This is a genomic window from Pseudomonas sp. PDM26 (genome assembly GCF_019219185.1).
Taxonomy (GTDB): Bacteria; Pseudomonadota; Gammaproteobacteria; order Pseudomonadales; family Pseudomonadaceae; genus Aquipseudomonas.
The window spans coordinates 1-57,195 of the sequence record NZ_JAHUWC010000011.1 but is presented as its reverse complement, the minus strand read 5'-3'; the positions used below and the strand labels follow the sequence as shown (position 1 = coordinate 57,195).

Annotated in this window: 52 protein-coding genes (1 of these 52 only partly in view); 25 read left to right on the top strand and 27 right to left on the bottom strand. The window is 59.2% G+C overall.

The features are described 5' to 3' along the window. The 4 genes from KW849_RS20985 to rpsU all read right to left on the bottom strand — a co-directional run. Window positions 1–225: the 5' portion of a bifunctional diguanylate cyclase/phosphodiesterase gene (locus tag KW849_RS20985; protein WP_218431092.1), read on the bottom strand. The gene continues 3,522 nt to the left of window position 1, outside the view; the window shows 225 of its 3,747 coding nt (coding positions 1–225); the start codon lies at window positions 223–225; its stop codon lies beyond the left edge, outside the window. A gap of 122 nt (window positions 226–347) precedes the next feature. Then, window positions 348–2,195 (bottom strand): RNA polymerase sigma factor RpoD, encoded by a 1,848-nt coding sequence (gene rpoD / locus KW849_RS20980; RefSeq protein WP_218431091.1) that lies wholly within the window; start codon window positions 2,193–2,195, stop codon window positions 348–350. A gap of 67 nt (window positions 2,196–2,262) precedes the next feature. Next, window positions 2,263–4,230 (bottom strand): DNA primase, encoded by a 1,968-nt coding sequence (gene dnaG / locus KW849_RS20975; protein WP_218431090.1) that lies wholly within the window; start codon window positions 4,228–4,230, stop codon window positions 2,263–2,265. 480 nt (window positions 4,231–4,710) lie between these two features. Beyond that, complete coding sequence (rpsU, locus tag KW849_RS20970) at window positions 4,711–4,926, bottom strand: 30S ribosomal protein S21 (protein WP_002551877.1); 216 nt, start codon at window positions 4,924–4,926, stop codon at window positions 4,711–4,713. 199 nt (window positions 4,927–5,125) lie between these two features. Here rpsU and tsaD point away from each other — a divergent pair, with 199 nt between their 5' ends. Next, the gene (gene tsaD / locus KW849_RS20965) at window positions 5,126–6,151 is read left to right on the top strand and encodes a tRNA (adenosine(37)-N6)-threonylcarbamoyltransferase complex transferase subunit TsaD (RefSeq protein WP_218431089.1); all 1,026 of its coding nucleotides are present in this window, start codon (window positions 5,126–5,128) and stop codon (window positions 6,149–6,151) included. 23 nt (window positions 6,152–6,174) lie between these two features. On the opposite strand, the gene plsY is transcribed toward tsaD, so the two are convergent. Further along, on the bottom strand, window positions 6,175–6,744 hold the full coding sequence (gene plsY, locus KW849_RS20960; protein WP_218431088.1) for a glycerol-3-phosphate 1-O-acyltransferase PlsY: 570 nt from the start codon (window positions 6,742–6,744) through the stop codon (window positions 6,175–6,177). A gap of 74 nt (window positions 6,745–6,818) precedes the next feature. Between plsY and folB the strand changes: the two genes are divergently transcribed. Continuing rightward, window positions 6,819–7,175, top strand: a complete 357-nt coding sequence (gene folB, locus KW849_RS20955) for a dihydroneopterin aldolase (protein ID WP_108216910.1) — start codon at window positions 6,819–6,821, stop codon at window positions 7,173–7,175. Next, the gene (folK, locus tag KW849_RS20950) at window positions 7,166–7,684 is read left to right on the top strand and encodes a 2-amino-4-hydroxy-6-hydroxymethyldihydropteridine diphosphokinase (RefSeq protein WP_218431087.1); all 519 of its coding nucleotides are present in this window, start codon (window positions 7,166–7,168) and stop codon (window positions 7,682–7,684) included. Before folB ends, folK begins: the two co-directional genes overlap by 10 nt. A gap of 120 nt (window positions 7,685–7,804) precedes the next feature. Here folK and KW849_RS20945 read toward each other — a convergent pair whose 3' ends face one another. The 11 genes from KW849_RS20945 to KW849_RS20895 all read right to left on the bottom strand — a co-directional run bounded on the left by KW849_RS20945 (window position 7,805) and on the right by KW849_RS20895 (window position 21,993). Further along, window positions 7,805–9,028, bottom strand: coding sequence for a multifunctional CCA addition/repair protein (locus tag KW849_RS20945; protein ID WP_218431086.1), 1,224 nt, complete (start codon window positions 9,026–9,028; stop codon window positions 7,805–7,807). Between the two features lie 63 nt (window positions 9,029–9,091). Next, a complete protein-coding gene (locus KW849_RS20940) occupies window positions 9,092–10,654 on the bottom strand; it encodes a SpoVR family protein (protein WP_218431085.1) in 1,563 nt (520 codons plus the stop codon). Then, window positions 10,651–11,922, bottom strand: coding sequence for a YeaH/YhbH family protein (locus KW849_RS20935; protein WP_218431084.1), 1,272 nt, complete (start codon window positions 11,920–11,922; stop codon window positions 10,651–10,653). Before KW849_RS20935 ends, KW849_RS20940 begins: the two co-directional genes overlap by 4 nt. Before the next feature lie 203 nt (window positions 11,923–12,125). Next, window positions 12,126–14,048, bottom strand: coding sequence for a PrkA family serine protein kinase (locus KW849_RS20930; RefSeq protein WP_218431083.1), 1,923 nt, complete (start codon window positions 14,046–14,048; stop codon window positions 12,126–12,128). Between the two features lie 297 nt (window positions 14,049–14,345). After that, window positions 14,346–14,675, bottom strand: a complete 330-nt coding sequence (glpE, locus tag KW849_RS20925) for a thiosulfate sulfurtransferase GlpE (protein ID WP_060541633.1) — start codon at window positions 14,673–14,675, stop codon at window positions 14,346–14,348. Window positions 14,676–14,708: 33 nt separating this feature from the next. Next, complete coding sequence (locus KW849_RS20920) at window positions 14,709–15,590, bottom strand: symmetrical bis(5'-nucleosyl)-tetraphosphatase (RefSeq protein WP_218431082.1); 882 nt, start codon at window positions 15,588–15,590, stop codon at window positions 14,709–14,711. Then, complete coding sequence (gene apaG, locus KW849_RS20915; RefSeq protein ID WP_218431081.1) at window positions 15,590–15,970, bottom strand: Co2+/Mg2+ efflux protein ApaG; 381 nt, start codon at window positions 15,968–15,970, stop codon at window positions 15,590–15,592. Before apaG ends, KW849_RS20920 begins: the two co-directional genes overlap by 1 nt. Window positions 15,971–16,084: 114 nt before the next feature. After that, window positions 16,085–16,903, bottom strand: a complete 819-nt coding sequence (gene rsmA / locus KW849_RS20910) for a 16S rRNA (adenine(1518)-N(6)/adenine(1519)-N(6))-dimethyltransferase RsmA (RefSeq protein WP_218431080.1) — start codon at window positions 16,901–16,903, stop codon at window positions 16,085–16,087. Continuing rightward, entirely contained in the window at window positions 16,900–17,889 is a 990-nt protein-coding gene (gene pdxA / locus KW849_RS20905) for a 4-hydroxythreonine-4-phosphate dehydrogenase PdxA (RefSeq protein WP_218431079.1), read from the bottom strand. The genes rsmA and pdxA overlap by 4 nt, the downstream gene beginning before the upstream one ends. Next, window positions 17,886–19,202: a peptidylprolyl isomerase SurA gene (gene surA, locus KW849_RS20900; RefSeq protein ID WP_371319165.1), complete on the bottom strand. Its 1,317-nt coding sequence runs from the start codon at window positions 19,200–19,202 to the stop codon at window positions 17,886–17,888. Before surA ends, pdxA begins: the two co-directional genes overlap by 4 nt. Beyond that, the gene (locus KW849_RS20895) at window positions 19,183–21,993 is read right to left on the bottom strand and encodes an LPS-assembly protein LptD (RefSeq protein WP_218431077.1); all 2,811 of its coding nucleotides are present in this window, start codon (window positions 21,991–21,993) and stop codon (window positions 19,183–19,185) included. The genes surA and KW849_RS20895 overlap by 20 nt, the downstream gene beginning before the upstream one ends. A 130-nt stretch (window positions 21,994–22,123) precedes the next feature. Here KW849_RS20895 and KW849_RS20890 point away from each other — a divergent pair, with 130 nt between their 5' ends. From KW849_RS20890 to KW849_RS20880, 3 genes are read left to right on the top strand one after another with little or no spacing between them, the layout of a single operon-like run. Continuing rightward, window positions 22,124–23,143, top strand: coding sequence for an aminoglycoside phosphotransferase family protein (locus tag KW849_RS20890; protein WP_218431076.1), 1,020 nt, complete (start codon window positions 22,124–22,126; stop codon window positions 23,141–23,143). Then, complete coding sequence (murU, locus tag KW849_RS20885) at window positions 23,140–23,811, top strand: N-acetylmuramate alpha-1-phosphate uridylyltransferase MurU (protein ID WP_218431075.1); 672 nt, start codon at window positions 23,140–23,142, stop codon at window positions 23,809–23,811. Before KW849_RS20890 ends, murU begins: the two co-directional genes overlap by 4 nt. A 1-nt stretch (window position 23,812) precedes the next feature. Further along, entirely contained in the window at window positions 23,813–24,580 is a 768-nt protein-coding gene (locus tag KW849_RS20880; RefSeq protein WP_218431074.1) for a TerB family tellurite resistance protein, read from the top strand. 53 nt (window positions 24,581–24,633) lie between these two features. Here KW849_RS20880 and KW849_RS20875 read toward each other — a convergent pair whose 3' ends face one another. Then, window positions 24,634–25,623 carry an alpha/beta hydrolase family protein gene (locus KW849_RS20875; RefSeq protein WP_218431073.1) on the bottom strand — a complete coding sequence of 330 codons (990 nt, stop codon included), beginning with the start codon at window positions 25,621–25,623 and terminating at the stop codon, window positions 24,634–24,636. Between the two features lie 73 nt (window positions 25,624–25,696). On the opposite strand from KW849_RS20875, the gene KW849_RS20870 reads away from it, so the two are divergent. The 10 genes from KW849_RS20870 (at window position 25,697) to trpE (ending at window position 38,208) form a co-directional block, all read left to right on the top strand. Then, on the top strand, window positions 25,697–28,093 hold the full coding sequence (locus KW849_RS20870; protein WP_218431072.1) for a PAS domain S-box protein: 2,397 nt from the start codon (window positions 25,697–25,699) through the stop codon (window positions 28,091–28,093). 126 nt (window positions 28,094–28,219) lie between these two features. Then, window positions 28,220–28,849 carry a response regulator transcription factor gene (locus KW849_RS20865; protein WP_008051638.1) on the top strand — a complete coding sequence of 210 codons (630 nt, stop codon included), beginning with the start codon at window positions 28,220–28,222 and terminating at the stop codon, window positions 28,847–28,849. A gap of 341 nt (window positions 28,850–29,190) precedes the next feature. Then, on the top strand, window positions 29,191–30,315 hold the full coding sequence (locus KW849_RS20860) for an ABC transporter ATP-binding protein (protein WP_108216894.1): 1,125 nt from the start codon (window positions 29,191–29,193) through the stop codon (window positions 30,313–30,315). Between the two features lie 47 nt (window positions 30,316–30,362). Further along, window positions 30,363–31,406 (top strand): ABC transporter substrate-binding protein, encoded by a 1,044-nt coding sequence (locus tag KW849_RS20855; protein WP_218431071.1) that lies wholly within the window; start codon window positions 30,363–30,365, stop codon window positions 31,404–31,406. 180 nt (window positions 31,407–31,586) lie between these two features. Then, entirely contained in the window at window positions 31,587–32,834 is a 1,248-nt protein-coding gene (locus KW849_RS20850) for an ABC transporter permease (protein ID WP_218431070.1), read from the top strand. Between the two features lie 12 nt (window positions 32,835–32,846). Beyond that, the gene (locus KW849_RS20845) at window positions 32,847–33,671 is read left to right on the top strand and encodes an ABC transporter permease (protein WP_007986034.1); all 825 of its coding nucleotides are present in this window, start codon (window positions 32,847–32,849) and stop codon (window positions 33,669–33,671) included. Between the two features lie 231 nt (window positions 33,672–33,902). After that, the gene (locus KW849_RS20840; protein ID WP_218431069.1) at window positions 33,903–35,051 is read left to right on the top strand and encodes an iron-containing alcohol dehydrogenase; all 1,149 of its coding nucleotides are present in this window, start codon (window positions 33,903–33,905) and stop codon (window positions 35,049–35,051) included. A gap of 115 nt (window positions 35,052–35,166) precedes the next feature. Then, on the top strand, window positions 35,167–35,841 hold the full coding sequence (gene rpe / locus KW849_RS20835) for a ribulose-phosphate 3-epimerase (RefSeq protein WP_218431068.1): 675 nt from the start codon (window positions 35,167–35,169) through the stop codon (window positions 35,839–35,841). Further along, complete coding sequence (locus KW849_RS20830; RefSeq protein ID WP_218431067.1) at window positions 35,838–36,656, top strand: phosphoglycolate phosphatase; 819 nt, start codon at window positions 35,838–35,840, stop codon at window positions 36,654–36,656. Before rpe ends, KW849_RS20830 begins: the two co-directional genes overlap by 4 nt. Window positions 36,657–36,726: 70 nt before the next feature. Next, a complete protein-coding gene (gene trpE, locus KW849_RS20825) occupies window positions 36,727–38,208 on the top strand; it encodes an anthranilate synthase component I (RefSeq protein ID WP_218431066.1) in 1,482 nt (493 codons plus the stop codon). 164 nt (window positions 38,209–38,372) lie between these two features. Here trpE and estP read toward each other — a convergent pair whose 3' ends face one another. Continuing rightward, window positions 38,373–40,283, bottom strand: a complete 1,911-nt coding sequence (gene estP, locus KW849_RS20820; RefSeq protein WP_218431065.1) for an esterase EstP — start codon at window positions 40,281–40,283, stop codon at window positions 38,373–38,375. Window positions 40,284–40,691: 408 nt separating this feature from the next. On the opposite strand from estP, the gene KW849_RS20815 reads away from it, so the two are divergent. The 4 genes from KW849_RS20815 to KW849_RS20800 all read left to right on the top strand — a co-directional run bounded on the left by KW849_RS20815 (window position 40,692) and on the right by KW849_RS20800 (window position 44,039). Then, entirely contained in the window at window positions 40,692–41,285 is a 594-nt protein-coding gene (locus KW849_RS20815) for an aminodeoxychorismate/anthranilate synthase component II (RefSeq protein ID WP_007980194.1), read from the top strand. Window positions 41,286–41,294: 9 nt separating this feature from the next. Beyond that, window positions 41,295–42,344: an anthranilate phosphoribosyltransferase gene (trpD, locus tag KW849_RS20810; protein ID WP_218431064.1), complete on the top strand. Its 1,050-nt coding sequence runs from the start codon at window positions 41,295–41,297 to the stop codon at window positions 42,342–42,344. Then, complete coding sequence (trpC, locus tag KW849_RS20805) at window positions 42,341–43,177, top strand: indole-3-glycerol phosphate synthase TrpC (protein WP_218431063.1); 837 nt, start codon at window positions 42,341–42,343, stop codon at window positions 43,175–43,177. Before trpD ends, trpC begins: the two co-directional genes overlap by 4 nt. Window positions 43,178–43,337: 160 nt before the next feature. Beyond that, the gene (locus KW849_RS20800) at window positions 43,338–44,039 is read left to right on the top strand and encodes a lipoate--protein ligase family protein (protein ID WP_218431062.1); all 702 of its coding nucleotides are present in this window, start codon (window positions 43,338–43,340) and stop codon (window positions 44,037–44,039) included. A gap of 10 nt (window positions 44,040–44,049) precedes the next feature. Here KW849_RS20800 and crp read toward each other — a convergent pair whose 3' ends face one another. Next, the gene (crp, locus tag KW849_RS20795) at window positions 44,050–44,694 is read right to left on the bottom strand and encodes a cAMP-activated global transcriptional regulator CRP (RefSeq protein ID WP_108216883.1); all 645 of its coding nucleotides are present in this window, start codon (window positions 44,692–44,694) and stop codon (window positions 44,050–44,052) included. Between the two features lie 229 nt (window positions 44,695–44,923). Here crp and KW849_RS20790 point away from each other — a divergent pair, with 229 nt between their 5' ends. After that, entirely contained in the window at window positions 44,924–45,346 is a 423-nt protein-coding gene (locus KW849_RS20790; RefSeq protein ID WP_007994936.1) for an OsmC family protein, read from the top strand. Between the two features lie 239 nt (window positions 45,347–45,585). Next, on the top strand, window positions 45,586–46,377 hold the full coding sequence (gene speD, locus KW849_RS20785; protein ID WP_057396317.1) for an adenosylmethionine decarboxylase: 792 nt from the start codon (window positions 45,586–45,588) through the stop codon (window positions 46,375–46,377). Window positions 46,378–46,567: 190 nt separating this feature from the next. On the opposite strand, the gene coq7 is transcribed toward speD, so the two are convergent. The 6 genes from coq7 to hemJ form a co-directional block, all read right to left on the bottom strand. Continuing rightward, window positions 46,568–47,215: a 2-polyprenyl-3-methyl-6-methoxy-1,4-benzoquinone monooxygenase gene (gene coq7 / locus KW849_RS20780; protein ID WP_218431061.1), complete on the bottom strand. Its 648-nt coding sequence runs from the start codon at window positions 47,213–47,215 to the stop codon at window positions 46,568–46,570. Window positions 47,216–47,375: 160 nt separating this feature from the next. Further along, complete coding sequence (locus KW849_RS20775; protein ID WP_007986008.1) at window positions 47,376–47,714, bottom strand: histidine triad nucleotide-binding protein; 339 nt, start codon at window positions 47,712–47,714, stop codon at window positions 47,376–47,378. A gap of 80 nt (window positions 47,715–47,794) precedes the next feature. Next, complete coding sequence (locus KW849_RS20770) at window positions 47,795–48,583, bottom strand: SDR family oxidoreductase (RefSeq protein WP_218431060.1); 789 nt, start codon at window positions 48,581–48,583, stop codon at window positions 47,795–47,797. 61 nt (window positions 48,584–48,644) lie between these two features. Beyond that, entirely contained in the window at window positions 48,645–49,610 is a 966-nt protein-coding gene (locus KW849_RS20765; protein WP_218431059.1) for a DUF805 domain-containing protein, read from the bottom strand. A 93-nt stretch (window positions 49,611–49,703) separates the two neighbouring features. Next, window positions 49,704–50,672: a nitronate monooxygenase family protein gene (locus KW849_RS20760; RefSeq protein ID WP_108216880.1), complete on the bottom strand. Its 969-nt coding sequence runs from the start codon at window positions 50,670–50,672 to the stop codon at window positions 49,704–49,706. Between the two features lie 33 nt (window positions 50,673–50,705). Further along, window positions 50,706–51,137: a protoporphyrinogen oxidase HemJ gene (gene hemJ / locus KW849_RS20755; protein ID WP_108216879.1), complete on the bottom strand. Its 432-nt coding sequence runs from the start codon at window positions 51,135–51,137 to the stop codon at window positions 50,706–50,708. A 134-nt stretch (window positions 51,138–51,271) separates the two neighbouring features. On the opposite strand from hemJ, the gene argC reads away from it, so the two are divergent. Both argC and erpA read left to right on the top strand, forming a co-directional pair. Further along, entirely contained in the window at window positions 51,272–52,306 is a 1,035-nt protein-coding gene (gene argC / locus KW849_RS20750; protein ID WP_008051660.1) for an N-acetyl-gamma-glutamyl-phosphate reductase, read from the top strand. Window positions 52,307–52,472: 166 nt separating this feature from the next. Then, window positions 52,473–52,823, top strand: a complete 351-nt coding sequence (erpA, locus tag KW849_RS20745; protein ID WP_007906865.1) for an iron-sulfur cluster insertion protein ErpA — start codon at window positions 52,473–52,475, stop codon at window positions 52,821–52,823. 68 nt (window positions 52,824–52,891) lie between these two features. Here erpA and KW849_RS20740 read toward each other — a convergent pair whose 3' ends face one another. Together KW849_RS20740 and KW849_RS20735 are read right to left on the bottom strand one after the other, a co-directional pair. Continuing rightward, entirely contained in the window at window positions 52,892–53,983 is a 1,092-nt protein-coding gene (locus KW849_RS20740; RefSeq protein WP_218431058.1) for an anhydro-N-acetylmuramic acid kinase, read from the bottom strand. Between the two features lie 3 nt (window positions 53,984–53,986). Continuing rightward, window positions 53,987–55,405, bottom strand: coding sequence for a peptidoglycan DD-metalloendopeptidase family protein (locus KW849_RS20735; protein WP_218431057.1), 1,419 nt, complete (start codon window positions 55,403–55,405; stop codon window positions 53,987–53,989). A 211-nt stretch (window positions 55,406–55,616) separates the two neighbouring features. Here KW849_RS20735 and tyrS point away from each other — a divergent pair, with 211 nt between their 5' ends. After that, window positions 55,617–56,816 (top strand): tyrosine--tRNA ligase, encoded by a 1,200-nt coding sequence (gene tyrS / locus KW849_RS20730; protein WP_218431239.1) that lies wholly within the window; start codon window positions 55,617–55,619, stop codon window positions 56,814–56,816. Window positions 56,817–57,195: the final 379 nt, after the last annotated feature.

Below are 57,195 nucleotides of genomic sequence, written 5' to 3'. Positions count from 1 at the left end.
TGCCAGCCTTTTGCGGATGACCTCGATGTAATCCGCGGCAAGGCCCTGGTAGCGGCCCTCATCGTCACGAAACTCGAAGGGTGGCCACGACGCATCGACACCCAGGCGCAAGTCCGGGTGACCCGCCAGCCAGCTACGTTCTTCGTCGGTTAGAGTCAGCGCGCCAGCCGTTGCGGTCCAGGTCATCAGCGACAGCAAAAAAAGCACGGTCGGCAGTCTGGGCATAACGGTCTCGTTATGGCTCGGGGGAATGTTTCGAGTGTAGACGGCTACGGGGCGGAGGGGGGGAGCGGGGGGATTTAATCTGTACAAAGCAAAACCCCCGGCCTGGGCCGGGGGTTCTGTGATCACTCGTCGAGGAAGGAGCGCAGATGCTCGCTTCTCGTCGGGTGGCGCAGCTTGCGCAGCGCCTTGGCTTCGATCTGACGAATCCGCTCACGAGTCACGTCGAACTGCTTACCAACCTCTTCGAGGGTGTGGTCGGTATTCATGTCGATACCGAAGCGCATGCGCAGTACCTTGGCTTCACGGGCAGTGAGGCCGGACAGCACTTCGCGAGTCGCTTCCTTAAGGCTCTCAACGGTTGCAACATCGATTGGCGACTGCATGGTCGAGTCTTCGATGAAGTCACCCAGATGGGAGTCTTCGTCATCACCGATCGGGGTTTCCATGGAGATCGGCTCTTTTGCGATCTTCAATACCTTGCGGATCTTGTCCTCAGGCATTTCCATGCGTTCGCCCAGCTCTTCCGGAGTCGGTTCGCGACCCATTTCCTGCAGCATCTGGCGGGAAATGCGGTTGAGCTTGTTGATCGTCTCGATCATGTGCACCGGAATACGGATGGTGCGGGCCTGGTCGGCGATCGAGCGAGTGATCGCCTGACGGATCCACCAGGTGGCATAAGTCGAGAACTTGTAGCCGCGACGGTATTCGAACTTGTCCACCGCTTTCATCAAGCCGATGTTGCCTTCCTGGATCAGATCGAGGAATTGCAGGCCACGGTTGGTGTACTTCTTGGCGATCGAGATCACCAGACGCAAGTTGGCTTCAACCATCTCTTTCTTCGCGCGGCGGGCCTTGGCCTCACCGATCGACATGCGACGGTTGATGTCCTTGATCTCGGCGATGGTCAAACCGGTTTCGGCTTCCAGCGCGGTCAGCTTCTGCTGGCAACGGATGATGTCCGGCTGCAGACGACCAATGGCTTCAGCGTATTTACCTTTGCCTTTGGCCAGGGCGTCACTCCAGCTTTCGTCGACTTCGTTGCCCGGGAACTGGCGCAGGAAGTCGGCACGCGGCATGCGTGCATCACGAACGCAGAGCTGCATGATTGCGCGCTCTTGCTGACGCAGGCGATCGAGGGCACTGCGAACACGCTCGACCAGGCCTTCGAATTGCTTCGGAACCAGTTTGATCGGCATGAACAGCTCGGCCAGGGCCAACAGCTCGGCAATCGTTGCCTTGTTGTTGCGACCGTGCTTTTTCAGCGCCTTGCGGGTGATTTCCATCTGATCGGCCACAGCACCGAAGCGCTGTGCAGCGATGATCGGATCCGGACCGCTTTCGGCTTCTTCCTCGTCATCGGAGGCTTCGGCGTCATCGTCCTCGGAGTCGTCATCCGCTTTAGCGGCTTTCGCGTCGATCGGCGGCGGCACTTCTGCCGCAGGCGGCGCGATGCCGTCGTCCGGGTCGATATAACCGCTCAGGACGTCAGACAGGCGACCACCTTCGGTGGTGACGCGGGTGTACTCGGAGAGAATATGATCAACCGTGCCGGGGAAGTGCGCGATTGCGCCCATCACCTCACGGATGCCCTCTTCAATACGCTTGGCGATTTCGATTTCGCCTTCACGCGTGAGGAGCTCCACCGTACCCATTTCGCGCATGTACATGCGCACCGGGTCGGTAGTGCGACCAATGTCGGTCTCGACCGCAGCCAACGCTGCAGCGGCCTCTTCGGCTGCGGCTTCGTCGGTATCGGCGTCGGCCAGCATAAGGGAATCCTTATCTGGCGCAACCTCGAATACGTTGATCCCCATGTCATTGATCATGCGGATGATGTCTTCCACCTGTTCCGGATCTGAAATATCCTCCGGCAGGTGGTCGTTGACCTCCGCGTAAGTCAGGTAGCCCTGCTCACGACCAAGGGTGATCAACTCTTTGATACGAGACTGCTGTTGCGCTTTTCCGGACATAACACCCTATCCACTGAAGGTCTTGGCGGGCAAAAAACAAGCCGAGGATTATACCTGAGCAATGACCTCACGCGCCAGTTGAGGTCGGGTTTGATGCGGAAACATTGCGACTCAAGAGGTCGCGCAGTTGATTTTTCTCTTCGCTGGTCAATTCGCTTTGACGTGCTTTTCTAAGAAGTTGTTCCAGGTTTCGCTCGCGTTGGCGAGCCGACAAGCTAGTAATGGTGTCGAAAAACTGTTGTTCAAGGTTATCTCCATCAATCAGCCATTCCTTTTCCGCCAGGGCCTTGAGCAAGCGGCCTTGTTCTGTGCCGTGCCAACGCGCAATCAGCTGAATTGAGTTTAGCTTGGGATTCTTCTGCACAGCTTCGAGCAGCGCCACCAGCAATTGTGTGTTGGTGTGATCCTCGGCGGCGAAGTGCCCGGCATCTTCGACTTTTTCGGCCAGTTGCGGGTGATGCAGCAGCGTGCGCAAGGCGGCGAGGGTCGGCGGTTCTACGGCAGCGGGCACTCGTGGCGCGCGGGGTTGATCGCGATCACCGCCCCGCTTGCCATTCTTGTCCCATGGTTTCTTGTCCCATTTCTTGCCTCCTGCACCGGGTTTCTTCGGCATCCATTCTTGCTGCGGCACATACATTTCCTGTGCCTGCGGCTGATGATAGTCGCTGTAATCAGGCATCGCGTCGTAATCGATGCCCGGGTCGTAGGCCGGCGGTGCTTCTTGCGGGGCGCTTTGTGCCAGCTGGCTCACCGCTTCGCCGCTAAGACCGGTGATTTCGCTCAGGCGCTGACGCATCAAGGTGCGCAGGTTGGCACCGGGGACTTTGTCGATCAGTGGTGCGGCGAGAGTGGCCATGTGGGCCTTGCCCTCGAGCGAGCGCGGGTCGGCTTCTTCCGTCAGCTGCTGGAAGAAATAATCGGCCAGAGGCTGCGCGTGCTGGTTGATCCGTGCGCGGAAGGCATCGGTGCCTTCGGAGCGGACCAGGGTGTCCGGGTCTTCGCCTTCGGGCAGGAACAGAAAGCGTGCTCGACGACCGTCCTGCAGGCTCGAAAGTGTCGCTTCCAGCGCCCGCCATGCCGCATTGCGGCCGGCCTGATCGCCATCGAAGCAGAACAGCACGCTGGGCACGACGCGAAACAGCCGCTTGAGGTGTTCCTCGCTGGTAGCGGTGCCCAAGGTCGCAACGGCATTGCGCAGGCCTTGCTGGGCCAGGGCTATGACGTCCATGTAACCCTCGACGACGATGATCTCGTCGAGGTTGCGGTTGGTCTTGCGCGCTTCGTACAGGCCGTAGAGTTCCTGGCCTTTATGGAAAACCGGAGTTTCCGGGGAATTCAGGTACTTCGGTTTGTCGTCGCCCAATACCCGGCCGCCGAAGGCGATGACGCGCCCGCGACTGTCGCGGATCGGGAACATCACGCGGTCGCGGAAGCGGTCGTAACGTTTGCCGCTTTCGGCGTTTTCGATCAGCAGGCCGGCGTCGATCATGGCTTTTTGTTGCAGGGTATCGCTGCTCAGGTGCTTGAACAGGTTATCCCAGCCGGGTGGAGCAAAGCCGAGGCCGAAGTCCCTGGCGATTTCGCCGGTCAGCCCGCGCCCTTTCAGGTAGTCCACGGCGGCCTTGCGCGATGGATGGCTTTTCAGGGCTTGGCGATAAAAGTCGGCAGCGGCGCTGAGTAGTGGGTACAACGGCGAATCAGTCGGCTGCCGCGGTTTGTGCGGGCGGCCGCTTTCTTCGCGGGGGATTTCCATGCCGGCGGCTTTGGCCAGTTCTTCGACCGCCTGGACGAAATCCAGGTTGTCGTGGTCCATGATGAAGCCGAGGGCGTTGCCGCCAGCGCCGCAGCCGAAGCAGTAATAGAACTGCTTGTCGGGACTGACGCTGAACGACGGAGTCTTTTCTTTGTGGAACGGGCAGCAGGCGGTGTGGTTCTTGCCGGCTTTTTTCATTTGCAGGCGCGAGCTGACCACATCGACGATGTCGGTGCGGTTCAGAAGGTCGTCAATGAAGCTCTGGGGAATTAGCCCGGCCATGGCGTTCTCGTCATCTGCGCTGAAAGGAACCCGAAACGTACGGCGACCGAACGCGGTAATTGCTTGAGGCGCGCAAAATGTGCGGCTCGACCAGTGTCGTCTGCGTAATCGCTGTCGGGAAGTGTATCTGCCGAAAATCCACTGACGTTAATGCCAATCAGCATTCGACTGTTTGAATGTGTTGCGCTGAATCCGCTGCGGCCAATCATAGGCCCCGGATAGCTCATCATCTGGCACGCAAGCAGGTGCCTTGGGCTGATCGTCGAGAGAGGAATCAGTGGGTGTGCTCGTCAGTAGCCTTGAAAGACTCGTCAGAAAAGACGTGCACCGCTGGCAAAAGAGCCAGGTCTGACGCGGTGAAGCAGATTTGTCTCGGTCGCGTCTGCGGCTTTGACGGTGAAGCATCAAGCGTTTTACGCAAATGCCATAAGCCCGGCTGAGGGCCGGGCTTGGCAGAAGCTTGCTACGATCGTCTGTGTATTAGTACAGGCGAACGGCGCGGCGCTGTTCGCGCTGAACTTTCTTGGCGTGACGCTTAACAGCGGCTGCTGCCTTGCGCTTACGCTCAGAAGTTGGCTTCTCGTAAAATTCGCGGCTACGAACTTCAGCCAGTACACCGGCTTTTTCGCAGGAGCGCTTGAAACGACGCAGAGCTACGTCGAAGGGTTCGTTCTCTTTTACTTTGACGGCTGGCATCCAGAGCTACCTTCATTCATTACCGGGGTCAACATCCTCGCGGCAAAAGAGCACTTGAAGACGTCGGTTTTTAAGGGTTGCGGATGTTAACCCCTCAACGCTCGGAATGCAAAGCCTCTGATCGAAAACCGCTGGTCGGGGCATCACGCGACGACTATTATGCGCGCCTTCGAATTCAGCCTAAACAAGGCGCAAACCCATGCTAGTACTGGGATTAGAAACCTCCTGCGACGAAACCGGTGTCGCACTTTACGACAGTGAGCGCGGCCTGCTGGCCGATGCGCTGTTCAGTCAGATCGACCTGCACCGTGCCTATGGCGGCGTGGTGCCGGAGCTGGCTTCGCGCGATCACGTCAAACGCATGCTGCCCTTGATTCGTCAGGTGTTGGCCGAAGCCGGCTGCGTGCCAACCGAGATCGATGCGATCGCCTACACCGCGGGTCCTGGCCTGGTGGGCGCGTTGCTGGTAGGGGCTTCCTGTGCTCAGGCGCTGGCCTTTGCCTGGGGCATTCCGGCCCTTGGCGTGCATCACATGGAAGGCCACTTGCTGGCACCGATGCTGGAGTCGCAACCGCCGGAATTCCCGTTCGTCGCTTTGTTGGTCTCGGGTGGCCATACGCAACTGGTTCAGGTCGACGGAATTGGTCAGTACACGCTCTTGGGCGAGACCCTGGATGACGCTGCCGGCGAAGCCTTCGACAAGACGGCCAAGATGATGGGTCTCAATTATCCGGGTGGACCGGAGATCGCTCGCCTTGCAGAACAGGGTGTTGCAGGACGTTTCGTCTTCCCGCGGCCGATGTGCGACCGCCCGGGCCTGGATTTCAGCTTCAGCGGCCTGAAAACCTTTGCGTTGAACACCTGGCAGCAGTGCGTCAGCGCCGGGGACGACGGCCAGCAAGCCCAATGCGACATCGCGCTGGCGTTCCAGCAGGCCGTGGTGGAGACTTTGACCATCAAGTGCAAGCGCGCCCTGAAAGCCGCCGGCATGAAACGCCTGGTGATCGCTGGGGGCGTCAGTGCCAACAAGGCGTTACGCACTTCCCTGGAAAAAATGCTTGGCGACATGAAGGGTGATGTGTTTTATGCCCGTCCGCAGTTCTGCACCGATAACGGCGCGATGATCGCCTTTGCCGGCTGTCAACGCTTGCAGGCCGGTCAGCAGGAAAGCCTGGCGATCAGTGTGCAGGCGCGTTGGCCGATGGAGCAGTTGTCGGCGTTGTGATGAGCGGTGCTCATGCCCGGCAACTAAAAATGCCGTTCGCGCCCGGCAAACAGGTCGCGTAGATTGCCGCGATGGCGCCAGACGATCAGCCCGGTGAGCGTGCTCATGGGCAGCAGGGCTGCAGGCTCTTGCCAGGCCAGCAACGGCAGGGTCAGCGGCGTGGCGATCAGGGCGGCCAGGGAGCTGGTACGGGTCAGGTAGAACGTCAGGAGCCAGGCACAGACCGCCAGAAGGGCTGCGGGCGGGTACAGTCCCAGTAACATGCCGGCAGCGGTGGCGACACCTTTGCCGCCGCGAAAGCGGAAGTACAACGGAAATAGATGACCGATGACGGCATAGACGCCGATCCAGGCTTGCTCCTGCTGCGAAAGGCCTGCAAGGCGCGCAATCAGTACCGGCAGCAGGCCTTTGCAAAGGTCGCCGAGCAGGGTCAGGGTGGCGAGCTTCTTGCCGGCCAGGCGCAACATGTTGGTGGCACCGGCATTGCCCGAACCACTCATTCGCGGATCGGGGTTACCGGTCAAGCGGCTGAGCAAAATGGCAAAGGACAGAGAGCCGAGCAGGTAGGCGAGGATCGCCAATAACCAAAACATGCTAACTATTCCGGGCGAGGAAGCCCTGATTCTAACGGCGCATTGCGCCCTTGTCGTGTAGCGGAGAGAAGTGCTTGGACAGAGTGTTTATCGAGGGCCTGGAAGTCGACACGGTGATTGGTGCCTACGACTGGGAACGAAGCATCCGACAGTGCTTGCGTCTTGATCTGAGCTTCGCCTGGGATAATCGCCCGGCCGCAGTCGGTGATGACCTGACCCTGGCGCTCGACTACGCCAGTGTTTCCTCGCGCATTCAGGTGTTTGCCGAGCAGGCGCAGTTCCAGCTGGTTGAAACCTTTGCCGAGCGCCTGGTTGAGGTGCTGATGAGCGAATTCAAGATCACCTGGATGCGCCTCAAGCTGACCAAGCCAGGTGCGATTCCTGCCGCCACCGGCGGCGTGGGTGTGGAGATCGAGCGCGGATGTCGCTGACTCAGGTGTACCTCGGGCTCGGTAGCAATATCGAGCGTGAAGCCCATTTGCGGGCAGGGCTCGATGCATTGGCGGAGTTCCTGGCGGATATCCGCTGTTCGGCGGTGTTCGAAAGCCAGTCGGTGGGTATCAAGAGCGGGCCGTTCTTCAATTTCGTGGTGTCGGCGTATACCGATCTGCCATTGATGGAGCTGGATCGACGGCTGAAATTCATCGAGGCAGATAACGGTCGTTATGCACCGGATCGCCGAGGTTTGCCGCTGGATATCGACGTTTTGCTGTTTGGTGATCTGGTGGGCAACTTCGATGGCTTGATCTTGCCGCGGGCAGAAATTCTGAAAAATGCTTTTGTTCTGTGGCCGTTGTCGTTGATAGCACCGGATCGCGTGCACCCAGGTGTAGGCAAGAGCTTTGCGACCTTGTGGGGTGAAGCGCAGATTGATCAAGTGTTGGCGCCAGTGGCTTTCGAATGGCGTGGTGAGCAGCTGACACCATCTGATTTACTGTAAAGCAAAAATATCGCAGCCTTCGGCAGCTGCTACAAAGCAAAAGATCGCAGCCTTCGGCAGCTCCTACAAGGATTGATGCGTCCTGTAGGAGCTGCCGAAGGCTGCGATCTTTTATCCTGTTCAGGCTTTTTCTTTGTAGATCTTCAGCGCCTTCAGCCGCTCACGCTTGATTGCCTCCCCCAGCTCCGGTCCCTTGAAGCCTTGCTCCAGCAACGGCTGAACTGCCACGTTGCGAGCAGCGGTTGCTGCGCCGCGCAAATAATCCGCCTGTGGATAACTTTTTTCTTCCAGTCCTTTGCGTCCACGCGCATCCATCTCACATGCCGCGATGAACTCCTCGAACCGCTGTGGTCGACGGAAAACGTCGAAGCTTTGCAGCAGTTCCAGCAATGTCGATGGCTTCAGCTCATGGGCGCGATGCCCGTGGGTGTGATACTCGCCCACCAGCAGCGCCAATTCCTGGCAGTCCCTCGGCACCTTGAAGCGCTCATTGACCGCTTTGATTAGCTTCAGCCCCTTGAGCTCGTGGGCAATGTGTCGCGGCCATTCCTGCTCTGGCGTCAGGCCTTTGCCCAGATCGTGCAGCAGGCAGGCCCAGCGTACGGTCAGTGGTTGTTTGTGTATGGCGGCTTGCTGCAAAACGCTGAGGGTGTGCGCGCCGGTATCGATTTCCGGGTGATGGGTCGGGGGTTGTGGTACGCCGAACAGTGCGTCGACCTCGGGCATCAGTACCTTGAGTGCGCCGCATGCGCGCAATACCTCAACAAACACCTGTGGCTGATCTTCCATCAGTGCGCGGGAAATTTCCTTCCAGCTGCGCTCCGGGGTCAGCGCCTCAAGTTCGTCTGACTCGCTGAGTTGGCGCATCAGCTCCAGGGTTTCCGGGGCAACGGTAAAACCCAGCGTCGCGTAGCGCGCCGCAAAGCGGGCAACACGCAGGACCCGGAGTGGATCTTCGGCAAATGCCGGGGAAACATGGCGAAGCAGGCGTGCTTCGAGGTCTCGCTGGCCGTGGTACGGGTCAGTCAGGTTTTGCTGATCGTCTTCGGCCATGGCGTTGATGGTCAGGTCGCGACGGATCAGGTCTTCTTCGAGGGTGACTTCAGGGCTGGCGTGAAAAGTGAACCCGCCGTAACCGCGCCCGCTTTTGCGCTCGGTGCGGGCGAGGGCATACTCCTCACCGCTTTTTGGATGAAGGAACACCGGGAAGTCCACGCCCACCGGGCGAAAACCCTTGGCGAGCATTTCTTCGGTGGTGGCGCCGACCACGACCCAGTCGATATCGGTAACCGGTTTGCCCAGCAGGCGATCACGAACTGCACCGCCGACTTTATAAATACGCATAAAAAACCTCCGTTAGCTCGACAGGATAACCGTTGCATCGAGCTTTCGGAGGCGCAAAGCGGATCAAAGATGGATGACGGCCAGGTCCAGTCGGCCGTAATCGCCTTCGCTGTGCTCGCTTCTGGGTGGGACATGGTGGGTTTTCATCACCTGATCCCCTTGCAGGGTTTCCAGGTGAATATCGAAGCCCCAGAGGCGGTGCAGGTGTTTGAGTACTTCTTCGGTGGAATCACCCAGCGGTTTGCGGTCGTGTTGCTGGTGACGCAGAGTCAGGGAGCGGTCGCCACGGCGGTCGATGCTGTAAATCTGCACGTTGGGCTCGCGATTGCCCAGATTGTATTGCGCCGCCAGGGTTTCACGGATGATGCGGTAGCCTTCTTCATCGTGGATCGCTGGCACCAGCAGATCGTCCTTTTGGTCGTCATCGAGAATGCTGAACAACTTCAGGTCTCGGATCACCTTCGGCGACAGGTACTGCAGGATGAAGCTTTCATCCTTGAAGCTGCTCATGGCGAACTTGATGGACGACAGCCAGTCGGTGCCGGCAATTTCCGGGAACCAGCGGCGATCTTCCTCGGTGGGCTCTTCGCACATGCGCCGGATGTCCCGGTACATGGCAAACCCGAGAGTGTAGGGGTTGATGCCGCTGTAGTAAGGGCTGTCGAAGCCCGGCTGAAAGACCACGCTGGTGTGGGATGTCAGGAACTCCATCATGAAGCCGTCGGTGACCAGGCCTTCGTCGTACAGGTCATTCATCAAGGTGTAGTGCCAGAACGTTGCCCAGCCTTCGTTCATCACCTGGGTCTGACGTTGAGGGTAAAAATATTGAGCGATCTTGCGCACGATCCGCACGATTTCCCGTTGCCACGGTTCCAGTAGCGGAGCGTGTTTTTCGATGAAGTACAGGATGTTTTCCTGAGGTTCGGCGGGGAAGCGTGCGTTGTCCTTGTCGCTGAACTTGTCCGCGCCCTTGGGAATGGTTCGCCACAGATCGTTGATCTGCTTCTGCAAATGCTCTTCCCGATCCTTTTGCCGGCGCCGTTCTTCCTCAGCGGAAATCGGGTAGGGGCGTTTGTAGCGGTCGACACCATAGTTCATCAGTGCATGGCAGGAGTCGAGCAGGTCCTCGACCGCGTCGATACCGTGGCGCTCTTCGCATTGCATGATGTACTGCTTGGCAAACACCAGGTAATCGATGATCGAACTGGCGTCGGTCCAGGTGCGGAACAGGTAATTGCCTTTGAAAAAGCTGTTGTGCCCGTAGCAGGCATGGGCCACCACCAGCGCCTGCATGCAGATGGTATTTTCTTCCATCAGGTAGGCGATACACGGGTCGGAGTTGATCACGATCTCGTACGCCAGGCCCATCTGGCCGCGGGTGTAGGATTTTTCGGTGCTGAGGAAATGCTTGCCGTAGGACCAGTGGTGATAACCCAGTGGCATACCAACGGAGGCGTAGGCATCCATCATCTGTTCGGCGGTGATCACTTCGATCTGGTTGGGGTACGTATCGAGGGCGTAACCCGCCGCAATACGACTGATTTCGCGGTCGTACGCCTGGATCAGCTCGAACGTCCATTCGGAGCCGGTGGAAATGGGTTGGCGCTTCTGCTCTTTGGCGGTCATGTCACTAACCTGCGCTGGAAGAGTTCACGGAAGACCGGATAGATATCCCCGGCCGAGACCAGTTGTTGCTGGGCAAAAGTGTCGGAAAAGGCTTCGGCGATGCGCTCGTACTCGAACCACAGGGCCTGGTGTTCGCGCGGGGTGATCTCAACGTAAGTGTAGTACTGCACGAATGGCATGATCTGGTTGATCAGGATGTCGCGGCAGATCGGAGAGTCATCGTTCCAGTTGTCACCGTCGGAGGCCTGGGCGGCGTAGATGTTCCACTCGTTGCTCGGATAGCGCTCGGCCATGATCTCCTGCATCAGTTTCAGGGCGCTGGAGACGATGGTGCCGCCGGTTTCCCGGGAGTAGAAAAATTCCTCCTCATCCACTTCGCGGGCGCTGGTGTGATGGCGGATGAACACGACGTCGATCTTTTCGTAGTTCCGCTTGAGAAACAGGTACAGCAGGATAAAGAAGCGTTTGGCGATGTCCTTGGTCGCCTGGGTCATCGAGCCGGACACGTCCATCAGGCAGAACATTACAGCCTTGGAGCTGGGGTTGGGTTGCTTGATGAGCAGGTTGTACTTGAGGTCGAATGTGTCGAGAAACGGTATGCGGTGAATGCGCGCACTGAGTTTTTCGATTTCAGCTTCTATTTCCTGAATATCGCCGAAGTTGTCTGGCTCTTCCTGTTTGATTCGCAGAAGTTCTTCCTTGGCTTCGCGCAGTTTTGCCCGGCTGCTGCCGGACAGGGCGATTCGCCGGGCGTGGGCTGAACGCAGGGTACGGATGATGTTGATCCGCGACGGATTGCCCTCGTTGCTGATCCCGGCCCGCACGGTCTTGAAGGTATCGGTGCCGGTCAGGTTACGCTTGACCAGGTTGGGCAGTTCGAGATCCTCGAACATGAATTCGAGGAACTCTTCCTGGGTGATCTGGAAGACGAATTCGTCCATCCCTTCGCCGGAATTGCCGGCCTTGCCGGGGCCTCGACCGCCACCGCCTCCCGGTGGACGGGCGATATGTTCGCCACTGGTGAATTCCTTGTTGCCCGGGTGCACGATCGTCTGTTTGCCGCCGCGACCGTGGTGGAGCACCGGCTCGTCGATGTCGCGGCCGGGAATGCTGATTTGTTCGCCGTGTTCCATATCGGTAATGGAGCGCCGGCTGACCGCCTCTTCGACAGCCTTTTTAATGTGGTCACGGTAGCGCCGCAGAAACCGCTGGCGGTTCACCGTGCTCTTGTTCTTGCCATTGAGACGTCGGTCGATCACATAGCTCATGACTGCTCCTTAGAAGCTGTCCTGAAAGGGGCGAGCGGTGATACAGCATCGAACCGAGAGCCGAGGGATATTGAACGCTCCCCCAAGCGCTTTGGATGCTGCCTGAACTCGCTACCGACTTTCGAACACCTCCCAGAGGCCTGTGTAACAGAAAAGCCCACACAGGTCTCTGGCTGACGACAACCGGTCTGACCGGCAGCGGGTTATTGTGATTTTCTGACTCGCAGGTACCACTCGGACAGCAGTCGTACCTGTTTGTCGGTGTAACCGCGCTCGACCATCCGTGTGACGAAGTCGTTGTGTTTTTGCTGGTCCTCTTTGCTGGCCTTGGCATTGAAGCTGATGACTGGCAGCAGGTCCTCGGTGTTGGAGAACATTTTCTTCTCGATGACCACCCGCAGTTTTTCGTAGCTGAGCCAGGTCGGGTTCTTGCCGTTGTTGTTGGCCCGGGCACGCAGGACGAAGTTGACGATTTCGTTGCGGAAATCCTTCGGATTGCTGATGCCGGCCGGTTTCTCGATTTTCTCCAGTTCTTCGTTCAACGCTACGCGGTTGAGGATCTCGCCGGTTTCCGGGTCGCGGTATTCCTGGTCCTGGATCCAGAAGTCGGCGTACAGCACATAGCGATCGAAGATGTTTTGGCCGTACTCGCTGTAGGACTCGAGGTAGGCGGTCTGGATCTCCTTGCCGATGAATTCGATATAGCGCGGTGCCAGGTACTCCTTGAGGAAGCGCAGATAGCGTTCGCGGGTCTCCGCCTGGAACTGTTCCTGTTCGATCTGTTGTTCCAGCACGTAGAGCAAATGCACCGGGTTGGCGGCAATTTCGTGCGGATCGAAGTTGAACACCTTCGACAGGATCTTGAACGCGAAACGGGTGGAAAGACCGTTCATGCCTTCGTCGACACCGGCGTTGTCGCGGTATTCCTGGATCGACTTGGCTTTCGGATCGGTGTCCTTGAGGTTCTCGCCGTCGTACACGCGCATCTTCGAGTAGATGTTGGAGTTTTCCGGCTCCTTGAGGCGCGAGAGCACGGTGAACTGGGCCAGCATCTTCAGGGTATCCGGCGCGCAATGAGCCTTGGCCAGCGAGCTGTTGAACAGCAGCTTGTCGTAGATCTTCACTTCATCACTGACCCGCAGGCAGTACGGCACTTTGACGATATAGATCCGGTCGATGAAGGCTTCGTTGTTCTTGTTGTTGCGGAAGGTATGCCATTCCGATTCGTTGGAGTGGGCCAGCAGGATCCCGGTGAACGGAATCGCGCCAAGACCTTCGGTGCTGTTGTAGTTGCCTTCCTGGGTAGCCGTCAGCAATGGGTGCAGCACCTTGATCGGTGCCTTGAACATTTCGACGAACTCCATCAGGCCCTGGTTGGACCGGCACAGTGCGCCCGAGTAGCTGTAGGCATCGGCGTCGTTCTGTGGGAATTCCTCCAGTTTGCGGATATCGACCTTACCCACCAGTGCCGAGATGTCCTGGTTGTTTTCATCGCCCGGTTCGGTCTTGGCCACGGCGATCTGGTTGAGGATCGACGGATAGAGCTTGACCACGCGGAACTGGCTGATGTCGCCACCGAATTCGGCCAGGCGTTTAGTGGCCCATGGCGACATGATGGTATTGAGATAGCGCCGTGGAATGCCGAAGTCTTCCTCGAGGATCGCGCCATCTTCGGTGGCGTTGAACAGACCCAGGGGTGATTCGAAAACCGGCGAGCCCTTGATCGCATAGAAGGGCACTTTTTCCATCAGTTGCTTGAGCTTTTCGGCCAGCGACGATTTACCGCCACCGACGGGGCCGAGCAGGTAAAGGATCTGTTTCTTCTCTTCCAGGCCCTGGGCGGCGTGGCGGAAATACGACACGATCTGGTCGATGCATTCTTCCATCCCGTGGAAGTCTTCAAAGGCCGGATAGCGGCGGATCACCTTGTTGGAAAAGATTCGCGACAGTCTCGAGTTGGTCGAGGTGTCGAGCAGCTCCGGTTCTCCGATGGCCAGCAGCAAGCGCTCGGCGGCGGAAACATAGGCGCTGCGGTCTTTTTTGCACAGCTCCAGGTACTCTTGCAGAGAGAGTTCTTCCTGGCGTGTGGACTCGAAGCGTTGTTGGAAGTGGCTAAAGATACTCATGACGTCACCTCGCTCGATACGTGGAGCCGACGCCGGATCACTCAGTCGATGCTGGCAGCAACCGAACAGGCGGTTGCTGTTTACCCCCCAGAACTCCCTCAAGGCTTACCGCCCCGAAAGCTACTCCCGATGATCCGTGCGCCGGTGTACCGGCTCTCCCCTGTTTTGGATGGCCTGCGCTTAAGGATAGTTGGGAATTCGACAGGGAAAGGCAAGATGCGTAATTGTTTGTGGCAGACCGTTCGTCTGCCACCGTGCCAGCCCGCGGGAGCCGGGGCCTGCAACGTTACAAAAAAATTATTCGGAGGTGCCTTGCGCGGTTTCTGCTGGGTACGTCGTACGCCACAACTCAAATCCGCCATCCATGCTGTAGACGTCGGAGAAGCCCTGGCTGATCAGGTAGGCGGCCGCGCCCTGGCTGGAATTGCCGTGATAGCAGACCACCACGGTCGGTGCGTCGAGGTCGGCACCCTGGATGAAAGCGTGCAGGGAATGATTGTCCAGATGCCTGGAGCCTGCGATGTGCAGGGCGGCAAAAGTCGCCGGGTCGCGGACGTCGACCACCACCGCGCCTTGTTCGCGCAGGGCCTGGGCCTGTTCCGGGGGGATACGTTTGAATTCGCTCATGGCGGGCTCCTGTGGCTCGGCTGAATGGGCAGTCTAGCGCGAGGCGCCGGCTGACGATGTTTGGGGAATGGATAAGGCGACTGGCGGCACGGCATGACCGTGTTCGTCGCATTTGCACGAAAGGCGCTCACCGCTGTCGACGTTCATCAGGGTCAGGGCGCCGCCCCAGACGCAACCGGTGTCGAGGGCCGAGATGCCCGGCTCGTCGCACTTGCCTTCCAGCGCTGCCCAGTGACCGAAGATGATTTTCACATCCCTGGTCTTGCGCTCCTTGTGCTGGAACCAGGGCTTGTAGCCGGCGGGCGCAGTATCGAGGCCTTCCTTGCTCTTGAGGTCGAGTTTGCCTTCGGTGGTGCAAAAACGCATGCGCGTGAAATAGTTGGTGATCACCCGCAGGCGCGTCACGCCTTTGAGGTCGTTGTTCCATTTCGCCGGATCGTTGCCGTACATGCCATCGAGGTAAGGCGGCAACAGGTTGTCGTCACGCAAGGCAGTCTCGACTTCGGCAGCGTACTTCAAGGCTTTGCGCAGCGACCACTGGGGTGGAATGCCGGCATGGACCAGTGCAATGTTGCGCTGTTCGTCGTAGTGCATGAGCTTTTGCTGGCGCAGCCATTCGAGCAGTTCGGCGCAATCCGGCGCTTCAACGATCTCGCGCAGGGTATCGGCCTTCTTCAGGCGTTCGATGTTACGTCCGGCCGCCAGCAGGTGCAGGTCGTGGTTGCCGAGCACGCACACCAGCGATTCGCGAATGCTGTAGAGAAAGCGCAAGGTTTCCAGAGACTGCGGGCCGCGGTTGACCAGGTCGCCCACCAGCCACAGACGATCCCGTTGTGGGTCGAACGCCACTTGTTTGAGCAGGCATTGCAGGGCTTGAAGGCAGCCTTGCAGGTCACCAACCGCGTACGTCGCCATCAGTGCAGGGCTCCGGGCACCGCCAGGCGGAAGGGCGCGATGATGGCATCGAAATGTTTGCCGTCGTCGGAAAGCATCTGATAGGTGCCTTGCATGGTGCCGACCTTGGTGGTCAGGACCGTGCCGCTGCTGTAGGTGTGGCTCTTGCCGGGGTCGATCAACGGCTGCTGACCTACCACGCCTGCGCCGCGCACTTCTTCGACATGCCCGTTACCATCGGTGATGACCCAGTGCCGTGACAGCAGTTTGGCGGGTATCAGGCCATTGTTTTGCACGGTGATGGTGTAGGCGAAGGCAAAGCGGTCGTGCTCGGGTTGCGATTGTTCTGCCAGATAGCGGGTGACGACGCTGACGTCGACCTGATAACGAGGATCGGACATGCAAGGGGCCTTAAAAACGAAGCGGGACGCGGGGCGTAGCTGATGGGTTCAGTCTAGGCCAAGTATCGGGTAGTAGACCAGAGTGGTGTCCTACCCGATAGCGCTTATCGCCTGTCAGACTGCAACGGGCTTTTGTGGCGCTTGCTCGCTGAGCTTGTCGGCCAGGCGCACGAAGGCGGCCAGGTCGAGTTGCTCGGGACGCAGGCTGCCATCAACGCCGGCGGCTTCGATTTCGGCATTGCTCAGCAGCAGCTTGAGGGTGTTGCGCAAGGTTTTGCGGCGCTGGTTGAAAGCTTCACGCACGACGCGCTCCAGCAAGCGGTGATCCTTGGCCGGGTGCGGCAGTACCGCGTGGGGTACCAGGCGCACGATGGCCGAGTCGACTTTCGGCGGCGGGTTGAATGCCCCCGGGCCAACGTTGAACAGGTGCTCGACCCGGCAGTGGTACTGAACCATGATCGACAGGCGGCCCCAGTCACCTCCACCAGGACCGGCAGCCAGGCGCTCGACCACTTCCTTTTGCAGCATGAAGTGCATGTCGCGGATCAGGTGCGAGTTGTGCAACAGGTGAAAAATCAGTGGCGTGGAGATGTTGTACGGCAGGTTGCCGACCACGCGCAGGCTACCTGGCGCGGCATTCAGGCTGTTGAAGTCGAACTTCAGTGCATCGCCCTGATGCAGATTGAAGTTGCTCTTGCCGGCAAACTGCTGGCTGAGGATCGGGATCAGGTCCTTGTCCAGTTCCACCACGTCGAGTTGCGCGCCGCTGCTGAGCAGGCCTTGCGTCAGTGCGCCCTGGCCCGGGCCGATTTCCAGCAGGCGGTCTTCTGCCTTGGCATGAATGGAACGCAGGATACGGTCGATAACACCGGCATCGTGCAGGAAGTTCTGGCCAAAGCGTTTGCGCGCCTTGTGTTGGTAGTGCTCGGTCATAAACGGGTCTCGGCCATCTGGTAGGCGGTTTCCAGGGCGACTTGCAGGCTACCGGTGTCGATCTTGCCGCTGCCGGCCAGGTCCAGGGCAGTGCCGTGGTCGACCGAGGTGCGGATGATCGGCAAGCCGAGGGTCACGTTGACTGCTGCGCCGAAGCCTTTGTACTTCAGCACCGGCAGGCCCTGGTCATGGTACATCGCCAGCACCGCATCGCAGTGCTCCAGATATTTGGGGGTAAACAGAGTGTCGGCGGGCAGGGGGCCGCGAAGGTCCATGCCCTCGCCGCGCAAGCGCTCTAATGTGGGTTCGATGATATCGATTTCTTCATGGCCCAGGTGTCCGCCTTCGCCGGCATGGGGGTTGAGCCCGCAAACCAGGATACGTGGCTGGGCGATGCCGAATTTGTTTTGCAGGTCGGCGTGCAGGATTCGCGTTACGCGTTCCAGACGCTCCGGCGTGATTGCATCGGCAATCTCGCGAAGGGGCAGGTGAGTGGTCACCAGGGCCACGCGCAAGCCACGTGTGGCCAGCATCATCACCACTTGCGCGGTGTGGGTCAGGTCGGCGAGGAATTCAGTGTGCCCGGAAAAGGCGATGCCGGATTCGTTGATCACTCCTTTGTGCACCGGTGCGGTGATCATGCCGGCAAAATCACCGCTCAGGCAGCCCTGGCCGGCCCGGGTCAGGGTTTCCAGAACAAAGGCAGCGTTGGCCTTGTCCAGTTGCCCGGTGACGACCTTGGCATTGAGCGGTGTATCCCAGACATACAGGCTGTTGGCGGGCGCGGGTGCATCCGGCCAGTTGCCCGGTTTTACCGGCAGCAAGTCGACAGCCACGCCCAGTTGCGCAGCACGCTCAATGAGCAGGTCGCGGCTGGTAATGGCAATCAGGGGGTGGGGCTGGGCTTGCGAGGCGAGCAGCAGGCACAGGTCGGGACCTATGCCGGCTGGTTCACCGGGGGTCAGCGCGAAACGTTGGGGTTTCACTGCGCTGCCTGGTCGGCGCCAGGGAGTTTGATTTCCACGTACGCTTCGTCACGGATCTGACGCAGCCAGGTTTGCAGCTCTTCGTCGTATTTGCGGTTACGCAAAACGGTCATTGCTTGCTGCTCGCGAGCCTGTGTGGTGCTGTCGGTGGCGCGACGGCCAAGGACTTCCAGGACGTGCCAGCCGTATTGAGTCTGGAACGGCCTGGACAGTTGACCTTGCGGGGTCTTGGCCATCACCGCGCGGAACTCGGGCACCAGCGCGTTCGGGTCGACCCAGTTCAGGTCGCCACCGTTGAGGGCAGAACCCGGGTCTTCCGAGTAGCTTTTCGCCAGCTCGCCGAAGTCTTCGCCAGACTCGATACGGCTGTAGAGCGACTCGGCCAGGGCCTTGGTTTTCGCTTCGTCGCGGATCGGGCTCGGTTTGACCAGGATGTGGCGCACATGCACTTCATCGCGCATCTGGGTCTCGCCGCCACGCTTGCCGAGAATCTTCAGGATGATGAAACCGCCTGGCGTGCGCATTGGCTGGGTGACGTCACCCACCGGCATGGTGCTCAGCAGGCGATCGAATGGCGGAGGCAATTGAGCGGCTTTACGCCAGCCCATGTCGCCACCTTCCAGTGCGGTTTCGCTGGCGGACTTGGCAATTGCCAACTGACCGAAGTCAGCGCCTTGCTTGAGCTGCTGGTAAATCGCATCGGCCTGTTTGGCTGCATTCTGAATCGCATTGGAGTTGGCGCTTTCCGGTGTAGGAATCAGGATGTTGGCCAGATGGAACTCTTCGGACAGCTGCATTTTGCCCAGGTCGGACGCCAGGAAGTTTTTCACTTCCTGCTCGGAGACCTGAATGCGTTCGGCAACCCGACGCTGGCGCACACGGCTGATGACCATTTCGCGGCGAATCTGCTCACGCGCGTCGTCGTAGGACAGGCCGTCGCGAGTCAAAGCGGCGCGGAACTGCTCGACCGACATGTTGTTGCGCTGGGCAATGGTGCCGACAGCCTGGTTCAACTCTTCATCGGTAATGCGGATGCCGGAGCGATCGCCGATCTGCAATTGCAGGTTTTCGACGATCAGGCGCTCAAGTACCTGCTGCTCCAGCACACTGGCCGGCGGCACGGCAGAGCCACGCTTGGCAATGGTTTGCTGAACGTCATGAACGCGCTGGTCCAGTTGGCTCTGCATGACCACGTCGTTGTCGACGATGGCCACCACTTTATCGATGGACTGTACGGCGGCACTGGCCGCCGTACTCAGGAGCAGCGCGCCCAGCATCAGCGGGCGCAGACAATCAGAAAGCTTGGTCTTCACGTTCACGATAACCTTGAATGCCTTTGTCGAGGAAGCTCTCTGCCTTGGCGCCGGTGAGGCCGCCGAGTCCCTTCAGAACAATTTGGAGGAAGACGCCATGGTCGCCTTTTTCGTTTTGCGGTGCTTGCTGGCTGAACTCGTCATAATCAACGAAGTAACGGTTGATCAGGCGCAGTTTCCAGCAGCAGTTGTCGTACTCGAAACCACCGAATGCATCCAGGGTACGGTTGCGATTGTAGTCATACTGCCAACGGCTGATAACGCTCCATTGCGGCACGATCGGCCAGATCACCGAGAAGTCGTGCTGTTCGATCTTGTAGTAATCCTTCACGAAGTTAGGCTGGCCAGGGGTGCCGTAGTCACCGCCGAACTGCCATTTACCGGTGTTCTGGTTGTAGATCACCTGGTCGTTACGATAGCGATAGCCAACGTTGACGACCTTGTTCGGGTTGTCTTCAGGCTGGTAGTGGAACATCGCGCTGCCCGAACGAGGGCTGCGGCTGTCCGGGTCCCAGTTGTAGTCGGCCGTGGTACGCCAGTCGCGGTTCCAGCGATACTCGTATTCCAGTGCATATGGGGAAACGCTGGCTTTGGCGTCGTCACGGTCGTTGAAGTTCACGCCTGGCAACTGGACTTCACGGTCCTTGAAGTACAAGGCCTGGCCGACACTGATGCGTTGACGCTCGAAACCGTTGTCTTCGATCCAGCGGCTGGTCACACCCAGGGACAATTTGTTCTCGTCGCCGACACGGTCGGAACCGGAGAAACGATTGTCACGGAACAGCGACGCATAGTTGAAGGTGTATTCACTGGTATCGAATACCGGGATGTCTTCCTGGTCGACTTCAGGCACGTACAGGTAGAACAGGCGCGGCTCGAGGGTCTGGCGGTAGTTCTTGCCGAAATACTGGGTATTGCGATCGAAGTACAGGCCGCTGTCGATGCTGGCGATCGGTACGCCGCGGTTCTGGTTGCTGTCAAAATCACCATTGAGATTTTTAGTCCCGGTGGCAGCGGCGGCTTGATCTTGCTGCGCGATTTGAGTTTTGCCGAGACCGTCCAGGTCCAGTTGGTACTGGGTGTACTGGTACTTGAGTGTTGGCTTCAGGAATCCGTAGGTCCAGTTCAATGGCAGGCTGACAGCTGGAGCCAGGTTGAGTCGGTCGCCATTGGCGCGAGCCAGGCCTTGAATGTTGTTATCAAGACGGGGAGAGCCGACGCCGTCTTCGTCAAAGTATGTTCCGTTCTGCAGATCCCGGTCAAACCGCACGAGTTCCGTGCCGTACGTGAAGTCCAGGCCTTCCGGATGATAAGGCAGCATACCGTCGAGGGTGAGCTGCGGCAGGCGGTCGTACGGCGTGATGTTCGAGACGGTCGCCAGCTGAAAGGCCTGGGCGTTCGCGCGAGCGGTATAGCTGTCGCCACGATAGGTCACGGAACCCTGCTGGTTCACGTAGTCCTGGCTTTTCACGCCAATCTGGTCGGACTGCAGATCCTGGAAGTAATACGGATCGCTGATCTTGGTGTAATCGACTTGCGTGAGTACTCGCGAGTCGAGGCCACCCTTGTGCTGCCAGTTGTACATGTAGCGGGTTTTTTCGGAGTCTGACTGCTTGTCGCGCTCGTCGCTTTCGTCGTTGAGGTACGCCGCACCGAACTGACCTTCGCTGGATTTGGTCAGGTAGCGGAATTCGCCTTCCATCAACAAGCCGTGCTTTTCCATGTAGCGCGGGTACAACGTGGCATCGTAGTTCGGCGCCAGGTTGAAGTAGTACGGGGTGACCAGCATGAAGCCGGTATCGCTGCCGGTGCCAATGGTCGGCGGCAGGAAACCGGACTGGCGACGGTCGTCGATCGGGAAATAGATGTACGGCGTGTACAGGACCGGAATGTCCTTGACCCGCAGAGTCACGTTGGTCGCCGTACCGAAGCCGGTGGCCGGGTTCAGGGTGATGTTGTTGCCCTTGAGCTGCCAGGCGTTGCTGTTCGGTTCGCACGTGGTGTACGTACCATCCTTGAGGCGGATGATCGCGTTCTCGGCACGTTTGGCGTACAGCGCATTACCGCGGACGCGGGATTTGTGCATCACGTATTCGGCGTTGTCGACCTTGGCTTCACCGGTGTCGAGCTGCACGTCGGCATGGTCGCCGACGATCAGCGCGCCGTTGTCGCGAATGCGCACGTTGCCGTTCAGGTCGCCACGGCTTTCGGCCTGGTACAGGTTGGCTTCGTCGGCTTCGACCTGCATGCTGCCCTGGCGCATGACAACGTCGCCGGCCAGGGTCGCGACCTGCTCATCCTGCTTATAGCGGGAGGCTTTTGCGCCGATAAAGGTTGGAGCGTCACTTTTATTCGTCTTGTCATCCATGCCAGGACGAATCGGTTCGATATAGGAACCAGAGCAATAAGGACCGGTTTCGGCCAATTGTGCGGCAGTGAGCTGCTCGCGGGGAACCCAGTCGAGGTGACTGTAGTCTGCGCTACGCGACTTCAGGCCACGGCCTTTGGATTCGGTGACCAGCACCGGCTTGGCGCCAGCGTCTTCGCTGGAACCGCTCTCGGCCGGGGCTTCGCCGGTGGCGGAAACTGCGCTGCCGTCATGAACGGGACGCGGTGGCAAAGCCGCCGCCGGCGCTTTTGGCGCACAGTCCCAAGAACCCGAAGCAGAGACTGAACAGTCAAACTGTTCCGCGGCGACCACATAGGAAGTGGCAAGGGGTTGCAGCGCCAGCAAACTGCCGGTAACCAACAACGGAAATTTTTTACGAAACGCGGGGGATTTCAATGCCATCTTATTAGTCCGGGCTTCCTGCGTGCCATCTGCCCGCGGTGTGGGCCGCACGCCTCTCGATGGTCTGAAAAAGATGCTGGATAATAAAGCATGACCCGCTTGACGGCTAGCGCCGTCGGAGACCCTTGCAATGCCTGATCAAGATGTACGCTTGCAACACCTGAAAGTTTGGCTCGATGAACAATTGGCGACCTTTTTCGCCGAGCAACGTTGGGGCGCCGTCCCCCCGTCCACGTTGACTGCGGCCAGCAGCGACGCGAGTTTCCGGCGGTATTTTCGCTGGGAAGGCGGTGGCAAAAGTTTCATCGTGATGGACGCGCCGCCACCCCAGGAAAACTGTAAACCCTTCGTGGATATCGCCTTTTTGCTGGCGAAATCCGGAATAAATGTGCCGAAAATTTATGCCGAAGATCTCGAACGCGGTTTTCTTTTGCTCAATGACCTGGGCAACAAGACCTATCTGGACGTCATCGACAGCGAAAATGCCGACAATTTGTTCAACGATGCCCTGCAAGCATTGCTGGCTTTCCAGCAGTTGCCGATGATTGCGCCATTGCCGAGCTATGACGTGGCCTTGCTGCGTCGTGAGCTGGAACTGTTCCCCGAGTGGTACGTGAAGCGTGAATTGGGCATCGAATTCGACGCGGCGCAACAAGTGCTCTGGCAGCAGGTCAGCAACCTGTTGATCGACAGTGCCCTGGCACAGCCAAAAGTCCTGGTGCATCGCGACTACATGCCGCGCAACCTGATGCTCAGCGAGCCCAATCCCGGTGTGCTGGATTTCCAGGATGCGGTGTATGGCCCGGTGACCTACGACGTGACCTGCCTGTTCAAGGATGCATTTCTCAGCTGGCCGCAAGAACGCGTTCACGGCTGGCTCGAAAGCTACTGGCAGCAAGCGGGCGCCCTCGGAATACCGGTTCAGCCCGACTTCGAGGACTTCCTGCGGGCCAGCGATTTGATGGGTGTGCAACGCCATCTGAAAGTCATCGGCATTTTTGCGCGCATCTGCCATCGCGACGGCAAACCGCGTTATCTGGGCGATGTGCCACGTTTCTTTGCGTACATAGACGCGGTGATCGCTCGCCGCCCTGAACTGGCCGAGCTGGATGTGTTGCTGGCCAGTCTGCGCGCCGGAGTGAAAGCATGAAGGCAATGATTCTGGCTGCGGGCAAAGGCGAGCGCATGCGCCCGCTGACCCTGACCACGCCAAAACCGCTGGTTCGTGCAGGCGGCGTGCCGCTGATCGAATATCACCTGCGGGCACTGGCCGCGGCCGGGTTTACCGACATCGTGATCAATCACGCCTGGCTTGGTCGGCAGATCGAAGACTACCTGGGCGATGGATCGCGCTATGGCGTGAGCATTCAGTACTCGGCGGAAGGTGAGCCCCTGGAGACCGGCGGCGGGATTTTCCGCGCATTGCCGTTGCTGGGGGATGAAGCGTTTGTGGTGGTCAATGGCGACATCTGGACCGATTACGACTTCAGCGTGCTGCATCAGCCCATCAACGGCCTGGCGCACCTGGTACTGGCCAGCAACCCGCCCCATCATCCGGCCGGGGACTTCAGCCTGGTCGGAACCCGGGTGACCGACGGGCAGCCGCAAGCCGACACTCTGACCTACAGCGGCATCGCCGTGTTGCATCCGCAGCTGTTCGACGGTTGCACCGCGGGGGCCTTCAAGCTCGCTCCGCTGTTGCGCAAAGCCATGGCTGAGGGGCAGGTGACCGGCGAGCAATTGAGGGGGCACTGGGTCGATGTCGGCACTCACGAGCGTCTGGCCGAAGTTGAAACATTAATAGAAGCGAGCCGCTGACATGCTATGGCCAGGGACTCTGATCGGAGCCGGAGCGGGTTTTGCCATAGCCAGCTTTCCGGGGGCCATGCTAGGCGCATTGTTGGGGCAGGCGCTGGACCGGCGCTTGCACCTGCAGAGCTGGGGGCACTTGCGGGAAAAACTGGGCGGTCGCCCGGTATTGCGTAACGATGAATTACTGTTTGTCCTGTTGGGGCGCCTGGCCAAGTGCGATGGCCAGGTGATGGCCGGGCACATCGATCAGGCCCGAGCGGAAATGCGTGCGCTGGACATGTCCGAGCCGGCCCAGCGTCGTGCGATTGCTGCGTTCAATCGCGGCAAATCGGGCCGCGACCGGCTACGCGGTTATCTGCGTCGCCTGAGTGCCCAGCCCCATGCGGCGGAGGGCGTGTTGCGCGCCTGCTGGCGAATGGTCTGGGCCGATGGTCGTGCCGGCAGCAGCGAGCGTGAGTTGATCGGCCAATGGGGCCAGTGGCTGGGCTGGACGCCACACAAGGTGCAGGCGCTGGCCCACGACTATGAGCCGCAGAAGCGGCCATTGGCCAACAGCGTGCCAAGTTATCAGGACGCCTTGAGGCTCTTGGGGGTGTCGGCCACCACTGAACCGGCGCAGATCAAGCGTGCCTATCGGCGTCTGCTCAGTCGCCATCATCCGGACAAGATTGCCGGCAGTGGCGCGACGGCGTTGCAGGTGCGTGAGGCTACCGAGCGAACGCGTGAGCTGCATAACGCCTACACGCTGATTCGGGAGCGGCGGGATTTTCGTTAGCAGAAAGGATTTGTGCTGTCAGGGCTTGCTCGCGAATGAGGCGCCTCGGTCTGTCAGTCCGCCGGGTTCTGCGGATTCAACCAACCCCGTACCCGCCGGAACAGTTGCTCCTGTTCGGCCCTGCTATCCGGCAACGCCTTGAGGGCGACCTGGCTGAATGCCGATGACTTCAAGCGCTTGCTGGCCTGCAGGCGTTCCAGTGCTGCGTTGCGATCTGGCGCTTTGTCCTTGTAGTAAATATCCGCGGTCGGCAGTTTCAGGGTCGTGGTCAGCTCCGCCAACTCGGGCTTTGCCGCTACCGGTGTCCGGGCAGCAACCATCACCAGCTTTCCGACCTGCGATGGCTGCTTCTCGCTCAGATAGCGCGCGGCCCAATAGGCGCCGGAACCATGCCCCAACACCACGATACTGCGGGCGCTTTGCTGTTCGGCGAAGGCGAGTGCGGCGTCGATCCGGGCGAAGATGCGCTCGGCATCGGCCTTGGACTGCTCCTCAGTGGTTTCGGCGATGACCTTGTCGGCCACATCGGCCTCGCCACCGGCCACCTGTTCGATGGGGGCCGCGGTGGTCGAGTCTTTGCTGCCGGTTTCGGGGCCCTTGGGAGCCGGCGCTGCTTCCACGATTCGTGGCGCAATGGCGTCGCTTTGCAGGTCCGGCAAGGTGATACTCAGGCTGCTCCACTCGGCGTCCGGCAGTTTGCGCCGCAAAGGGCCAACCACTTGCGGCCAGTCAACGGTTTCGCCGGCGCCGGGGATGATAATCACCGCGCCTTTGGGGTCGGCGGTATTGGCCGGTTTCCACAAGGCCAGAAACGTGTCGGTGCCCGCTTGCAGTTGTTGCTGTTCCTGAGCCGGAATTTTTCGTTCAAGTGCAGTCGCTTCTTCCTGACTACGCTCAGGCAACGGCTGACGTTCGAGTGGTTTTTCTTCGGCGGTTTTTTCTGCTGCTGCAGGCGCCGGGTCGGCCGCCTCGACGGAAAAAGCGCATGGCAGGATCAGCGACAGGCACAATGCTGGCAGTGCCAGGCGGTAGACAGGGGGCATCGGATATTCCAGGCCAGAAGTTGTTCCGGCAGCCTAATGGGTTGGTCAGTATTTGTCAGTGTGTGAGAGTTCAATGATGCGTTTACGCTGCCTGTGGGTTATCGGCTGTTTGTGGTTTCCCTTGATGGGTTGGGCGGCGGCCATGCCCCCGGAGTACGTTGCCCAACTGACCCCGAAACAACAGCACTGGCTGGCGCAGCAGGACGAATTGCGGGTCGGCGTGGTGTTGCAGGCGCCCTATGCGCAATATGATCGCCGCTTGCAGCGCCTGTCCGGGGTGAATGTCGACTTGATGAAGTGGCTGGCAAAGGCCCTCAACGTCGAACTGAGCTGGCGCAACTTTTCCGATCTTGAACAACTGGAGGCGGCTGCACGCGAGGGCGAAATCGACATCGCCCCGGGGCTGACCCAAACCCCTGGCGGATTGCGCCTCTGGCAGTTTTCCGACCCTTACATGCGAGTGCCGCAACTGGTGGTCAGCGACCAGAAAAGCGCCGGCGCTGTCGAACTGGAAAAGCTCGACAGCCAGACCCGCGTCGCCGTGCGCATGCCCAGCGCCATCGCCGATTACCTGCGTAGCAACTATCCGCACCTGAATCTGCAAGGCGTCCCGATGGAACGTCAGGCATTGCAATTGCTGACTGGCCAGCAGGCGGGTTATGCGGTGGTTGATGAGGCGCAATTGGGCCGACTGTCCGTCGAGCCGGAGTTCGCCGGGTTGGTGGTGGTCGGGGATGTCGGCCTGCCGCAGCTGCTGCGAGTGGCCACACGTCGCGACAAGCCGGAACTGGCGGGCATCGTCGAAAGTGCATTGCGGGCGATCCCGGCCAAGGATCTGGAGCAATTGCACAATCAATGGCTGCAACCCAAGTATCCGCGGCTCACCGAGTCTCGGGGGTTCTGGCAAAACCTCTGCCTGTTGCTGGCTGTGCTGGCGTTGAGTTGCATGGCTATCGTGTTCTGGCAACGTCGCCAGCAGCACAGCCTGGAACAACGCTTGATGGCCGCGCAGGAAGACATTGCCTTGCGCGCCGCCAGCGAAGAGGCGTTGCGGCTCACCCAGTTTTCCATCGATCAAAGCACCGTCGGCATTCTCTGGGTCAACTGGGACAGCCACGTGCGCTACGCCAACCGCGCGGCGGAAAGCATGCTTGGCTATCCGGCTGGCGGGATCATTGATCGGCCCTTGATCGATTTCGAACCCGGCCTGCACATGGACCGCTGGCTGAACCTGTGGAAGCGCGCCAGGGCCAGTGAAGACGGCCCGCAAAGCTTCGAAACCAATTGCGTGCGCGCCGACGGCAGCATTCTGCCGACCGATGTTTCGTTGAGTTTTCTGCGCTTTCGCGATAGCGAATACCTGGTGGTTTACCTCAACGACGTCACCGAGCGGCGCCGCGCCCTGGCCGCCTTGCAGGAAAGCGAGGCGCGGCTGCAAGGCATCGCCGCCAATGTTCCGGGGCTGGTATTCCGCCTTGAGCGGGCGCCGGTGACCGGTCAGATCGACTTTGCCTACATCAGCGAAGGCAGCGAAAGCCTGGTGGGTTATTCGCCGGCCACGCTGGCGCATCGCGACAAAGGCCTGCGCAGCCTCGTGCATCCGGATGACAGGGCCAGCTATCACCAGACCCAGGATCATGCGCTGGATACCGACAGCGACTGGTCGTGGCAAGGTCGAATTCTCACGCGCCAGGGCGAGCAGCGCTGGGCGGAAATCAAGGCCATCACCCGTCGGCTGGAAGACGGAGCCTATGTCTGGGACGGTATCGTCTGGGACATCAGCGAGAGCAAGCGCATCGAGCTTGAACTGGCCAGCTCCCGGGAACAACTGCGTGAGTTGTCCGCGCACCTGGAAAGCGTGCGCGAAGAAGAAAAAGCGCGCATCGCCCGGGAAGTTCACGATGAGCTGGGTCAGATGCTGACCGTGCTCAAGCTGGAAACCTCCATGTGCGAACTGGCTTACGCGCAACTCGATCCAGGCCTTAACGAGCGCCTGGGCAGCATGAAGCGCCTGATCGCTCAACTCTTCCAATTGGTTCGCGACGTGGCGACTGCATTGCGCCCGCCGATTCTCGATGCGGGTATTGCCTCGGCCATCGAATGGCAGGCCCGACGGTTTGAGGCGCGCACGCAGATCCCGTGTCTGGTGCAGGTGCCGGACAATCTTCCGGTGCTCAGCGACGCCAAGGCTATCGGCCTGTTCCGGATCCTTCAGGAAGCGCTGACCAATGTCATGCGCCACGCCCAGGCGCATACTGTTGAACTGACGCTGGCGCTGGAAGGTGACGAGTTGTGTCTGACGGTCAGCGATGACGGTGTAGGATTTGTCGCCGCGCCTGGCAGGCCAACATCCTTCGGGATTGTAGGCATGCGCGAGCGGGTGTTGATCCTGGGCGGGGAGTTGTTGCTTGAGAGTGAACCGGGTGAGGGCACAACACTGAGTGTGCGGGTGCCGTTGGGTGGTGCCTGACATTTTTATGCTGTATGGACTGACGCCTTCGCGGGCAAGCCCGCTCCCACATGGGGGGCTGAAGTGTTCATAAACCCCCTGCGGGAGCGAGCCTGCTCGCGATAGATCTTGAATCTGGAGAAGAACGTGATCCGTGTACTGGTAGCCGAAGATCACACCATCGTCCGTGAAGGCATCAAGCAGTTGATTGGCCTGGCCAAGGATTTGCTGGTGGTGGGGGAGGCGAGCAATGGCGAGCAGTTGCTCGACACCTTGCGTCACGTGCCCTGCGAAGTGGTGTTGCTGGACATCTCCATGCCAGGCGTCAACGGTCTGGAAGCGATTCCGCGGATTCGCGCCCTGAATAATCCGCCGGCGATCCTGGTGTTGTCGATGCACGACGAAGCGCAGATGGCCGCGCGGGCGCTGAAGGTCGGGGCCGCCGGTTATGCAACCAAGGACAGTGATCCGGCACTGTTACTGACGGCCATTCGCAAAGTGGCGTCAGGCGGGCGTTATATCGACCCGGAACTGGCCGACCGCATGGTCTTCGAGGTCGGCCTGACCGACTCGCGTCCATTGCATTCGTTGCTCTCCGAGCGCGAATTTTCTGTGTTCGAACGCTTGGCCCAGGGCGCCAACGTCAACGACATCGCCCAGCAACTGGCGCTGAGCAGCAAGACCATCAGCACCCACAAGGCGCGGCTGATGCAAAAGCTCAACATCACCTCGTTGGCGGAACTGGTGAAGTACGCGATGGAACACAAGCTCCTCTAAACCACTGCGCGGAATCTGTAGGAGCGAGCTTGCTCGCGAAGACGGTATATCAGACACGAATATGCCGACTGACACACCGCTTTCGCGGGCAAGCCCGCTCCTACAGGTCCAGTGGGGCATATCCATTTGCGACGCGCCCTGACGCTGCTTTTGCCGTGACTTGTGGCTTGCAGCCGACCACTCGCCACTACATTTGCCAAAACGCGCCATCCTTGTAGGGCAATCCCTACCCCCAGCCTTCCATCCGGCTGAGGCCAATCTCTCTTGCCCCCCGATTTGCGTGGTCCCCAGCGTCCACTAGGCTTAATCCCACAGCAGTCATCAATAACAAAGGTGTGGGTATGAGCCAGGTCGATTCAAGTGCAGGGGCCAATGATGTTCTGGTCAGCTTTCGTGGAGTGCAGAAGAGCTACGACGGCGAGAACCTGATCGTCAAAGACCTCAACCTGGACATTCGCAAAGGCGAATTCCTCACCTTGCTCGGACCGTCCGGCTCCGGCAAGACCACCAGCCTGATGATGCTCGCCGGCTTCGAAACGCCGACCGCGGGCGAAATCCTGTTGGCCGGGCGTGCCATTAACAACGTGCCGCCGCACAAGCGCGACATCGGCATGGTATTTCAGAACTATGCATTGTTCCCGCACATGACGGTGGCCGAGAACCTGGCGTTCCCGCTGACCGTACGCGGCATGAACAAGAGCGACGTCAGTGCCCGGGTCAAGCGTGTGCTGAGCATGGTTCAGCTCGATGCCTTCGCCCAGCGTTACCCGGCGCAGCTCTCCGGCGGTCAGCAACAGCGTGTGGCATTGGCCCGGGCGCTGGTGTTCGAGCCACAACTGGTGCTGATGGATGAACCCCTTGGTGCACTCGACAAACAACTGCGTGAACACATGCAGATGGAGATCAAGCACCTGCACCAGCGCCTGGGCGTCACCGTGGTCTACGTGACCCACGATCAGGGCGAAGCCTTGACCATGTCCGACCGAGTGGCGGTGTTCCACCAGGGCGAAATCCAGCAGATAGCTCCGCCGCGCACCCTCTACGAAGAGCCGAAGAACACCTTCGTCGCCAACTTCATCGGCGAGAACAACCGCCTCAATGGTCGCCTGCACAGTCAAACGGGCGACCGTTGCATTGTCGAGCTCGGACGCGGTGAAAAGGTGGAAGCCCTGGCGGTCAACGTCGGTCAGACCGGCGAGCCGGTGACCCTGTCCATTCGTCCGGAGCGAGTGAGCCTCAATGGCTCCAGCGACCAATGCGTCAACCGCTTCTCCGGGCGAGTCGAGGAATTCATCTATCTGGGCGACCACGTCCGGGTTCGCATGGAAGTCTGTGGCAAGACCGACTTCTTCGTGAAACAACCGATTGCCGAGCTTGATCCCTCGCTCGCCGTCGGCGACGTGGTACCGCTTGGCTGGGAGGTCGAACACGTTCGCGCGCTCGACCCTCTTCTAGAGGCGAACTGATCGCCCCGCAATACCAACACCAACCCTGCACGTGGAGAGAACAATAAATGTTGAGATCCCTGAAATTCACCGCTTTGGCACTGGGCATGATGGGCGCGGCACACGCAATGGCGGCCGGCCCGGACCTGACCGTGGTGTCCTTTGGCGGGGCGAACAAGGCGGCTCAGGTCAAAGCCTTCTACGCACCGTGGGAAGCGGCAGGTAACGGCAAGATCGTGGCCGGCGAGTACAACGGCGAAATGGCCAAGGTCAAGGCCATGGTCGACACCAAAAGCGTGTCCTGGGATCTGGTAGAGGTTGAGTCGCCGGAGCTGTCCCGTGGCTGCGACGAAGACATGTTCGAGCAGCTCGATCCGAAGTTGTTCGGCAAGACCGAAGACTACGTCAAGGGCGCCATCCAGCCTTGCGGCGTGGGTTTCTTCGTGTGGTCGACTGTGCTGGCCTACAACGCCGACAAGCTGAAAACCGCACCGACCAGTTGGGTGGATTTCTGGGACACCAAGCAGTTCCCGGGCAAGCGTGGCCTGCGTAAAGGCGCCAAGTACACCCTGGAATTCGCACTGATGGCCGACGGCGTTGCGCCGAAAGACGTCTACAAAGTGCTGGCCGGCAAAGACGGTCAGGACCGCGCATTCAAGAAGCTCGATGAACTCAAGCCGAACATCCAGTGGTGGGAAGCCGGCGCACAACCGCCGCAATACCTCGCTTCCGGTGACGTGGTCATGAGCTCGGCCTACAACGGCCGGATCGCTGCCGTACAAAAAGAAAGCAACCTGAAAGTCGTGTGGAACGGTGGCATCTACGATTTCGACGCATGGGCCATTCCGAAAGGTCTGGACAAGGCACGGGCCGAAGCGGCGAAGAAGTTCATCGCTTATTCGGTGATGCCACAACAGCAGAAGACCTACTCGGAAAACATCGCCTACGGCCCGGCCAACACCCAAGCCGTACCGTTGCTGTCCAAGGATGTCCTGAAAGACATGCCGACCACCCCGGAAAACATCGCCAACCAGGTGCAGATCGACGTCAGCTTCTGGGCTGACAACGGCGAGCAACTGGAGCAGCGCTTCAATTCCTGGGCTGCGAAGTAATCCTTCGCCCGTAGGAGCTGCCGAAGGCTGCGATCTTTTGATTTTGCCTTTCCAGGATCAAGAGATCGCAGCCTCGTTGCACTCGACAGCTCCTGCAGGGGCGGTGTGTTTCATGAGTGTTGATGTAATGCGGCACCACCGTGGGTGGTGCCGCCCATTCAAAGATTCCCGGAGTACGTCATGGCTATCGCCGTTCCCCTGAACGAGGGCACCAGCCCCACCTTGAAGCAGCGGCTCAAGCACGCCGAGCGGGTTAACCGCTGGAAGGCCCAGGCGTTGATCGCGCCGCTGGTGCTGTTTCTGTTGCTGGTGTTCCTGGTGCCGATCGTGGCGCTGCTCTACAAAAGCGTTGGCAACCCGGAAGTGGTCGGCGGCATGCCGCGCACCGTGACCGCCATCGCCAGTTGGGACGGCCGCGGCCTGCCCGCTGAACCGGTTTACAAAGCAGCGGCCGAAGACCTCGCCCAGGCTCGCAAGAACCAGACCCTGGGCGATCTGTCCAAGCGCCTGAACATGGAACTGGCCGGCTACCGCAGCCTCCTGACCAAAACCGCCCGCGCCTTGCCGCTCGCCACTGAGCCGGCTTCTTATAAAGAAGCGCTGGAAGGCCTCGATGAGCGTTGGGGCGACCCGGCCTACTGGCAAGCGGTACGCCGCAACACCAGCAGCATCACTCCGTATTACCTGCTGGCGGCCGTCGATCATCGCATCGACGACCTCGGCGAAATCGCCCCGGCCACCCCGGACCAGGCGATCTACCTCGACATCTTCGCCCGCACCTTCTGGATGGGCCTGATCATCACCGTGATCTGCCTGGTGCTGGCGTATCCCCTGGCTTACCTGTTGGCGAACCTGCCGTCGCGCCAGAGCAACCTGCTGATGATTCTGGTGCTGTTGCCGTTCTGGACGTCGATTCTGGTACGGGTCGCGGCGTGGATCGTATTGCTGCAATCGGGTGGCTTGATCAACAGCGGCCTGATGGCCATGGGCATCATCGATAAGCCGATCGAGCTGGTGTTCAACCGCGTCGGTGTCTACATCTCAATGGTGCACATCCTGCTGCCGTTCATGATCCTGCCGATCTACAGCGTGATGAAAGGCATCTCTCCGACCTACATGCGTGCCGCGATCTCCCTCGGCTGCCATCCGTTTGCCAGTTTCTGGCGGGTGTACTTCCCGCAGACCTATGCCGGTGTCGGCGCCGGTTGCCTGTTGGTGTTCATCCTCGCCATCGGCTACTACATCACCCCGGCATTGCTGGGCAGCCCTAACGATCAAATGGTCAGCTACTTCGTCGCCTTCTACACCAACACCAGCATCAACTGGGGCATGGCGACCGCGCTAGGTGGATTGTTGCTGCTGGCGACTGTGGTGCTTTATCTGATTTACAGCTGGCTGGTGGGCGCCAGCCGCCTGCGCCTGAGCTAAGGGGAGAACGAAATGCTGAGTCCTTATATGTCGCCCATCGAACGGGTGTGGTTCTACAGCTTGCGGATTCTCTGCGGCTTGATTCTGTTGTTCCTGATCCTGCCGGTACTGGTGATCATTCCGCTGTCGTTCAATTCGGGGAGTTTTCTGGTCTATCCGCTGCAAGGCTTTTCGCTGCACTGGTACCAGGACTTCTTTGCCTCGGCGGAATGGATGCGTTCGTTGAAGAACAGCATCATCGTGGCCCCGGCAGCGACGGTACTGGCGATGATCTTCGGCACGCTGGCGGCGATTGGCCTGACCCGCGGCGATTTTCCGGGCAAGCCGCTGGTGATGGCGCTAGTGATTTCGCCGATGGTGGTGCCGGTGGTGATCATTGGTGTGGCCAGTTACCTGACCTTCGCTCCACTGGGATTTGGCAACAGCTATACCTCGCTGATCGTCGTGCATGCGGTGTTGGGTGTGCCGTTTGTGATCATTACCGTGTCGGCGACGTTGCAGGGGTTCAACCACAACCTGGTGCGGGCCGCTGCGAGCCTGGGCGCTTCGCCATTGACAACGTTCCGCCGGGTAACCTTACCGCTGATCGCGCCGGGCGTGATCTCGGGGGCGTTGTTCGCCTTCGCGACTTCGTTCGATGAAGTGGTGGTGACGCTGTTCCTCGCAGGTCCCGAACAAGCGACCCTGCCACGGCAGATGTTCAGCGGCATCCGCGAAAACCTCAGCCCGACCATCGCTGCCGCCGCGACGCTGCTGATTGCCTTCTCGGTGATCCTGTTGCTGACCCTGGAATGGCTGCGCGGGCGAAGCGAGAAACTGCGTACTGCGCAGGTCTGACGGATCACCCCGATCACCTGTAGGAGCGAGCCTGCTCGCGATGAACTTCAACGATACCGCGGGAAATCTGACACCCCGCGGCGCTCTCAGATTCATCGCGAGCAGGCTCGCTCCTACAGGTGTTTTTGGTGGTTTTCGGCAGGGTCGGTCATTCACCGCCTGAATAGAAGACAACCCGCAATCCCCAGCTACTATTGTGCCCAGCTCCCCGATCTATAAGAGGCTGCGCACATGAGTCTTTCCTCTTTCAAAATCGCTCACAAACTGATCACCGGCGCAGGTGCCATCGAGCAATTGTCTTCCGAGCTGGCGCGTCTGGACATCGACAACCCACTGATCGTCACTGATGTCGCTTTGGTGAAGTCCGGCACAGTAGAGCTGGCACTGGCGCAGCTGGGCGAACGCAGCTACGAGATTTTCGACCGGGTACTGCCGGACCCGGAAATTTCCATCGTCGAAGATTGCATGCAGGTCTATCGCGACGGCGGGCATGACGGCTTGATCGGCCTGGGCGGTGGCAGTGCCATCGACATTGCCAAGAGCGTGGCGGCCTATGCCGGATACCACGGTGCGCTGGAGGATCTGTTCGGTATCGATCAGGTCCCGCGCAAAGGCCCGCCGCTGATCGCCATCCCGACCACGGCTGGTACCGGCTCGGAGGTGACCAACGTCGCCATACTTTCCGACAAGGTCGCGCAACTGAAGAAGGGTATCGTCAGCGACTACTTGTTGCCGGACGTGGCGCTGGTCAGTCCGCAAATGACCCTGACCTGTCCGCGCAGCGTCACGGCGGCCAGCGGCGTCGATGCGCTGGTGCATGCCATCGAGTCCTATCTATCGGTCAATGCCTCGCCGATTACCGACTCCCTGGCCATCGGTGCCATCAAGTTGATCGCCAGGGCTTTGCCCAAGGCCTACGCCAACCCGTCGAACCTGCAAGCCCGGGAAGACATGGCCACCGCCAGCCTGATGGCTGGCATGGCGTTCGGCAATGCCGGGGTTGGCGCGGTGCATGCGCTGGCGTATCCGCTGGGCGGGCGTTTCAATATTGCCCATGGTGTCAGTAATGCCTTGCTACTGCCCCATGTCATGACCTGGAACAAGATGGCCTGCATCGAACGCATGCAGGATATCGCCGAGGCCATGGGCGTGAAGACCGCTCACTTGAGCACCAACGAAGCGGCCGACAAAGCCGTGCAAGCCATGACCGAACTGTGTGCCACCGTGGAAATTCCCCAGGGTCTGCGCAGTTTCGGTGTACCCGAGGACGCCATCCCGTCCATGGCGGTGGAAGCGGCGGGGATCGAGCGTTTGATGCGTAACAATCCTCGTAAGTTGAGTGCCGTCGATATCGAAAGGATCTATCGCGCGGCGTACTAGGGCTTCTGCCGTTGATGGATGATGGCAAGGTCCAATCATCGCGCTCACGGTGCGCGCGTCAAAGCATGAGGTATACAATGCGCGCCATCGTGATTCTGCTCAGAAAAGGTGCGTCATGCAGCCCTTCGTAATTGCTCCGTCGATTCTCTCCGCCGACTTCGCCCGACTGGGTGAAGAAGTGGACAACGTCCTGGCCGCCGGCGCCGACTTCGTGCACTTCGATGTCATGGACAATCACTATGTGCCGAACCTGACCATCGGCCCGATGGTCTGCGCGGCACTGCGCAAGTACGGCGTGACCGCGCCGATCGACGCGCACCTGATGGTCAGCCCGGTGGACCGCATCGTGGGCGACTTCATCGAAGCCGGGGCGACTTACATCACCTTCCACCCGGAAGCCACCCAGCACGTCGACCGCTCTCTGCAATTGATCCGCGAAGGCGGCTGCAAGTCGGGCCTGGTGTTCAACCCGGCGACCCCGCTGGACGTGCTCAAGTACGTGATGGACAAGGTCGACATGATCCTGCTGATGAGCGTCAACCCGGGCTTTGGCGGGCAGAAGTTCATCCCCGGTACCCTCGACAAACTGCGTGAAGCTCGGGCGTTGATCGATGCCTCCGGCCGTGACATTCGCCTGGAAATCGACGGCGGCGTGAACGTGAACAACATCCGCGAAATCGCGGCGGCCGGTGCCGACACCTTCGTTGCCGGCTCGGCCATCTTCAATGCGCCGAACTATCAGGAAGTCATCGACAAGATGCGTACCGAACTGGCGCTGGCTCGCCCATGAGTGGCTTTGAGCAGTTGTTCCCGGGGAAACTGCCGCGGCTGGTGATGTTCGATCTGGACGGTACGTTGATCGACTCGGTCCCGGATCTGGCAGTGGCTGTGGACAAGATGCTGCTCAAACTCGGTCGTAAGCCCGCCGGCCTGGACGCGGTACGCGAATGGGTCGGAAACGGCGCGCCAGTGCTGGTGCGTCGTGCGCTGGCTGGTGCTATCGATCATTCGGCGGTCGATGACCATGAGGCCGAACGGGCGCTGGAGTATTTCATGCAAGCTTATGGCGAGAGCCATGAGTTGACCGTGGTGTATCCCGGTGTGCGCGACACCCTCAAATGGCTGAAAAAGCAGGGCGTCGAGATGGCGCTGATCACCAACAAGCCGGAGCGCTTCGTCGCACCGCTGCTGGATCAGATGAAAATCGGCCGCTATTTCCGCTGGATCATCGGCGGCGACACCCTGCCACAGAAAAAGCCCGATCCGGCCGCACTGTTTTTCGTGATGAAAATGGCCAACATTCCGGCTTCGCAGTCGTTGTTCGTCGGCGATTCGCGCAGCGATGTGCTGGCGGCGAAAGCGGCGGGGGTCAAGTGTGTGGCCCTGAGTTACGGCTATAACCACGGCCGGCCAATCGCGGAAGAATCGCCGGCGCTGGTGATCGACGACCTGCGCAAGCTAATTCCCGGTTGCCTGGATCCAGCCGCTGAGATAACGTTGGCCGACGCTGTCAAACCCCCTTCTGGAAACGCCATCGTGGTGGTTACTCGCAAACTCTGGATGAAAGTCATCAAGGCCCTGGCCCGCTGGCGTTGGCGCGCCTGACTTGATCCTGGCCGGTTATCCGGCGCGTTTGCATACCTGACTGTTCGACCCTCAAGCCACGAGGCACCTCATGATCCGCGAAGAATTCCTGCGTTTGGCCGCTGCCGGCTACAACCGCATCCCGCTTGCCTGTGAAACCCTGGCCGACTTCGACACGCCGCTGTCGATCTACCTGAAACTGGCCGACGAGCCCAATTCCTACTTGCTGGAGTCCGTACAGGGCGGCGAGAAGTGGGGCCGTTACTCGATCATCGGCCTGCCATGCCGCACCGTACTGCGGGTTCACGATCATCACGTCAGCGTGACCGTCGATGGTGTCGAGACCGAAAGCCACGACGTGGAAGACCCGCTGGCCTTCGTCGAAACCTTCAAGGCCCGCTACAACGTGCCGACCATTGCCGGCCTGCCGCGTTTCAATGGCGGCCTGGTGGGCTACTTCGGTTATGACTGCGTGCGTTACGTGGAAAAGCGTCTGGGCAAGTGCCCGAACCCGGATCCGCTGGGCGTGCCTGACATTCTGCTGATGGTTTCCGACGCCGTGGTGGTGTTCGATAACCTGGCCGGCAAGATGCACGCAATCGTCCTGGCCGACCCGGCGCAGGAAGACGCCTTCGAACAAGGTCGCGCACGCCTGGAAGAGCTGCTGGAAAAACTCCGTCAGCCGATCACCCCACGCCGTGGCCTGGATTTCAGCAAGCAGCAAGCGGCCGATCCGGTGTTCCGCTCCAGCTTCACCCAGGACGATTACGAAAAAGCCGTCGATACCATCAAGGAATACATCCTGGCCGGTGACTGCATGCAAGTCGTGCCGTCCCAGCGCATGTCGATCGACTTCAAGGCGGCGCCGATCGATCTGTATCGCGCGCTGCGCTGCTTCAACCCGACGCCTTACATGTACTTCTTCAACTTCGGCGACTTCCACGTCGTCGGCAGTTCGCCGGAAGTGCTGGTGCGGGTCGAAGACAACCTGATCACCGTGCGCCCGATTGCAGGTACCCGTCCGCGGGGCGCCAACGAAGAGGCTGACCTGGCGCTGGAAAAAGACCTGCTGTCCGACGACAAGGAAATCGCCGAACACTTGATGCTGATCGACCTCGGTCGCAACGACACCGGTCGCGTATCGGAAATCGGCTCGGTGAAGCTCACCGAGAAAATGGTCATCGAGCGTTACTCCAACGTGATGCACATCGTGTCCAACGTCACCGGGCAACTGAAATCCGGGTTGACGGCCATGGACGCACTGCGAGCGATTCTGCCGGCGGGCACCTTGTCCGGCGCACCGAAGATTCGCGCGATGGAAATCATCGACGAACTGGAGCCGGTCAAGCGTGGCGTCTACGGCGGTGCGGTCGGTTACTTCGCCTGGAACGGCAACATGGACACCGCCATTGCGATCCGTACGGCGGTGATCAAGAACGGCGAACTGCATGTGCAGGCCGGTGGCGGCATCGTCGCCGACTCGGTGCCGGCGCTGGAATGGGAAGAAACCCTGAACAAGCGCCGCGCGATGTTCCGCGCCGTTGCCTTGGCGGAACAAACCCCGAATACCTGATCCACGCAAAACCTACTGTAGGAGCTAGCTTGCTAGCGAAGGAGTGTCAGCAACACTGTGTCGACTGACACACCTTCGCTAGCAAGCTAGCTCCTACAGGGGATTTGCGGACACCAAAAAAACGCGACGCCTGTGAGGGCGCCGCGTTTTTTATTGGCTGCACGTCAGAAGTCCAGTGCAACACCCACATTGATGCCCTGTTGGGTGAAATCGTCGTCCTTGCGGATGTTGTAGCTGGCGCGCAATGCCAGGTCCTTGGTGAGGTTGTGGCTCACACCCAGGTTCACACGTTGCAAGTGACTTTGCGGGGTGTAGCCCTCCAGCGTGAACTGGTTGTTTGGCAGGCTGTTGAGGTTGATGCTCACGTCCTGGGTATCGTCGTTGTACTCACGTTCGACTGCCGCTTCGCCAAAAACCTGGGTTTGCGGGGTGATCTGGTATTTGCCCTGCAGGCCAGCGCCCAGACGCCGGGAAATACGCTCCTGATCGGCGAAGGTCAGCGCCGTGGAGTTGTTGCCGTCCTCCGAGTAACCGTCGACTTGCACCTTGGCGAAATCGGCGCTGACAAACGGCGACAGGTGCCAGGGGCTGCTGGCTTGTTGCGCAATGTCGTAACCCAGGCGAGCGCTGAAGGCCTCGACGTAGCCGCTGGTATCGCCTTTTTCACTGCGCTCGTTGGCGCCCAACTGGAATTTACGCTTGAGGCTGTCGTAATCCAGATGCCCGGCCGTCAACGCCGCATCGGCCCACACACGGTTTTGCTGGTACTGGGCGAATACCGTGCCCAGGTAGGTGTTGAGTTTGTAGTCGGAATCGTTGCTGCCGGCTTCGAGTTTCTGGTTATAGAAACCGGCCACCAGGCCGACGCGCCAGGCATCGTCGAGACGGTAGCTGCCGCCGATGTTCAGGTTGGCTCCGTTGCCGTCGGCGCTTACCGAACTGTCATCACCGTCAAAGTCCTGATGCTGTCCGCCGCCGGAAACAATGGCTCGCCATTGGCCGACGCCTTGCCAGTTTTCCCAATCGGCCAGCCACTGGTTGCGCAATTCGTCCTGATGCGCGCGCACGGTGCCCTGGGCCATTTCCGGTAGCAAGGTCAGCTCCCATGGCGCCGCCAGCAGGGAGTACGCGTAATCGGCGATCAGGCGCTGCCCGGCTTCGGTGGGATGCACGGAGTCGTTGTAGATCAGCTTGGTCGGGTCTGGTGTGGCGCTGTTGATGCCGTAGCGGGCGTTTTCGGTACAGCCGCTGCCGCTGAAGCATGTGGCGATGAGATTCTGGTCGGTGGCCAGGCCAAACTGCACCGGGTTGGCGAACGTCTCTTTGAGCAGTACTGGAATATTGAGCGGGATTATTTCTGCATTGATGTTTTGCAGTCGGCTTACCAGTTCAGTGTTGAACTGGGCGCTGAGTTGGGACGTGAACGCTTGCAGCGGGGTGCCATTGAACGCCGGGGTAAAGCCGATGTCGGGCAGTAGCCATACCATGACGTATTTGGCGCCGGCGGTTTGCAGCGTCTGCACGCTGTCGGCCAGACGGTCGGCGGCGGCACTGGCCTGGGGCAGGCTGGTGACGCGACCTTGCAGGAAGTCGTTACCGCCACCCGACAGGTAATACAGTGCATTTGGGTCGGCACGGAAGTTATTGGATGGAAGATAGCCGGCCCGGGTGCGTTCTCCGGTGGCGGAGATGCTGGTAATCGAATCAAGAATCTGATCCGTGCGGTAACCGCCGACGGCCCAGTTGTTACCATCGGGCTGGCCGTTGCTGGCGCGCACCGCCGAATTTGATGAAGCGGTCTGGTCCGCCGAGAACCCCAGTTTTCCACCCAGTATCTGCGTAGAGTTGAGCGAGCGGATTTCGCCGCTACCATCCAGATACACCGGCCCCGTCCGGTTGGTGAAGCGCTGCGTCGCCCCGGCAGGCCCGCCCGTGTCGGCAAAGGTCCCAGCGTCGTTAAGGCTGTCCCCGAAGACAACGAAATTGGTATAAGGATTAGGTGCGGCGTTCGCCTGGGCGCATGCCATCGCGAGCAAGCATCCTGCGAGCGGTACAAACAACGACTGTTTGATCATGTGCAAGTCCGTTTATTTATTGTTGTAGTGAACGAAACGACAGTACCAAAAACTTCCGGCCTTTTGCCATCTGTCGCGCAGCCTTTAACAGTTTCGCGGGCAGTAGCTCCGGCGATATTGCACGCTCTGCCCAGCTAAGTTACTGTGCCCGGACGTACGAACGAGACCTTCCCCGTGTTGATCATCAGTAAACTCCTGGATCAAGTCATCAAGGCACATGCCCGCTGGCGTTGGCGCGCCTGAATTCTTTTGCCGGCCTTGCCGGACCTGTACCGCTTTGCCTTCTTTACCTGTTTGAAATGCCGCTTTGCTGGCGCTACTCCAGCACCTGACAAAGTGCAGCGCTCTGCGGGTAAATCATTCGAAGGCCATCTTTAAAGTCAGTGAATTCAAGAGGTTCTTAACGCCATGTTGCTGATGATCGATAACTACGACTCCTTTACCTACAACGTTGTGCAGTATCTGGGCGAGCTCGGCTCCCAGGTCAAAGTCGTGCGCAACGATGAACTGACCATCGCTGAAATCGAAGCCCTCAATCCAGAGCGCATTGTTGTGTCCCCCGGTCCTTGCACCCCAACCGAAGCCGGCATCTCGATTGAAGCGATCAAGCATTTCGCCGGCAAACTGCCGATTCTTGGCGTCTGCCTCGGTCACCAATCCATCGGCCAGGCCTTTGGCGGCGATGTGGTGCGCGCCCGTCAAGTGATGCACGGTAAGACTAGCCCGGTATTTCACGAGGACAAGGGAGTGTTCGCAGGCCTGAATCGTCCGCTGACGGTCACCCGCTATCATTCATTGATCGTCAAGCGCGAAACCCTGCCCGATTGTCTGGAGCTGACCGCCTGGACCCAGCTCGAAGACGGTTCGGTCGACGAGATCATGGGCCTGCGTCACAAGACTCTGAACATCGAAGGCGTGCAGTTTCACCCTGAGTCGATCCTCACCGAGCAGGGTCACGAACTGTTCGCCAACTTCCTCAAACAAACCGGCGGCACGCGCTAAGGACTTATCATGAACATCAAGACAGCCCTGGGCCGTATCGTCGATCACCTCGACCTCAGTACCGATGAAATGCGCGATGTCATGCGCGAAATCATGACCGGGCAATGCTCGGATGCGCAGATTGGCGCGTTCATGATGGCCATGCGCATGAAGAGCGAAAGCATCGACGAAATCGTCGGCGCGGTGTCGGTGATGCGTGAGCTGGCGGACAAGGTCGAGCTCAAGACCCTCGACGGTGTGGTCGATGTGGTGGGCACCGGCGGTGACGGTGCGAATATCTTCAACGTGTCGACCGCTGCTGCGTTCGTGGTTTCCGCTGCTGGCTGCACCGTGGCCAAGCATGGCAACCGTGCAGTCTCGGGCAAGAGCGGCAGTGCTGATCTGCTGGAGGCGGCCGGTATCTACCTGAACCTGACCCCAGTGCAAGTGGCGCGTTGCATTGACAACGTTGGTATTGGTTTCATGTTTGCCCAGACTCATCACTCTGCGATGAAATACGCCGCCAGCCCGCGCCGTGAACTGGGTCTGCGGACCTTGTTCAACATGCTCGGTCCGCTTACGAATCCGGCCGGTGTGAAGCATCAGGTGGTCGGCGTATTTACCCAGGCCCTGTGCCGGCCGCTGGCGGAAGTGCTGCAGCGTCTGGGCAGCAAGCACGTGCTGGTGGTGCATTCGAAGGATGGTCTGGACGAGTTCAGCCTGGCTGCGCCGACGTTTGTCGCTGAGCTGAAGGATGGCCAGATCACCGAGTATTGGGTCGAGCCGGAAGACCTTGGCATGAAGAGCCAGAGCCTGCATGGCCTGGCGGTGGATAGCCCGGCGGCGTCCCTGGAGCTGATTCGCGATGCCCTGGGCAAGCGCAAGACCGAGAACGGTCAGAAAGCGGCCGAGATGATCATGCTCAATGCCGGTGCCGCGCTGTACGCAGCCGACCATGCCAGCAGTTTGAAAGAGGGAGTTGCACTTGCGCACGATGCGCTGCACACCGGTCTCGCTCGAGAGAAGCTCGAGGAACTGGGTGCGTTCACCGCGGTATTCAAAGTGGAGAATGAGGGATGAGTGTACCGACGGTTCTGGAAAAGATTCTGGCGCGCAAAGTCGAGGAAGTCGCCGAGCGTAGCGCTCGCGTCAGCCTCGCCGAGCTGGAAAGCCTGGCCAAGACGGCCGATGCGCCTCGTGGTTTTGCCAAGGCCTTGCTGGCTCAGGCCAAGCTGAAGCAACCTGCAGTCATTGCCGAAATCAAGAAAGCTTCGCCGAGCAAAGGCGTGATTCGCGAGAACTTCGTTCCCGCCGACATCGCCAGAAGCTACGAGAAGGGCGGAGCGACCTGTCTGTCGGTACTCACCGATATCGATTATTTCCAGGGCGCTGACGCCTACCTGCAGCAGGCCCGCGCGGCGTGCCAGCTGCCGGTGATCCGCAAGGACTTCATGATCGATCCGTACCAGATCGTCGAAGCCCGGGCCCTGGGTGCCGATTGTGTGCTGTTGATCGTTTCCGCGCTGGATGACGTGAAAATGGCCGAACTGGCAGCCGTGGCCAAAAGCGTCAACCTCGATGTGCTGGTGGAAGTCCACGATGGCGATGAGCTGGAGCGGGCCTTGAAAACCCTCGACACTCCACTGGTCGGTGTGAACAACCGCAACCTGCATACCTTCGATGTCAGCCTGGAAACCACCCTTGACCTGTTGCCGCGTATCCCGCGTGATCGTCTGGTCATCACCGAGAGCGGCATTCTCAACCGCGCCGATGTCGAACTGATGGAAATCAGCGATGTCTACGCGTTCCTGGTCGGCGAAGCGTTCATGCGCGCCGAAAGCCCGGGTACCGAGCTGCAGCGTCTGTTCTTCCCCGAGCGCGGCATTCCCGTCAGCGGCTCGACCCTCGACTGATTATTCGCAGACCGAGTCGACCCCATCGCGAGCAGGCTCGCTCCCACAAGGGATTGGCTAATGCCAAAGATCCAATGTGGGAGCGACGGTGCGGCGATCCGACCTGCTCGCGATGGCAGCATAAGATGCACCACAGACTGACCGTCCTATGGAAGACCTTATGATCTTACCTGTTTCCCTGACCATCGAAGCCGGCCTGCAAGCCGAACAGGATCTGTTGGCCTCGGTCTGTGCCGGCAACGCGGACTTCGGCCTGTTGTTCTGGCAACCGAGTGACCAGGCATTAGTGATGCCGCGTCGCTTGAATCGCTTGCCAGGCTTTGAATCCGCATGTGAAGTCTCGGCAGCGGCAGGCTGGCCAGTGTTGTTGCGCGATACCGGCGGAGAGCCCGTTCCGCAATCCGACACCACGACCAACATCGCTCTGGTCTACGCACCGCCGCGCAGCGAAGGCGACCTTAACCGCATCGAATCCGGCTACCGGCGTCTATGCGATCCAATCTGTCAGTTGCTGGATGAGTTGGGTGGCACTTCGTCCCTGGGGGAAATCGAAGGCGCTTTCTGTGACGGTCGCTTCAACGTCAACCTCGATGGTCGCAAGATGGTCGGCACCGCCCAGCGCTGGCGCCAGAGTCAGGGTGGGCAGCGTCCGGTAGGGCTGGTGCACGGAGCGATGCTGATCGATAACGAGCGAGCGTCAATGGTCGCCGCGGTCAATCGTTTCAACGAGGCCTGCGGTCTGGAACAACGAGTACGCGCCGAAAGCCACATCGCGCTGCATGAGAAGTTCGCCGCACCCGATGCACTGGCGCGCCTCGACGAACTCTACCGGTTGATGCTGGCGCGGATGTTCAGCGGCTAGGTTTTCGAGCTTATCGCGTACCGAAAACCACCATGGTCTTGCCTTTGACATTCACCAGTTCGCGTTCTTCCAGATCCTTGAGGACGCGACCGACCATCTCCCGGGAACAACCGACTATCCGCCCGATTTCCTGACGGGTCACCTTGATTTGCATGCCATCGGGGTGAGTCATGGCGTCTGGCTGTTTGCACAGCTCCAGCAGGCAGCGGGCAACTCGGCCGGTCACGTCAAAAAATGCCAGGTCACCGACCTTACGCGTGGTGTTGCGCAGGCGCTGTGCGATTTGTCCGCTGAGGACGTAAAGAATTTCCGGATCCAGCAGGGATAACTCGCGGAATTTTGCGTAGCTGATTTCCGCGACTTCGCATTCAACCTTGGCCCGTACCCAGGCGCTACGCTCCTGCTCCAGGCCGGCTTGCTCAAACAGGCCCAACTCGCCGAAAAAGTCTCCGGCGTTCAGGTAGGAAATGATCATTTCCCGGCCGTCGTCATCTTCGATCAGGATGGTGACTGAGCCTTTGATGATGAAGAACAGCGTTTCCGAGCGGTCGCCGGCACAAATGATGCTGCTCTTGGCCTGATAACGGCGGCGCTGGCAATGCATCAACAGCTTGTCGAGGTTCTTGATCTTGGGGTTGGGGGCAATCGCAACCATGGTTGTATCCCGAAAAGACTGCACGGTGTGTTTGGTTTTTTATGAATAGCGAACGCTGGGGAAAAGCTGGCAATGCGCCATTGAATTGGCGTCAGCTTAACAGACACTTCCTGCAATATTCGAGCATTTACCTACAAGGCAGTGGGATATGTCCTAAGACGCCGGGCGCCGTCAATCACAGGGCCTGTGCTAAGCTGGCGACCCTTTTTTATACAGTGGAGTCTTGGCGATGAAGGCACGCATCCAATGGGCTGGCGAAGCCATGTTCCTCGGCGAATCCGGTAGCGGTCATGTCGTGGTCATGGACGGTCCGCCCGATGCCGGCGGACGTAACCTGGGTGTCCGGCCGATGGAAATGCTGCTGCTGGGTGTCGGCGGTTGCAGCAATTTCGATGTGGTCAGCATCCTCAAGAAGTCCCGCCAGGCGGTCGAAAGCTGTGAAGCGTTCCTTGAAGCCGAGCGTGCGACCGAAGATCCAAAGGTTTTCACCAGGATCCACATGCACTTCGTGGTCAAGGGCCGTGGGCTGAAAGAAGCCCAGGTCAAGCGCGCCATCGAATTGTCTGCCGAGAAGTATTGCTCGGCCTCGATCATGCTCGGCGCGGCAGGCGTGGCAATTACCCACGACTACGAGATCATCGAGCTCGGTTGAATCGACATTCAACTATCATAAAAGCAGTGCAGACTCTGGCGAACACAAGCTGACGTCTGCATAATGCGCCACTTTTTTCAGGGTAGTGGCCCGTCAGCCGACAGGCCTCGCACCCGAGCAGACAACCAAAATCGCCATCGCGAAGAGGTGTTAACCGTCCTACGCAGGTGCGTTGTTCGCATTTGACGGGCATGCTTGATCACGCGGCCGGGCCGCAAACACATAGAGAGTTTTTAACGGTGAAAAGCAAACTCAAGCTCCACGGGTTCAATAACCTGACAAAGACCTTGAGCTTCAACATCTATGACATCTGCTACGCGGAAACCCCGCAAGACCAGCAGGCTTACGTCGAGTACATCAATAAAGAGTACAACGCGAAACGCCTGACGCAGATCCTCACGGAAGTTGTCGATATCATTGGTGCCAACATCCTGAACATTGCCAGTCAGGACTATGAGCCGCAGGGCGCCAGCGTCACGATCCTGATCTCCGAAGAGCCGGTAACCCCGACCGACAGTCAGATCGAAGAATCCCCGGGCCCGCTGCCTGAAATCATTCTTGCTCACCTCGACAAGAGCCACATCACGGTGCACACCTACCCGGAAATCCATCCGGTCAGCGGTATTGCAACCTTCCGTGTGGACATCGACGTATCGACTTGCGGGGTCATTTCACCGCTCAAAGCGCTCAACTTCCTGATTCATCAGTTCGATTCGGACATCGTAACCGTGGATTACCGTGTGCGCGGCTTCACCCGTGACGTTGAAGGCAAAAAGCACTTCATCGACCACGAGATCAATTCGATCCAGAACTACCTCTCCGAAGACACTTACGACGCGTACCAGATGACCGACGTGAACGTGTACCAGGAAAATCTGTTCCACACCAAGATGCTGCTGAAGAACTTCGAACTGGATAACTACCTGTTTGGCGACGCCACCAGCAACCTGTCCTCTGAGCAACGCGCCCAGGTGACCGAGCGGGTGAAACACGAAATGCTCGAAATCTTCTACGCGCGCAATATGGCGTAAGATTCTCGGACACAAAAAAGGCGACTCCCTCACGGCAGTCGCCTTTTTTGTTCTGGCGCCGGCTCTTGTAGGAGCGAGCTTGCTCGCGATGCACCTGGGGGCGACACGTTTATCCAGACACACCCGTTATCGTTGTCGTCCTTCGTCGGAACGCCGCCCGGAGCAAGCTCGCTCCTACAAAAAAACGGAGTCAGATCCGATAAGTACTCTTGGTCATCACCTTGGCCATCAGACTCATCCCGAACTTCACAGGTGTCGGAAAGCGGAACCCGCCAGCCTCCAGCGCACTTTCGGCATGCTGTTCTTCATCGATGCGCATCTGCTCAAGAATTGCGCGGGATTTTTCATCCTCGGCCGGCAATTGCTCCAGATGTTCGTTCAGGTGTTTGCACACCTGGTCTTCCGTTGCCGCCACGAACCCCAGGCTGACTTTATCGCTGATCAGGCCGGCCACCGCGCCAATCCCGAAAGACATGCCATAAAACAGCGGATTGAGGATGCTGGTGTGGCTACCCAGTTGATGGATGCGTTGTTCGCACCAGACCAGGTGATCGACCTCTTCTTCGGCGGCATGCTCCATCGCAGCACGCACTTGCGGCAGTTTGGCGGTCAGCGCTTGCCCCTGATACAGCGCCTGGGCGCAGACTTCCCCGGTGTGGTTGATGCGCATCAGGCCGGCAACATGGCGCGTGTCTTCGTCGCTCATTTTCGCATCCGGCTGCACGATGGCGGGTGACGGACGGTACGGCTGGCCGCTGAAGGGCAGCAAGGTGCGCATCGCGGCATCGGCTTGCAGCAGAAGGCGGTCGATTGGCGAGTAGTGACGTTGGGTAGTCATGCTGACCTCCGGGGGGATTTCGACGGCCAGTTTAACCCAATCGGCCAGGGAAGGATTGCGCTGGGTCAAGATCAAAAGATCGCAGCCTTCGGCAGCTCCTACAGAGGTTCGCGATACACGTAGGAGCTGCCGAAGGTTGCGATTTTTTGAGAACCTATGCTCAGCCCGGTGGCCAGTGCATCTGGCGCTGACCCAGCACGTGCATATGAATGTGATAGACGGTTTGCCCGCCTTCTTCATTGCAGTTCATGACTACGCGGAAACCTTTTTCGCAGCCCAGTTCCAGTGCCAGGCGCTGCGCGGTGAACAGAATATGCCCGGCCAGCGCCTTGTCGTCCTCGGTCAGGTCGTTCAAGGTGCGAACCGGTTTCTTCGGGACCACCAGAAAATGTACCGGGGCCTGTGGGGCAATGTCGTGGAAGGCCAGTACCTGGTCGTCCTCGTAAATGATCTTCGCCGGGATTTCCCGGTTGATGATCTTGGTGAACAGAGTATCCACAGCTGTTTTCTCCGTTGTTTGGGCTGGGCTGAGTGTACTCATGGCGTATGCCTGCGCCCAGCCTTTTACCTTGAGTTGGATCAGCGCGGGCAGTACGCCTTGTTGATCATGCCGGCGATGGTGCGAGTCAGCCAGCGCGAGCCGAGCCGCGGCAGGAAGGCGAACCAGCGGTTGCGCCGCCCGGGAATAATGATCGCTTGATTCTTTTCCAGTGCGCGCACGGTGTAGAGCGCCACTTCCTCAGGGCTCATCAGCAGTTTGCTGCTGGCCAGTTTGTCGCTGTTGAGCTGCGCGGTACGGAAGAACGCCGTGCGGGTCGGTCCGGGGCAGAGCACCGAAACCTTGATCGCACACTTTTTCAGCTCGACGCGCAATCCTTCGGAAAAGTGCAGCACATACGCCTTGCTGGCGTAATAGGTGCTCATCCACGGCCCCGGCTGAAACGCTGCCACCGAGGCCACATTCAGAATCTGCCCGCCGCCTTGCAGGGCCATGCTGTTGCCGATGGCGTGGCACAGGCGGGTAAGGGCGAGGATGTTCACTTCAATCAGGTCTTGCTCGGTCATCCAGTCCTGGGCCAGAAACGGGCCGCAGGTGCCGATACCGGCGCAGTTGACCAGCAGATCGATCTGCCGGTCGCCTTCTTCCAGCTCCAGCAGGAACCCGGACAGGCGCAGAGGTTCGCCCAGGTCACAGGCACGGAACAACACTTCCACGCCGAACCTTTGGGTCAGTTCAATCGCAATACTTTCCAGCTGATCACGTTGTCGGGCCACCAGAATCAGGCTGCGGCCGCGCCGGGCCAGCGCTTCGGCCATTGCCAGGCCGATGCCGCTGGAGGCGCCAGTGATCAGAGCGTAACGGGTCATGCAGTTCTCCATCGCAACAGCTCCGCGCCGCGACGCAGGTGTCACGGGCCTGGAGCGCTGTTCATTCTTTCGCAGAGTCTACAGGGGGCTGGGCCTCTTCGGCTGCATCGTCGGTGGAATTTGGCACCGGTTCTACCTCGACGTCGATTTCGTCGGTGGTGACCGAACTGCTTTCGTAGCTGCTCTGCGCGGCGTTTTCGTATCCTTCCCGTATCGCCGTGAGACCACCGGCCAGCGAGCCGAACAGAACCAGCGCGATAACGATCAGCCACAGCGAAGACAATACCTTGACCGCGGTACTGTTCGGCGGAGGCGGCGGGCCGTAGCGGTTGGCAGTGTCGTTGCCCGGTACGACCATGATCACGAACGGAAAGAAACTGCCAACGAACGGCACCAGGTTCAGCAGCCACAGCCAGCCGGACCAGCCGACATCGTGCAAGCGTTGAGCGGTGATCTGGATGCTGACGAATACAAATCCGGCGAAAAGGATCAAGGCCAGCAAGCTGCCCAATATCAGGCCGGCGGTCGAATTCGCGCCGATGAGAGCCAAGGCGACTAAGGCAAACACCCCGCAAACGGCCAGGAGCACAGTTGACAGCACCAGCGTCCAGGCGAGGTAACGCAAGCGGCCGATACGGCCATCGAAACTGAATGGCTTGAGCGTGGCGAATTCCGCCACGGCTTCGCCGACGGGCGCGCGAGGCGGCGCGTAAGGGGACTGCGGATCTGCCTGGGCAGCCTGGCTACTGGCCGAGGTGTGGTCGTGAACGTCGGCGAGGTTCAGCTCGATCGGCGTCTCGGCTTCGATGCGGGCGTCGATACCGGTTTTGCTCAGCGCCTGGAGATAGGTCTGGGCATCGGCTTGCGACAGGTTGCGTTTGAGCGCTACCGGACGCCCGGTGAACAGACGCTCGATGGCTGTGACATCGCTTTTGAACAACTCGGCGAGATTGAGCTTTGCCGTGGTGATGTCGACACCGGGCAGCAAGGCGCCCTCGAATACAATCTTGAAATGATTTTCGCCCATGTGCGAAGCATCCTTGTCGCGAGAGGTTGAAAGAAGAATGTTGTGCCCGGGCGAGAGTAAGGCCAGCCGGGCAAGACTGGCCAAGGTTTGCCGTCAGCTCGGCCAGCGTTTGGTCAACTGGGCAGCCTGCTCCAGGGCCTTGCGGTACTCCGAGTCGAGACGTGCAATCAACTGCTCGACGCTCGGCAAGTCCTCGATTTCTCCCACTCCCTGGCCTGCAGACCAAACGGTTTTCCAGGCTTTGGCCTCATCGCTCACGGGTTTGAGCTTGGAGCCGAAGTTGATCTCGCCCTTGCCTTGCAAGGCGGCCATGTCGAAACCGGCTGCTTCCAGACTCTGGCGCATGAAGCTCGCGGGGACACCTGATACGGCTGGAGTATGGATGATGTCTGCCGCTTTGGATGTCAGCAGCATTTCTTTGTAGGCGTCAGGTGCGTGACTTTCGGTCGTGCCGATAAATCGTGTACCAAAGTAGGCCAAATCCGCGCCGAGCAGTTGGGCGGCAAGAATTTCGTGGCCGTGGTTCAAACAGCCGGCCAGCAACAAGGTCTTGTCGAAAAACTGGCGGATTTCGGCAATCAGCGAGAACGGGCTCCAGGTCCCTGCGTGGCCACCGGCCCCGGCAGCCACAGCGATCAAACCATCCACGCCGGCTTCGGCCGCTTTCTCGGCATGACGACGAGTTGTCACGTCATGGAACACCAAACCGCCGTAGCTGTGCACCGCGTCGACCAGTTCTTTTACGGCACCGAGGCTGGTGATCACGATCGGTACTTTGTGTTCGACGCAGATCTGTAGATCCGCCTGTAAACGAGGATTGCTGTTATGGACGATCAGGTTTACGGCATAAGGCGCGGGGTTTTCCAGTGTCGCCAGCCCGGCTTCGATTTCTTCCAGCCAGGCCTTGAAACCGCTGCTCTCGCGCTGGTTCAGCGCCGGGAAGCTGCCGACCACGCCCTGGCGACAACAGGCGAGTACCAATTGCGGATTGGAAATCAGGAACATCGGCGCCACCACCACGGGCAGACGCAAACGTTGTTCAAGCAGAGCGGGCAGCGACATTGGAAGTACCCCGGTGAGTTGTGCCTGTTGGATTTAGAACGGTCGAACGACGACCAGAATTACGATAGCCAGCAATATCAGAACCGGCACTTCATTGAACCAGCGATAAAAGACATGGCTGCGGGTGTTCTCGCCACGGGCAAAACGTTTTACCTGCGCGCCACACATGTGGTGGTAGCCGATCAGAATCACCACCAGTGTCAGCTTGGCGTGCATCCAGCCACCCTGAGTGAAGTAGGCGCTGGGGTTGAGGCTGATCAACCAGCCGCCGAAGATCAGCGTAGCGATCATTGCCGGCCCCATGATGCCGCGGTACAGCTTGCGTTCCATGACGCTGAAGCGTTCCTTGCTGATCGTGTCTTCACTTTGTGCGTGATAAACGAACAGTCGTGGCAGGTAGAACAGGCCGGCAAACCAGCACACGACGCTGATGATGTGAAGCGCTTTGAGCCACAGATAGAGCATTTTTAGTTATTCCCCAATTCACGGTACTGGGAATATAGAGGCTTGAGCGTCCGCACGTCACCTTGACGGTTGTCGCAGGGGCGCGCGGCCCCTATTATCGACGGCTTTCCAGTGGGTTCGTTGAGGGCAGGTTTATGGTCAAGGTCGGTATCGTCGGCGGCACGGGTTACACCGGTGTCGAACTGCTGCGTCTGTTGGCGCAACATCCGCAGGCTGAGGTGGTTGTCATCACTTCCCGATCCGAGGCTGGCCTGGCCGTAGCCGATATGTACCCGAACCTGCGAGGCCACTACGACGGCCTGGCGTTCAGCGTTCCGGACATCAAGACCCTGGGTGCCTGCGATGTGGTGTTCTTCGCCACACCACACGGTGTTGCCCATGCCCTGGCGGGCGAACTGCTGGCGGCCGGGACCAAGGTCATCGACCTGTCGGCCGACTTCCGTTTGCAAGACGCGGATGAATGGGCCAAGTGGTACGGCCAGCCGCACGGTGCACCGGAGTTGCTGGATGAGGCGGTCTATGGCTTGCCGGAAGTCAATCGCGAGCAGATCAAAAAAGCGCGACTGATTGCTGTGCCGGGCTGCTACCCGACTGCAACGCAATTGGGTTTCCTGCCATTGCTCGAAGCCGGCCTGGCCGATACTGCGCATCTGATTGCTGACTGCAAATCCGGTGTCAGCGGTGCCGGTCGTGGTGCTTCCGTAGGCTCGCTGTATTCCGAGACATCGGAAAGCATGAAGGCCTATGCGGTCAAAGGGCACCGTCATTTGCCGGAAATCCGCCAGGGCCTGCGTCGTGCAGCAGGCAAGGACGTCGGCCTGACCTTCGTTCCGCACCTGACTCCGATGATTCGTGGCATTCATTCCACGCTCTATGCAACCGTTGTTGATCGCTCGGTGGATCTGCAGGCACTGTTTGAAAAGCGTTATGCCAACGAACCGTTCGTCGATGTGATGCCTGCCGGCAGCCACCCGGAGACGCGTAGCGTGCGTGGTGCCAATGTTTGCCGTATCGCGGTGCATCGTCCGCAAGACGGCGATCTGGTGGTTGTGTTGTCGGTGATCGACAACCTGGTCAAGGGAGCCTCGGGTCAGGCCGTGCAGAACATGAACATTCTGTTCGGGCTGGATGAGCGTCTGGGCCTGTCCCACGCAGGCATGCTGCCGTAAGGTTTATCGCGTACAGCAAAAGGCCCGTCTGACGGGCTTTTTTGCATTTCGGGCCGGCGATTGGAGTGGTTGATATACCATAACAATAGTTGACCGCTTTTCTAGGAGAAGCGGATAATGCGCGTCATCACGCAATATGACGGCGTTACGCCGGGAGATAGTCAGCATGAGCGTCGAATCCTTCACCCCCACGGCTTTGCAATTCACCCACGGTGCCGCGCACAAGGTGAAGAGCCTGGTCGATGAAGAGGGGAATGATCGCTTGAAGCTGCGCGTATTCGTTACGGGCGGCGGTTGTTCAGGTTTTCAGTACGGCTTCACCTTCGATGAAGAAGTGGCCGATGACGACACCATCGTCGAACGCGAAGGTGTGAGTCTGGTGGTCGATCCGATGAGCTTCCAGTACCTGGCGGGTGCCGAGGTGGACTACCAGGAAGGTCTGGAAGGTTCGCGTTTCGTCATCAAGAACCCGAATGCGACCACCACCTGTGGCTGCGGTTCTTCGTTTTCGATCTGATCAGCGCACCTGTTTCACAGAACGCCGCACGACCCCAGGGTCTTGCGGCGTTCTGCTGTGTGGAGGATTTATGCGGGGTAGATGGCGCCCAGTACGCGCAAGCCGCGGGCACCGGTAACGCTCGGACGGTTGGCTGCGATGCCTTCGAGGCAGCAATGAGCCAGCCACGCGAAGGCCATGGCTTCGACCCAGTCGGGGTCTACGCCGTAAGTGGCAGTGCTGCTGACACTGGCGTTTGGCAGTAGGCTTGCCAGGCGGTTCATCAACGCGGTGTTGTGGGCGCCACCGCCGCAGACCAGTAGTTCCTGCGTGTCTGCCTGGGCGCTTTGCAGTGATTCGATGATGGTCAGCGCGGTCAGCTCAAGCAGCGTCGCCTGAACATCTTCGGCGGCGTAGGCTGGCAGTTGTGCCAGGTGATGTGTCAGCCAAGGCAGGTTGAATACTTCCCGTCCGGTACTCTTCGGGCCTTTGGTTACGAAGAACGGATCGCTGAGCAGCTCATTCAATAGAGCCGGTTCAACCTTGCCGCTGGCGGCCCATTGGCCGTCGCGGTCATAGTTGTCGCCACGTTGCTGATGAATCCAGGCGTCCAGCAGGACATTGCCCGGGCCGCAGTCGAAACCGGCAACAGGCTTACCGGGTTCGATCAGGCTCAGGTTGCTGAATCCACCGATGTTCAGCACGGCACGATTGCCGGGACGCTCTTCAAACAAGGCTTCGTGAAAGGCGGGAACCAGCGGTGCGCCTTGTCCGCCGGCAGCGACGTCGCGGCTGCGGAAGTCGCTGACCACGGTGATGCAGGTCAGCTCCGCCAGCAGGGCCGGGTTGCCAATCTGCACGGTAAAACCGCGTGCCGGTTCGTGGCGGATGGTCTGGCCATGGCTGCCAATCGCACGAATGTCGTCAGGCTTCAGTTGCTGCTGAGCGAGAAGGGCATGAATCCCTTGGGCTGCCAGTTTCACCCAGCTCTGCTGGGCGATGGCGGAGCGGGCAATTTCGTCCGGGCCGCTGGCGCACAAGCCGAGCAGCTCGGCGCGCAGGGGATCGGGCATCGGGATGTAGTGGGAGGCGATCAGTCGGATCGCCGGGGCTTGCTCGATCAGTGCGATGTCCAGGCCATCAAGGCTGGTTCCGGACATCACGCCTATATAGAACGCCATGACTTAGCGCTTGCTCGAAGCCAGCAGAGTGGCTTTTTCCTGTTCCATGCGCGCCATCAGTGGCTGGCTTTGGGCGAGGAAGCGTGGGCGTTCCGCCTTGGCAATCGGATCGGCCATTGGCAGTTTCTGGCCCAGCGGGTCGACGTGCACACCATTGACCTGGAACTCATAGTGCAGGTGCGGCCCGGTGGAGAGACCGGTGGTGCCGATATAGCCAATCACCTGGCCCTGTTTCACCGTGCCGCCAGTCTTCACGCCTTTGGCGAAGCCTTGCATGTGGCCATAGAGCGTAGTGTAGGTATTGCCGTGCTGGAGGACCACGGTATTGCCGTAGCCACCACGGCGACCGGCCAGCAAGACCTTGCCATCACCGGCTGCCTTGATCGGCGTGCCGCGCGGTGCTGCGTAGTCGACGCCTTTATGGGCGCGGATCTTGTTCAGGATCGGGTGTTTGCGGCCCATGGAAAATTTCGAGCTGATACGGGCGAAGTCCACCGGTGTGCGGATGAACGCCTTGCGCATGCTGTTGCCGTCAGCGGTGTAGTAGCTGCTGTTGCCTTGTTTGTTGGTGTAGCGCACGGCGGTGTAGGTCTTGCCGCGGTTGGTGAAACGCGCCGACAGGATCGGGCCAGTGCCGACGGCCTTGCCGTTGACCACCTTCTGCTCGTAGATCACGTCGAACTCGTCGCCCTGGCGAATATCCTGGGCGAAGTCCACGTCGTAGCCAAACACACTGGCCATGTCCATGGTCAGGCTGTGAGACAGGCCCGCTCGGGCCGCGGACTGCGACAGTGAGCTGTTGATCACGCCATGAACGTAAGCCGAGCGCGCGGTCGGTTTGGCGGTAACGCGGTTGAAGGTGTAGCCCTTGTCGTTCTTGGTCAGGCTGATGCTTTCGAGGTCGTTGAGCTTGCTGTGCATGTTGGTCAACTGGCCGTCAGGGCTCAGTTCGAATTCGAGTTTTTGCCCATGCTTGAGCTGGCTGAACTGCTTGGCCTGCTTGTCGCTGGCCAGTATTTCATGCACTGAGGTGGCTGGGAGGCCGACCTTCTCGAACAGTGTAGAGAGGGTGTCACCCTTGGTGACGATCACTTCCCTGTGGCTTGCCGGCTTTTTTTCTTCGACGACCGGCGCTGGCTCGGCTTGAGCTGTTTCCTGAGTGTCTTCGGCGCTGTTGTCGATCTGCGCGAAGGGAGATGTTGCTGGTTCATTTGTGGCTTGAACGACTTCAGCAGCGTCTTGATCTTGTGTCAGTTGTTCAGCAGGACTTTCCAGTTCAAGACTCAGGGTCGTCTTTTTTGCTTCAACGTCGCTGGAAGGGAATACCAGGAGCGCCAGACTGAGAAGGGCGGCGATACCACTTGCGGCAAGCAAGTGGGTCTTCGGGTAAAGCGGCGGCGCTTTAGACGATTCTGTGGTCATAAGTGGTTTTGACTTTGAAAAAGATGAATTGGAAAAGATGAATGACATGATGAAGATGAAATAACTGTATAAAATATAACCAAATCATCTCTGAAGCAAGTCCATAGGCACTCTGTCTGCGGATTGGCGTCCGTGCGCCGGGCAAACCTTGTATTTGACGCGCGATCTTGTATGGTTGGTTCCCTTTGAATCTGAGCCTTGCGGGTCTGTTATGAAGTCGGTTGAAGAGCAGCTAGCGCTGATCAAACGTGGTGCGGAAGAACTGTTGGTCGAGTCCGAGCTGATTGAAAAGCTCAAGCGTGGCCAACCGCTACGTATTAAGGCGGGCTTCGATCCAACGGCTCCGGATCTGCACTTGGGTCACACCGTGCTTATCAATAAGCTGCGCCAGTTCCAGGAGCTGGGGCATCAGGTGATCTTCCTTATAGGTGACTTCACCGGGATGATCGGCGATCCGAGCGGTAAGAGCGCCACGCGCCCGCCGCTCACTCGTGAGCAGGTCCTCGAGAATGCCGAGACCTACAAGACTCAGGTCTTCAAGATTCTGGACCCGGCAAAGACCGAAGTGGCATTCAACTCCACCTGGATGGATCAGATGGGGCCGGCCGACTTCATTCGCCTGACTTCGCAGTACACCGTGGCTCGCATGCTCGAGCGCGATGACTTCGACAAGCGCTACACAACCAATCAGCCAATCGCCATTCATGAGTTCCTTTATCCGCTGGTTCAGGGTTACGACTCGGTGGCTCTGCGCGCAGATGTCGAGCTCGGTGGCACCGATCAGAAGTTCAATTTGCTGATGGGGCGTGAGCTGCAGCGTGGTTATGGTCAGGAAGCCCAGTGCATTTTGACCATGCCGCTGCTTGAAGGTCTGGACGGCGTTAAGAAAATGTCCAAATCCCTGGGCAACTACGTCGGTATCCAGGAAGCGCCGGGTGTGATGTACGGCAAGCTGGTTTCCATTCCGGATGTGCTGATGTGGCGCTACTTCGAGTTGCTCAGCTTCCGCTCCATGGATGAGATCAATGCGTTCCGTGCCGATGTGGAGGCGGGTGCCAATCCGCGTGATATCAAGATCAAGCTGGCTGAAGAGATCGTTGCGCGCTTTCATGGTGAAGAGGCTGCGGCCAGTGCTCATCGTGCTGCCGGTAACCGTATGAAGGATGGCGAGCTGCCGGAAGATCTGCCGGAAATCGAATTGACTGCTGCCGAGGATATGCCGATCGCCGCTGTTCTTAATAAAGCAGGGCTGGTTAAGAATTCGGCGGTGGCGCGGGATCTCCTGGGTTCCGGTGGTGTGCGTATAGATGGTGAGGTTGTCGATCGCACCTTTATATATGCACTGGGCGCGACCCATGTTTGCCAGGCCGGGAAGAAGGCATTTGCGCGTATTACGCTCAAATCCGAATAAGGCTGAAATAAAGGGTTGACGGCGAATTTTAGAAGCCTATAATTCGCCCCACTTCCGGCGCAGTCGAAACGGAAAACTCTTTGGTAAACAACGAGTTACGCAGTTTTGACAGCAGGTTGCTTCAGGTCATCGAAGCCAAAAGGAAGTTGAAAAAGAGGTGTTGACAGCAGCGTGTAACGCTGTAAAATTCGCCTCCCGCTGAAGAGAGATCTGAAGCGCAAGTGGTTGAAGTTGAAAAGGAAACTTGGAAAACTTCAAAAAATAATCACTTGACAGCAAATGAGGCTGCTGTAGAATGCGCGCCTCGGTTGAGACGAAAGATCTTAACCAACCGCTCTTTAACAACTGAATCAAGCAATTCGTGTGGGTGCTTGTGGAG

Excerpts from the sequence above, each read along its gene's own strand:
- rpoD (WP_218431091.1), bottom strand. The coding sequence starts at position 2,195 with ATGTCCGGAAAAGCGCAACAGCAGTCTCGTATCAAAGAGTTGATCACC.
- dnaG (WP_218431090.1), bottom strand. The coding sequence starts at position 4,230 with ATGGCCGGGCTAATTCCCCAGAGCTTCATTGACGACCTTCTGAACCGC.
- rpsU (WP_002551877.1), bottom strand. The coding sequence starts at position 4,926 with ATGCCAGCCGTCAAAGTAAAAGAGAACGAACCCTTCGACGTAGCTCTG.
- tsaD (WP_218431089.1), top strand. The coding sequence starts at position 5,126 with ATGCTAGTACTGGGATTAGAAACCTCCTGCGACGAAACCGGTGTCGCA.
- plsY (WP_218431088.1), bottom strand. The coding sequence starts at position 6,744 with ATGTTTTGGTTATTGGCGATCCTCGCCTACCTGCTCGGCTCTCTGTCC.
- folK (WP_218431087.1), top strand. The coding sequence starts at position 7,166 with ATGTCGCTGACTCAGGTGTACCTCGGGCTCGGTAGCAATATCGAGCGT.
- KW849_RS20945 (WP_218431086.1), bottom strand. The coding sequence starts at position 9,028 with ATGCGTATTTATAAAGTCGGCGGTGCAGTTCGTGATCGCCTGCTGGGC.
- KW849_RS20940 (WP_218431085.1), bottom strand. The coding sequence starts at position 10,654 with ATGACCGCCAAAGAGCAGAAGCGCCAACCCATTTCCACCGGCTCCGAA.
- KW849_RS20935 (WP_218431084.1), bottom strand. The coding sequence starts at position 11,922 with ATGAGCTATGTGATCGACCGACGTCTCAATGGCAAGAACAAGAGCACG.
- KW849_RS20930 (WP_218431083.1), bottom strand. The coding sequence starts at position 14,048 with ATGAGTATCTTTAGCCACTTCCAACAACGCTTCGAGTCCACACGCCAG.
- glpE (WP_060541633.1), bottom strand. The coding sequence starts at position 14,675 with ATGAGCGAATTCAAACGTATCCCCCCGGAACAGGCCCAGGCCCTGCGC.
- KW849_RS20920 (WP_218431082.1), bottom strand. The coding sequence starts at position 15,590 with ATGGCGACGTACGCGGTTGGTGACCTGCAAGGCTGCCTTCAAGCCCTG.
- apaG (WP_218431081.1), bottom strand. The coding sequence starts at position 15,970 with ATGTCCGATCCTCGTTATCAGGTCGACGTCAGCGTCGTCACCCGCTAT.
- rsmA (WP_218431080.1), bottom strand. The coding sequence starts at position 16,903 with ATGACCGAGCACTACCAACACAAGGCGCGCAAACGCTTTGGCCAGAAC.
- KW849_RS20895 (WP_218431077.1), bottom strand. The coding sequence starts at position 21,993 with ATGGCATTGAAATCCCCCGCGTTTCGTAAAAAATTTCCGTTGTTGGTT.
- KW849_RS20890 (WP_218431076.1), top strand. The coding sequence starts at position 22,124 with ATGCCTGATCAAGATGTACGCTTGCAACACCTGAAAGTTTGGCTCGAT.
- murU (WP_218431075.1), top strand. The coding sequence starts at position 23,140 with ATGAAGGCAATGATTCTGGCTGCGGGCAAAGGCGAGCGCATGCGCCCG.
- KW849_RS20880 (WP_218431074.1), top strand. The coding sequence starts at position 23,813 with ATGCTATGGCCAGGGACTCTGATCGGAGCCGGAGCGGGTTTTGCCATA.
- KW849_RS20875 (WP_218431073.1), bottom strand. The coding sequence starts at position 25,623 with ATGCCCCCTGTCTACCGCCTGGCACTGCCAGCATTGTGCCTGTCGCTG.
- KW849_RS20870 (WP_218431072.1), top strand. The coding sequence starts at position 25,697 with ATGATGCGTTTACGCTGCCTGTGGGTTATCGGCTGTTTGTGGTTTCCC.
- KW849_RS20860 (WP_108216894.1), top strand. The coding sequence starts at position 29,191 with ATGAGCCAGGTCGATTCAAGTGCAGGGGCCAATGATGTTCTGGTCAGC.
- KW849_RS20855 (WP_218431071.1), top strand. The coding sequence starts at position 30,363 with ATGTTGAGATCCCTGAAATTCACCGCTTTGGCACTGGGCATGATGGGC.
- KW849_RS20850 (WP_218431070.1), top strand. The coding sequence starts at position 31,587 with ATGGCTATCGCCGTTCCCCTGAACGAGGGCACCAGCCCCACCTTGAAG.
- KW849_RS20845 (WP_007986034.1), top strand. The coding sequence starts at position 32,847 with ATGCTGAGTCCTTATATGTCGCCCATCGAACGGGTGTGGTTCTACAGC.
- KW849_RS20840 (WP_218431069.1), top strand. The coding sequence starts at position 33,903 with ATGAGTCTTTCCTCTTTCAAAATCGCTCACAAACTGATCACCGGCGCA.
- rpe (WP_218431068.1), top strand. The coding sequence starts at position 35,167 with ATGCAGCCCTTCGTAATTGCTCCGTCGATTCTCTCCGCCGACTTCGCC.
- KW849_RS20830 (WP_218431067.1), top strand. The coding sequence starts at position 35,838 with ATGAGTGGCTTTGAGCAGTTGTTCCCGGGGAAACTGCCGCGGCTGGTG.
- trpE (WP_218431066.1), top strand. The coding sequence starts at position 36,727 with ATGATCCGCGAAGAATTCCTGCGTTTGGCCGCTGCCGGCTACAACCGC.
- estP (WP_218431065.1), bottom strand. The coding sequence starts at position 40,283 with ATGATCAAACAGTCGTTGTTTGTACCGCTCGCAGGATGCTTGCTCGCG.
- KW849_RS20815 (WP_007980194.1), top strand. The coding sequence starts at position 40,692 with ATGTTGCTGATGATCGATAACTACGACTCCTTTACCTACAACGTTGTG.
- trpD (WP_218431064.1), top strand. The coding sequence starts at position 41,295 with ATGAACATCAAGACAGCCCTGGGCCGTATCGTCGATCACCTCGACCTC.
- trpC (WP_218431063.1), top strand. The coding sequence starts at position 42,341 with ATGAGTGTACCGACGGTTCTGGAAAAGATTCTGGCGCGCAAAGTCGAG.
- KW849_RS20800 (WP_218431062.1), top strand. The coding sequence starts at position 43,338 with ATGATCTTACCTGTTTCCCTGACCATCGAAGCCGGCCTGCAAGCCGAA.
- crp (WP_108216883.1), bottom strand. The coding sequence starts at position 44,694 with ATGGTTGCGATTGCCCCCAACCCCAAGATCAAGAACCTCGACAAGCTG.
- KW849_RS20790 (WP_007994936.1), top strand. The coding sequence starts at position 44,924 with ATGAAGGCACGCATCCAATGGGCTGGCGAAGCCATGTTCCTCGGCGAA.
- coq7 (WP_218431061.1), bottom strand. The coding sequence starts at position 47,215 with ATGACTACCCAACGTCACTACTCGCCAATCGACCGCCTTCTGCTGCAA.
- KW849_RS20770 (WP_218431060.1), bottom strand. The coding sequence starts at position 48,583 with ATGACCCGTTACGCTCTGATCACTGGCGCCTCCAGCGGCATCGGCCTG.
- KW849_RS20765 (WP_218431059.1), bottom strand. The coding sequence starts at position 49,610 with ATGGGCGAAAATCATTTCAAGATTGTATTCGAGGGCGCCTTGCTGCCC.
- KW849_RS20760 (WP_108216880.1), bottom strand. The coding sequence starts at position 50,672 with ATGTCGCTGCCCGCTCTGCTTGAACAACGTTTGCGTCTGCCCGTGGTG.
- hemJ (WP_108216879.1), bottom strand. The coding sequence starts at position 51,137 with ATGCTCTATCTGTGGCTCAAAGCGCTTCACATCATCAGCGTCGTGTGC.
- argC (WP_008051660.1), top strand. The coding sequence starts at position 51,272 with ATGGTCAAGGTCGGTATCGTCGGCGGCACGGGTTACACCGGTGTCGAA.
- erpA (WP_007906865.1), top strand. The coding sequence starts at position 52,473 with ATGAGCGTCGAATCCTTCACCCCCACGGCTTTGCAATTCACCCACGGT.
- KW849_RS20740 (WP_218431058.1), bottom strand. The coding sequence starts at position 53,983 with ATGGCGTTCTATATAGGCGTGATGTCCGGAACCAGCCTTGATGGCCTG.
- KW849_RS20735 (WP_218431057.1), bottom strand. The coding sequence starts at position 55,405 with ATGACCACAGAATCGTCTAAAGCGCCGCCGCTTTACCCGAAGACCCAC.
- tyrS (WP_218431239.1), top strand. The coding sequence starts at position 55,617 with ATGAAGTCGGTTGAAGAGCAGCTAGCGCTGATCAAACGTGGTGCGGAA.